Source organism: Euzebyales bacterium, from assembly GCA_036374135.1.
In the GTDB taxonomy this organism is placed as follows: Bacteria; Actinomycetota; Nitriliruptoria; order Euzebyales; family JAHELV01; genus JAHELV01.
In genome coordinates this window covers 1-57,035 of record DASUUK010000088.1, presented here as the reverse complement: position 1 = coordinate 57,035, position 57,035 = coordinate 1, and the positions used below count along the sequence as shown (strand labels likewise).

The following is a 57,035-nucleotide window of genomic DNA, read 5'->3' as shown; positions in this document are numbered from 1 at the left end:
CGACGCAAGCGGCAGGCGTACCCGCAGCCGCCTCGCCTCGCGCAGCGACAGCGCCGCCGAGCACACGTCGCGCACCCGGTCCATCGTCGCGACCAGCCCGTCGTCGGTCGGCAGCGCGTCGGCCTCGGGCCAGTCGGTCATGTGCACCGACCGCCCGCCGGTGAGCCCGCGCCACATGTCCTCGGTCACCATCGGCAGCAGCGGCGCGGCGGCGCGGCACACCGTCTCCAGCACGGTGTACAGCGTGTCGAACGCATCGTGGTCCCCTGCCCAGAACCGGTCCCGCGAGCGGCGGATGTACCAGTTGGTCAACGCGTCGAAGAAACCTCGGACCAGCGCGCACGCACCGGAGATCTCGTAGACGTCCATCGCCATCGTCACGTCGGTGACCAGCGCATGCAACTTGGCGAGGACGTAGCGGTCCAGCACGTGCGTGGAGTCCGTCCGCCGCGTGGCGGTGTAGTCCTCGGCGTTGGCGTACAGCGTGAAGAAGTTGTACGCACTCCACAGCGGATTGAGCACCTGTCGTACGCTGTCGCGGATGCCCTGCTCGGTGACGATGAGGTCGCCGCCGCGCAGGATCGGCGACGCCATCAGGAACCACCGCATGGCGTCGGCGCCGTAGCTGTCGAACATCTCGTAGACGTCCGGGTAGTTGCCCAGCGACTTGCTCATCTTGCGGCCGTCGCTGCCGAGCACGATGCCGTGGGTCACGCAGGTGCGGAACGCCGGGCGATCGAACAGCGCCGTCGCCAGCACGTGCAGCGTGTAGAACCACCCGCGCGTCTGCCCGATGGACTCGACGATGAAGTCCCCGGGATAGTGGTGCTCGAACCAGTCGGCGTTCTCGAATGGGTGGTGGACCTGCGCGAATGGCATGGACCCCGACTCGAACCAGCAGTCGAGCACCTCGGGGACCCGGCGCATCATCGACCGCCCCGTCGGATCGTCCGGGTTGGGGCGCACCAGATCGTCGACGACCGGACGGTGCAGATCGGTGGGGCGCACGCCGAAGTCGCGCTCGATCTCGTCGAGCGAGCCGTACACGTCGACGCGCGGGTACGCGGGATCGTCGGACCGCCACACGGGGATGGGTGAACCCCAGAAGCGGTTGCGGCTGATCGACCAGTCCCGCGCGTTCTCGAGCCACCTGCCCATGGAGCCGTCGCGCACGTGCTCGGGCACCCAGGTGATCTGCTGGTTGAGCTCGACCATGCGGTCGCGGAACTTCGTGACCTCGACGAACCAGCTCGACACCGCCTTGTAGACAAGCGGCGTGTCGCACCGCCAGCAGTGCGGATACGGGTGCTCATAGCTGTCGTGGCGCAGCAGCACGCCCGCCTCGTGCAGGTCGCGGATGATCTGCGGGTTGGCCTCGAAGACCTGTAGGCCCTCGTAGTCGGGCACGACCGACGTGAAACGTGTGTGGTCGTCGACGGTGACCCGCACGGGGATGCCGGCTTCTGCGCACGCTGTCTGGTCGTCTTCGCCGTAGGCGGGCGCCATGTGGACGATGCCGGTGCCCTCGTCGGTCGACACGAAGTCGCCGGCAAGCACCTGGTAGGCGTTGGGCGTGTCGTCCAAGAAGTCGAACAGCGGCGTGTAGCGGTGGCCGACCAGCGTGCTGCCCTTGCGTCGTTCGACGACCTCGGCCTCGCCCAGCTCCCGCTCGTATGCGGCGAGGCGCGCCTCACCGACGATGTAGCGGGTGCCGTCACGTTCGACGACGGCGTAGTCGATGTCGGGTCCGACCGCCACGGCCAGGTTGCTGGGCAGCGTCCAAGGGGTGGTCGTCCAGACCAGCAGCTTCTCGCCGGTGTCGAGCGTGATCGCGACCGTGATCGCGGGGTCCTGGCGGGGCCGGTAGACGTCGTCCATGCGCGTCTCGGTGTTGCTCAGCGGCGTCTCGCACCGCCAGCAGTAGGGCAGGACCCGGAAGCCCTCGTAGATCAGCCCCTTGTCGTAGAGCGTCTTGAACGCCCACATGACGCTTTCCATGTAGTCCAGGTCGAGCGTCTTGTAGTCGTTGTCGAAGTCGACCCAGCGCGCCTGCCGCGTGACGTAGGCCTCCCAGTCCTGCGTGTACTGCAGGACCGACGTGCGGCATGCGTTGTTGAACCGCGCGATGCCCAGGTCGAGCACCTCGGCCTTGGTCGTGATCCCCAGGTCTCGTTCGGCCTTGACCTCGGCGGGCAGACCGTGGCAGTCCCAGCCGAACCGGCGCTCGACGCGCTCGCCCCGCATCGTGCGGTAGCGCGGCACGACATCCTTGACGTAGCCGGTCAGCAGGTGCCCGTAGTGCGGCAGGCCGTTGGCGAACGGGGGACCGTCGTAGAAGACGTACTCGTTGCTGCCGTGCTCGCCGGCGGGGCGCTGCTCCACGGACGCCTCGAACGTGCCGTCGGTCGCCCAGTGCTCGAGGATGCGGCGTTCGATCGCAGGCCAACTCGCGGCCGCCGAGACGTCACGGGTGGGGTCGTCGATGGGGTACGCCATGCGGTCGGTCTCCCTCGCACACATCGTGGTCGTTGCCGTGTGCGAGGACGGACGCCGGGCCGTGTCGGCCGGGGACACCCGCGGTACCACCTCGCTTGACCCTGCCGGAGCAGGATCCGCTTCGTTGCCGGCTGTGACGGGCCGGTCCCGTCCGGTTCTACTTGGGCCGCGCGCGGCCGGTTCTTCCGGAGGCTCGCCGGTGATGGCCGGGTCGACGCCTGTGCACCCAGCCTAGCCCCGGGCGGCGCCACCGCCCAACCCTCCTGGCCACCCGCCATACGACATCCACCTCGCGTTGTAACGACCACCTCGCGTTGTGACGACCACCTCGGGATCGGGCTGCCTGATCCCGAGGGGTGGTCGCCGTCGCACGAGGTGGGTGGCGGTGTGTCGGGGTGGATGTCAAAGCACCTGATATTCGCGTCGTTCGCCAACCACCTCGTGATCCGTGCCGCATGGTGGTTGTCGATCCGCAGGGTGGTTGGGCGCCACACGACTACGGGGCGGGGTCGGGATCACCGACGCGGTGCTGCGCCTGTGCACGTCAGGCGGGTTCACCGAGTTGCACCGGAACTGCTACACGGGCCGGTGCCGACCTTGACGGCGGGTGCGGACGCGCAGGCGCCCGCTCAGTTCCGTGAGAGCAGACGCAGGACGTACCAGAAGAGCAGCGCGAGGCTGGCGAACAGCTGCATCGACGCGGCCACATGCCGGTCGGCCGGATAGGACAGCAGAACCCTCGACGTCTCGAACAGGATCGCGCCGCCCGCGTAGCCGATCATCGCGACGCTGAACCACGTCCCCAGACCGAAGCCGAACAGGACCGCCGCCACGATCGCCATCAGCGCGACGATCCCACCCCACTTCAGCAGCGCCCCCAGCGCCGAGAAGTCACGTCCCGACGTCAGACCGATCAGGGTCAGCCCGGCAAAGCCGACGACCGACAGCATGGCCGCCTGGGTTATGGCGCCGGGCGCCTGCAGCGACGCGATGAAGAGCAGCGGCGCGAAGATCAGCGCCTCGGCCACGATCAGCGCGCCATAACCCGCATACTGCGCTGTCGGCGTGGACGCGCGGAAGGCGACGCTGCTCGACAGCCACGAGATCAACACGAAGCCGCCCAGGATCAGCAGCCAGCTCGTGTTGATGACGAACACGGTGATCGCTTCCGCGAGCCCGGTCGAGAACAACGCGAGCTCGAGCATGATGAAGGCCGCGACGGCGGCGCCGAGGTGGACGTACACCCGACGGAGGAACTGCGCGCGGACGGATGTGGACTCCTGCGCGACGGGCGTCGCATAGCGGAGGGTGGCGGCGTCGGTCATCGCTGGGAGATCCTCAGGTCGGTCAACGGTGGCTGTGTGACGCGATCCTAGCCGCAGGGACGGGTGATCGGCTCAGCGCAGCCAGTCGTCGTGCGGGACGATGTCCGGGTACGCCGAGCACGCCGCCATCAGTGCGGCCTCGGCTGCCTCGCGCATCGTCTGCCCGGCCTGCCCGGGTAGTGCGCGGACCGTGTCGTGCGCGTCGGCCATGGCCTGCGCGCCGCGCTGGCCATCGCCGTTGAGGCACCACAAGTGCCCGCTGGCCAGCTGCGAGTTCGCCAACTCCCATCGCGACATCGGATCGCCCGTGAGGACGGCTCGCCGCGCTGCGACCGCTGCACGGCTGTTGCCGAGCCCGGCCGCCACGGTAGGGCTGATGTCGCGCCCGTGCTCAGCCAGCACCACCGCTGTCTCGCACGCCTCCGCCGCGCGGTCGTGCAGCGCGACGCCCAGCGCACGCATCGCCTCGGCGCCGACGCTGTCGACGGCCAGGCGCCTCGCCTCCTCGGCGAGCTGGTCGTGTTCGCCGATCAGGCCGGCGCAGTGGGCGATGTGGCTGAGGTCGTGGAGCCGGATGCCCAACTCGCCGACCAGGCTGTCGAACTCGTCTGCGTGTTCGACGACGCGCAACGCGCGTCGGGTCAGCAGCAGCGCCTCGCGTCCGGGTCCCGTCGCGTCGCGCGGCCGGCCCAGCAGCTCGTTGAGCACGATGGCGTGGCGCCACAGTGCGCGGGCGAGACGCCGCAGCGCCGCGTACCAGTGCTCGGCGGGTTGGGCCGCGAGCAGCCGGCGGTAGGCCGAGACGGCGGCTCCAGCCGCCACCGCGGCCGCAGGCCCGTCGCCGTCGGACGTCGCGAGCCGCACGGCCTCGTCGTACAGCTCGTCGGCGTGTGTTCGCGTGGTCTGCAGCCCGTGCGGTCCGGACTCCCACACCGAACGCTCGAGCCGATCGTTGCCGCCGTCGAGCGCCCCCGCGCCATGTCCACCGGTCATCGCGAGCACTTCCAGATGATCGACCAGGTCCGCCTCGAACGCCGGTTCGTCGCGCGCCAGGTCGTCGAGCGTGCGGGTGGCGCGCACGAGGTCGCCGACCGCCTCGTCGTGGCTGCCACTGGCGAGGCGGCTCATGAGCGACACGTCGAGCGCGAGCACGAGTGCGGCGCGGCTGTCGTCACCCGTGTCGGTCCCGGCATCGGTCAGGATCTCGACGGCCTCCCGCCCCGCGGCCACGGCGTCACCGATGCGCCCCGCGGCGTGGAGCTGGTGGGTCAGCAGCACGAGGGCGAGGGCAAGCAGCGGACGCTGCGTGGACAGGTGCCGTACGAGCTGGCGCCGGTGTGCGACCGCCAGTTCGGCCAGGGTGAGCGTGTCGTGCGTGGGCTCGCGGCCGACGAGGACGAGATGGCGTTCCTCGACGTCGGCGAGCCGAACCTGCACGTCGAGCACGTCCGCCGGCACGGTCGCATCGGACCACGGGTCCCGTCCGATCCCCGCGCATGCTTCGTCGAGCTCGCGGGCGTACAGCTCGATGACGTCCGTCGTGGTTGCGGGCCGTGTGAACTCGGCGGCGCGATCGGGGCCCAGCCGGGCGCGGGCGCGCTCGTGACGCGTGCGGTCGAAGGGAAAGACCCATGGGGTGGTCTCCGCGAACGACATGCCGTCGTGTGTGGTGCCGATGTGCCCGGACCGTCCGGCGTCGCTCCACGCCATGTCTGACCCCATCCGACAAGACTAGTGCCATCTCGCCACTACAGCGTAGCGCTCGGTAGTTCAATGATGCCACCGCGTGGCGCTGAACGCTGCGGGGCCGTCTCAGTCCAACAACACGATCGCGTCGATCTCGACCAGTTGGCCCTCGTGGCCGAGGCGCTGGACGCCCAGGAGCGTGGCCGGCGCCATCGGCCGGCCGCTGATGCCGGAGTCGCGGAACACACTCCACGCCGTCGCGAGTGCGCCCCGCTCTCCGACGACGTAGACCGTCGTGCGGACGACGTGCTCTGGGCGCGCACCGACGTCGATCATGCATGCCCGCAGGTTCGCCACCACCTGCCGGGTCTGGCCCGCCACGTCGCCCGCGGCGACCAGTGCGCCGGCCTCGTCCAGCGGGCACTGCCCGGCCATCCAGGCGAGCCGCACCCCTGTGGTGATCGCCATCTCAGCATAGCCCGGGCCAGCCGTGCGCCCACCGGGGCTGTGCCGTTCGACCGTCACGGTGCACTCCTCGCCGCCCGCCGCATGGCGGTCATTGTCCCGTGCATGCCGGTCGTCGACAACCGCCCCGCGCCGCCCGCGCCGCCCGCGCCGCCCCGCGCCCCGGCCGCGCGCCCACGTCCGGCGCGTAGCATCGGCGCGATGACCGAGGCCCACAGCGCGCTGCTCGTCGCGCACCTCCGAGGGTGGCTGGGGGCATGGCCGCCGGGCGGCACGGTCGACGTGGTCGGAACCGACGTGCGTGACCGGCCCGGTTGGGACGGGACGGTCGCCCGGCTCGTCGGCGTCGGGACACCGGACCGGGCCCTGCTGTCGGTGCCACCCGATCGGGCGTCCGCGGTCACGGCCGTGGTCGGCCCGCTCGACGACCGCAGCGTCAGGAGCGCGATCGTGCGCGCGGTCGGCGCCGACGACAAGATCCTCGGACGTGGCGTGTTCCGCTGGTCGGAGACCGTCGCGACGGCGTCGGCGCTGCCCGATGCCGGTGAGTGGGTCGACCGCGACGACGCCCGGGTGCCCGGCTGGCTGCGACCGTTCAACTACCCGCAGGTGTTGATCGCCTGGGACGAGGACGGCGCGTACGGCGCCGGCGTGGGCATCAAGCGCCACGACCCGATCGGTCATGAGCTCGCCGTCGTCACGACCGCGCGGCTGCAGGGTCGCGGACTCGCTCGGCGGCTCGTCGCGCAGGCGGGCCGGCGCATCCTTGACGAGGACGGCCTGCCCACCTACCTGCACGACCGCCGCAACGAGGCATCGGCACGCGTCGCCGATGCCGTCGGGTTCCCGGACAGGGGCTGGACGGTCTACGGCCTGTTCGACGGCACGCCCGCAGCGGGGTGACGCCGCACCGCCACGGGTCCGCGGTGGACGCCCGCGGTGTCGGTCGCTGCGTCTGCCCTCACAGCGCCTTCGCGTGCAGCGTCGCGCGCGGCGTGTAGCCACGGGCCGCGAGGAAGTCGGAGGCCGGGCCGCCCATCCAGGCCTGTGCGCTCACGGTGGCGGCACCGCGGTTGCGTGCCCAGTCCTCGACCGCCGTGACCAGCCTGGAGCCCACGCCGTGTCGCCAGGCGTCCCGGCGTACGGCGAGCGCCTCGATGCCGACGCGGCGCTGTCGCAGATCGCGCTGCATCTGACGGTCGGGTTGCGGATGGGCTGCGACGACCGCGGCTACGACGAAGCCCACCGCGCGACCGTCGACGTCCGCGACGAGCACGAGTCGGCGGTCCGGATCGGCCTGCGCCTCCAGGCTCTCGACCAGCCATGAGCCCAGCCCGTCGGCTTCCGGCACCGTGAACGCTTCGTGGTCGAGGTCGGCGTACACCGCCGCCTGGTCGCGCCACGCCTGTGCGAGGTCGCGGCCGTCGCCAGGTCGCACCTTGCGCAACCGGATCTTCACGCCGTGCGCCACATCGTGGGTCGCCGGTGGCCCACGGGGGTCGTCCGGGTCGCGCCGCGGAGGGTGGCGCGACAACCGACGGGTCCGCGCCGCGGCCGGCCGACCGGGACGGTGGCGCGACCGGCTGACGGGGCGTCCGGCACTAGCTGAGCATGCGGGCGCGAACCTCTTTGCACACAGGGCACACCGGATAGCGTGAAGGGTCGCGGCTGGGCACCCACTTCTTCCCACACAGCGCCACGACGGGTGTCCCGGTGACCATCGCCTCGGTGATCACCGCGTCGGCGTTCGGTGCGCGGATGATGTGGGCGTAGCGTTTGTCGTCGCCGTCTGAGGTGCGCGGCCGGACGCGGGGCGTCGGCGTTGCGGTCGTGGTGCTGGTCATGCCAGGTGCTTCCTGTCCGGCGGAGCCGGTCCGCCCGAGCGTCTCGTACAACCAGGCCCACAAAAGTATGCCCGCCCGGGACCGGCCCACAACCTGACCAACGGCCACGCCCGCCACCCGCGGGCGACGACGAACGTGCTGGTCGCACGCCGACGGCCGGGTCGGACGCACTGATCCGACGCGGTACGAGCGCATGCGGTCAAGTCTCGTGTCGCGCGACCGCATGTGATTTACTGCCGCGCAACAACGTCCTGACGTAGCCCCTGTCCCCGGTCATCGCCAGCCCGTTGTCGAACGTGACATCGGCAGATCGGTCGGCTCATGGCTGAGGGCACACGGCATCGCGAGACGGCATCCGACACCGACAGGACACAGCTGAAGCGGGTGATCGGCCCGCTGTTGCTGTTCTTCTTCATCCTCGGGGACATGCTCGGCGGAGGCATCTACGCGCTGGTCGGCGAGGTCGGCGCCGAGGTCGGCGGTGCCATCTGGACGGCGTTCCTCGCCGCCTTCGTGCTGGCGTCGCTGACGGCATTCGCCTATGTGGAGCTCGCCTCCAAGTACCCGCGCGCCGCCGGCGCGGCGTTGTACGTCAACCGCGCCTTCAAGCAGCCGTTCTTCACGTTCGTCGTCGCCTACGCCGTCATGTGCTCGGGCATCACATCGGCGGGAGCGCTCGCGATCGCGTTCTCAGGCGACTACTTCAAGGAGTTCATCGCCCTGCCCATCGTGGTGGTGTCGCTCGGCTTCATCGCCGTCATCGCCGTGATCAACGCGATCGGCATCTCCGAGTCGGTCAGGATGAACGCGGTGTTCACGTGCATCGAGGTGTTCGGGCTGCTGCTGATCGTGGTGATCGGACTCGCTTCGGTGGGTGCGGAGCAGTTCGACTTCTCGCGCAACTTCCGGTTCTCAGGCGACGGCTCGCCGCTGCTGCTGATCATCGGAGGAGCATCGCTGGCGTTCTACGCCCTGATCGGCTTCGAGGACTCGGTCAACGTGGCCGAGGAGGTCCGACACCCGGCGAAGTCGTACCCGATCGCGCTGCTCGGGGGGCTCCTCGCCGCCGCGGTCATCTACACCCTGGTCACGATGACGGCGTCGGCGGTGGTGCCGACCCAACAGCTCGCGGACTCCGACGGTCCGCTGCTCGAGGTCGTCAAGCAGGGCTCGCTGTCGGTGCCGACCACCCTGTTCTCGGCGATCGCGCTGTTCGCGCTGTTCAACGGGGCGTTGATCAACATGATCATGGCCTCGCGGCTGGTCTACGGCATGGCCGAAGAGCGTATCGTGCCGTCGGTACTGGGCCGGGTGTCGCCCCGGCGGCAGACGCCGTTCCCGGCGATCGTGTTCACCACGATCCTCGCCGCCGCGCTCGTGCTGACGGGCGACCTCGATGCGCTGGCGAACACGACCGTCGTGCTGCTGCTGGCGGTGTTCGCGATCGTCAACGTCGCCGTGCTCGTCCTCCGATCGGACCACGTCGACCACGACCACTACGTGGCACCGACGTTGATCCCGGTGCTCGGAGCACTGGTCAGCCTCGGGATGCTGACGCAGCACACGGCTGGCATCTACCTGCGGGCGGGCATCCTGCTCGCAGTCGGGGTGGCCCTCTGGTTCGTCAACCGTGCGCTCGGTGGCGGGACGCCCGGCGAGCTGGACGCCGGGACGCTGGCTGACTGACGCGGCGCACGGTGCGGCTCCCCTCTCCGGAAGAGGATCGCTTCAGCCTGGACACCGTCGTCAGTGTGGGGTTGGGTTCCGCCCAGACCAAAGAAAGGCAGGCCATGGAAGGGCTCGACTGGGTCGTCATCGCGATCTAGTTCGCCGGAGTGTTCGGCGTCGCGCTCTGGTCGTACATGCAGGAGCGTGGCGACGACTCCGCAGCCGGGTACTTCCTGGGGTGGGCGCAACGTCGGCTGGTTCGTTGTCGGGCATCCCTGTTCGTGTCGAACATCGGGTCCGAGCACCTCGTGGGCCTGTCGGGCATCGGCGCCGACTCCGGGTCGCGGTCGCGCAGTTCGAGATCCTGCGTCGCTGATCCTGCTGCTGGGCTGGTGTTCGTGCCGTTCTACGTGCGCAGCGATCACCGTCGGATTCACCGGCCTCTACAACGATCTTCGGCGGGCTCCGCGCGGTCGTCCACACCGACATGATGCAGATGATCGTGCTGATCTTCGGCGCGGGTCTGGTCGCGATCCTCGGCCTCCAGGCGGTCGGTGGCTGGGCGGGATGACCGCTGCGGTCGAGCCGGGCTTCATGTCGGTGGAAGCCGATCAGGGATCCCCGCGTTCCCTGGACCGGCATCGTGTTCGGCGCGCCGATCCTCGCCGTCTGGTACTGGTGCACCGACCAGGTGATCGTCCAGCGGACGCGCGGCCCGCAACATCACCGAGGCGCGCCGTGGCACGATCTTCGCCGGCTACCTCGAGGTGCTGCCGCTGTTCATCTTCGTCATCCCCGGCGTCATCGCGGCGTGGGTCACCGACGTCGCGCCAGCTGCCAGGTCGCCGGCCTCGCCGGGCGTGGGCCACCGACGTCGCGCCAGCTGCCAGGTCGGTGGCCCGCCTCTGCCACGACCTGGGCGGAGCGATCAGTCCGCCGCGCGGTCCCGTCGTAGCGCGTCCAGCGCGATGACGACCATGTCGTCGAATGTGCGCTGTCGATCGGCGGAGGAGGCCACCTCGCCGGTGACGAGCTGGTCGCTGACGGTGCAGATCGCCAGCGCACGCGCGCCGGTCTGCGCCGCGATGCCGTACAGGCCGGCCGCCTCCATCTCGACGGCGAGCACCCCCATGCGCTGCATGGTGCTGATCACGCCGTCGTCGGGGTTGTAGAAGAGGTCAGCCGAGTGCAGGTTGCCGGTGTGCACCGCCAGGTCACGCTCGTGGGCGGCGTCGACCGCTGCGCGGGCGAGATCGAAGTCACTGGTGGCGGCGAAGTCCCACCCGCCGTAGCGCGTGCGGTTGACGGCGCTGTCGGTGCATGCGCCGATGCCGACGACCACGTCGCGCAGGGCGACGTCGGGTTGCACCGCACCGCATGACCCGACCCGGATCAGGCGCCGGCACCCGTACGTCTGGATGAGCTCGGTGGCGTAGATCAGCGAGGACGGGATGCCCATGCCGGTGCCCATGACCGACACGGGCATCTGCTCGTAGGTGCCCGTGAAGCCGAACATGCTGCGCACCGCGGTGACCCTGGTCGCGTCCTCCAGGAACGTGTCGGCGATGTGCTGTGCCCGCAACGGATCCCCGGGCAGCAGGACCGCCTCGGCGAACGCGTCGTCGCCGGCGGCGATGTGGGGGGTGGGCATGGGACGTCCCGGCTTGGCTCGAGCGATGCGGCGGTGATGCTACCCGACGGTATGGGGTAGGGTGCCGCCACGGACGAGTCCGGGGGTGGACGCATGACCGCGATGCGCGCGCTGGTGTGCTCGTCGCTCGACGGATTCGATGGTGTGGCGGTCGGCGAGTTGGATGCTCCCGAACTGCGCCCCGGCGCGGTGCGCATCAGCGTCGGCGCCGCGGCGGTGAACTTCCCCGACCTGCTGATCATCCGCGGCATGTACCAGGACCGACCCGACCTGCCGTTCGCGCCGGGGGCTGAGGTCGCCGGCGATGTCGTCGAGGTCGCGGACGACGTGGGCGGCGTCGAGCCGGGCGATCGCGTGTACGCATGGGTCGGCCACGGTGGTTTCGCCGAGGAGGTCGTGGCCGACGCCGCCGCGGTCGTCCATGTCCCCGAGGACATGCCCGACGAGATCGCCACGACGCTGCCTCTGGCGTACGGCACCGCCTATCACGCGTTGATCGACCGTGGTGAGCTCCGCGAAGGGCAGTCCCTGCTCGTGCTCGGCGCCGCCGGCGGTGTCGGGCTCGCCGCCACGGAGGTCGGGGCTGCGGTCGGGGCGCGCGTGATCGGCGCCGTCAGCTCGGAGGAGAAGGAGGACGCTGTCCGGGACGCTGGCGCTGACGACGTCGTGCGGTATGACCGCACGCCGCTCCGCGACGCGTTGCGCCAACTCGCCCCTGGAGGCGTCGACGTCGTGTTCGATCCGGTGGGTGGCGACGCCACCGAGGCGGCGCTGCGGTCGACCGCCTACGGCGGGCGCCTGCTGATCGTCGGCTTCGCGTCCGGCGACATCCCGGCCATTCCCGCCAACCTGCCGCTGCTCAAGAGCTGCGCTGTCGTCGGCGTGTTCTGGGGGCGGTTCGCGCGCACCGAACCGGACCGCAACCGCCGGAACCTTGACACCCTTGGACGCTGGTGGCTGGACGGCCGGATCGACCCGCTCGTGTCGCGGACCTACACGCTCGACGACGCCGTCGACGCGCTGCGGCTCATGGACGGTCGCGGTGCGGTCGGCAAGCTGGTCATCCTGCCCCGCGGCGGATGACCGGCGGCGGTCGCAGACGATGGTCCCGACCGCAGCGGGACGCGGGGTCGTATCGTGACGCAGAGACGATCTCGGGAGCCACCCCATGACGCGCAACAAGCACCGGATCATCGTGCTCGACGGCGACACATGCCTTCGGCTCATCTCCTCCCACCCGTCCCGGCTCGGGCGGGTCGCGTTCGCCGAGGGCGGCGACGCCGACTGGCCGACGGTTCTGCCGGTCAACTACGCCTACATCGACGGCGTCGTGTACTTCCGCACGTTCGAGGGGTCCAAGTTGTACGCGGCGCTGCGGCACCAGCGTGTCGCGTTCGAGGTCGACCACGTCGACGAGTCGTGGCGCGAGGGATGGAGCGTCCTCGCGCGGGGCGCGCTGGCCGTCGTCCGCGATCGTGGCGTCATCGCTGCCGCCGACGCGCAGCTGGAGTCGTGGGCGGCCGGCGAGGACGAACAGCTCGTCTCGCTTACGATCGACGGCGCCACCGGCAGGCGGGTCGTGGGCCCACCCACCGGCTGACCGTCGACGTCACTGGTACGACACGAACACCGGCGGCGGCTCCAATGCCATCGTCGCCTCCGGGCTGCGCAGCGGCGTGTCCTCGTCGTAGAAGTTCTTCCAGCCGAACTGCACGCGTGTCGGGGCGTTGGCTGTCACCGCCGCCCACGTCTCCAGCTTGGTGTGCTGCGGGCCCTGACCGTCCATCTGGACGACGTAGGCGAGCTCGGGATGGCTGGTGTCCAGCCCTGCGCGCTCACGGATCATCGACAAACGGAACTGGTGCAGCAGGAGCATCTTCTGTGGCAGGCGGTTGCGGCGGGTCAGCTCGGCGAGCCAGTCAGCGACCGCGTTGACCTCGTCGATGCCGACCGAGCCGATCTGTTCCAGATGCCGTTCGCCGGGGGCCAGGCGCCACTCGGGATCGAGTGCCAGACCGACGTGAGGTTGCCGGAGCAGCTTGCGGTAGCGCCGGGCGAGCGTGAGGAAGTCACTGCGGCCGGGCTGGATGTCGAGCAGCACGTACAAGCCCGCCCGGCGGGCCGCCCGCACGGATGGTTCCAGCTCGGCCACCCTGAGCTCGTTGGCGAAGTTCCCGTCGCGTCCCGCGGAGCTCGAGGCGACCGTCGCGATGATCTCGAAGCCCCCGACCACCTCCACGCCGTCGTCGACGGCCCGTCGGTAGCGCCGGCGCATCTCCCGTGCACGGACGACCGATTCGTCGACCGACTGCTCACCCAGAACGCCGAGCGCCGGCGACTGCGGCACGCCGTACAGGGTGATGTAGCGGCGCGCGTGGGGGCGCCGGGGGTCGATCACGAGCTGACCGCCACCCGGCAGCTGCATGCCGGTGGAGGCGACGGCGACCTGCAGCGCGAGGTTCTGGCGTGACTGCCGCGCAAGGGTCCCCGTACCGACGATCACCTCCGGGGCCGGACCGTCGGTCATCTCGGCCAGCTGCCGGATGGCCACCCGGTCGCCACGCAGGTCAGAGGCCACGGTGGTGATGACCGTGTGGCCGACAGCGCGTGCGGCCACGGCGAGCTGCAACGCGGACGCACCGCGCGGACGCGTGATGACCGCGGTACCTGTCGGTTCGGCGGTCGGCGGGCCGGTCGCCTCGAGATCGCGGAGCGCAGCGGGGTCCACCGCGGGATCCCCGTCGGAATCGCCACGCACCGCGTCGCGGAGCACCGTGCGCTCGGTCGGGGGGCTCCCGCCGGTCGGACGCAGCCTGACGACATCGCGGGCACCGCCGTCGCGGGCCGCCCGTTGCAGGACCGCATCGACGTCGTCGTCGCGGCTGACGGTCACCGCTCGGACGACGCCGAGGCGCTGGAGGTCGGCGACAGCGCCGTCTGAGGCGGGCTCCGCGGTGGGCTCAGAGGCGGACGCGCCATCGCCGGGGCCACGTGCCGGTACGACGACCAGCGGTGCTCCGAGCGCCAACGCGACCTGCGCAGCGACGAGCCGGTCCGTGTGCGCCGCGGACACCACCGCGGTGTGTGACCGCGAGACGATGGACAACGGTTCCGGCGCCGTCGGGTCGTGCGCGACACGGGTCACCGATCGGCGTAGCGCCGCCGGCTGCGGGGCCACGAACGGTTCCTCGGAGGCTCCGGCCGCACGGCGGGTCTCCGGCGCGGGGTCGCGCAGCACGCTGACCGCCAAGGCACCAAGGACTGCCGCGGCGATGACGGCGATGACGATCCAGTATCTGCGTGCAGCCACGAGTGAGTCGAACCCCGATCTGGAGAGTGGGGGTGGGCCGGTCACTCTGCCGCGCCGGTGTGGGCGGCGTCGACGACCTCACCGATCAGTGCCTCGATCGCGTCCTCGAGCGCGACGACGCCGAGCACGGTGGCACCGTCTGACACCAGACCGAGGTGACTACCCGTACGTTGCAGCTGTTCGACGATCTCGTCGACGGTCGCGCCCGCCGGGATCTGCGGCAGTTCCCTGAAGCGCTCGCGCGGCACCTGCTGGTCGGGCTCGAGGTCGAGCACGTCCTTGACGTGCAGATAGGAGCGCGGCCCCGCATCATCGTCGCGGATAGGGATACGCGAGAACCCCGTGCGCGCGACGAGCTCCTCGATCTCCTCAGCCGTGACGTCGGGATCGATCGAGATGAGGTCCTCCGTGCCGATCAGCAGGTCACCCGCCTTGACCTGCTCGTACTGCAACGCACCCGTGAGCAGTTCGTGCTCCTCGTGGTCCAGCAGGCCCTCGCGGCGGGACTCGGCCAGCATCGCGGCGACCTCGTCGGCGGTGAACGCCGAAGAGACCTCGTCGCGGGGTTCGACCCGCATGAGGCGGAGCACGCCGTTGGCGCTGGCGTTGAGCAGCCAGATGATCGGCTTGGTCAACCGCACGATCGTGGCCAACGGTGGGCCGAGCCACAGCGCCGAGCGCTCTGGCACCGACAGCGCGACGTTCTTGGGGACCATCTCACCGAGCACCATGTGCAGGTACACGACGATGCTCAGCGCCACCGCGAACGCCACGGGATGCAGCAACGACGGCGGCATGCCGACGGCCTCGAAGGGTCCCTCCAGCAGATGGGCGATCGCCGGCTCGCCGACGGCACCCAGCCCGAGCGAGCACACGGTGATCCCCAGCTGCGCGCCCGCGAGCATCAGCGAGACGTGCTCCATCGCCCACAGCGTCGTACGCGCACGTCGTCCCCCGTGGGTGGCCAGCGGCTCGATCTGGCTGCGGCGGGCCGAGATGAGTGCGAACTCGGCACCGACGAAGAACGCGTTGCCTGCCAGCAGGCCGAGCGTGAGCCACAGTGCGGTCGCGTCACCCATGTGGTGCGTCCGCCCCGGTGCCGTCGTCGACGACCTCACGGATGACCGGCGTCAACTTGACGCGGTCGACGCGCAGACCGTCCATGCGCACGACCCGCATGGTCCAGTCGCCGACCTCGACCTCGTCACCGTCGCCCGGAAGGCGGTCGAGGACGTCAGCCATGAACCCGGCGATCGTGTCGTAGTCGTCGTCGTCGGGTACCTCGACGCCCAGGTCGCGGATCTCGTCGGGTCGCAGCAGGCCGGTGACCACGTAGGTGCCGTCGCGGCTGAGCCGCACCCGAGAGACCGGCGGATCGTGCTCGTCCGCCACCTCGCCGACGAGCTCCTCGACCAGGTCCTCGAGGGTCACGATCCCCGCGGTTCCCCCGTACTCGTCGACCACGATCGCCAGGTTGCTGTCGGCGCCGCGCAGCTCACGCAGCAACGTGTCCAGCTCGATGGCCTCCGGCACGAACACGGACTCGCCCGCCACATCCTGCGCGGGGGTCGACGAACGCTCGGCACGCGGCACCCGGAGTGCATGCCGCACGTCGACGATGCCGACGATGTCGTCGGACCCGCCCTCGCCGGTCACCGGGAAGCGTGACAGTCCGCTGTGGCAGGCCTGGGCGAGCACCCCGGCGACGGACGTCTCGGCCTGCACGAAGTGGACCCGCACCCGCGGCGTCATGACGTCGGCGGCCGAGCGCGCGCCGAACTCGAGGCCGCGCGCCAGCAGCGCCGCGGTGGACCGCGGCAGGGTGCCGAGCTCGGCCGAGCGTCGCACGAGCGACTGCAGCTCCTGCGGCGCGCGCGCCGACGCCAGCTCCTCCTGCGGTTCGAGACCGAACATGCGCACGATCGCGTTGGCGTTGCCGTTCAACAGGCGGATCAGCCAGCCCGCCAGCTGTGTGAAGGCCCGTTGCGGCCGGGTGACGCGCATCGCCACGTCCCATGGACGCGCGATCGCGAGGTTCTTGGGCACCAGCTCACCCAGCACCATCTGCAGGCCGGTCGCCACGACGAGTGCGATCGTGACCGCGATGCCGGCGGCGACGCGCTCGGAGAGACCCAGGTCGGCCAACGGGCCGCGCAGCAACGTCGCCAGCGAGGGTTCCGCCAGATAGCCGACGATCAGCGACGTCACCGTGATGCCCAGCTGTGCGCTCGACAGCTGCGTCGACAGGCTGCGCAGCGCCGTCAGGACGCCGGCGGCCGTCTCGTCGCCACCCTTCGCGGCATCTGCGACGCGGGAGCGGTCGACGGTGACCAGGCTGAACTCCGCCGCGACGAACAGCGCGTTGGCCAGCAGCATGACGCCGGCAAGTGCGAGCAGTGCCCAGGCGACGGTCATCGGCGTCGCGCGGTCGCGGCCGCGGCCGGCCGCATCACCGACGGCATCGACGAAGAACTGAGCTGTGCGGACATGGCCATCGAGTGTCGTCTGCGCATCACGGTCTCATGCACCGGTGCGGACGAGACGTGCAGCGGTCACGCCGGCGGCGACGGCGAGCACGGCGGCGGCGCCACCGGCGACGATGACGATGAGCGTGCTGCGGTCCGCCTGTGCGACCGCGATGCCCACCAGTGCCCACGTGACCACGAGGGCGAAGGCGACGTCATGGCGTCGCACCAGCATCGTCAGCCCGATGCCGGTCGCCGCCAGCAGCGCCACGGTGCCCCACGCCGGGGCGGCCGCACCTCCGTCGACGCCCGCGTCCACGAGCAGGATCGCGGTGTTGGCGACCGTGGCGACCGTGACCCAGCCGAGGTACACGCTGAAGGGCAGCCGCACGGCCAGGCGGTGCGCCCGCGTGTCGTCCGCGGCCCGCAGCCGTTCGTAGCACACGATCAGCGTGAGCAGCAGCGCGACGATCAGCGCCCAGGCCAGCGCGATCTGGAGGTGGTGCCAGGCGAACAGCCATGCCGCGTTGCACGCGCAGCTCGCGACGAACGCAAGTCCCAGGTCGCGCAACGCCGGCTCGTCGCGCTGCGACGGGAGCGCCTGGTAGCCGACGAACACGGCCAGCAGGGCGTAGATCAGTCCCCAGATCGCGAAGACGTAGCCGGCCGGGGTGACGAAGGTCGGAAAGCGATCGGAGACGGCGCCGCTGGTGATGCCGTTGATCGGAAGGGCGTTGGCCAGCGCGTTGACCGTGATGACAGCGACGTAGGCCCCGACGTTGAGGCCCTGGCGCCACACGGGACGCAGCGAGCGCTCGACGATCAACGTTGCCACGGCGTCGCTCCGGTACAGGGGTCGCCACCGATCCTACGCATCGCGGTGGTTGCGCGCGCGGCTACGCCTCGACGATGTGCACAGCCCTGCCGGTCACGGCGATGCCACTGTCACCGGCGGGGATGCCGGCCGTCGGCAGGGACGGGCGACCCATCCGCGACCGTGCGCATCGACCAGGGGTGCCGACATGGGTCGCCCAGCGGGTCGTCCGTGTCGACGGCGCCCGCGGCGTTGCCGCCGGCGGCCGGTGGTGAAGGCCGCCGGGCGGTGGACCGTCAGCTCGTCCACGCCGACGACGGGTGCCGCAGCCGCAGGTCGTCGCACGCGGCGCACGTCCGCTCGGGCAGGACGCCGAGCGCGATCAGTCGCGCGAACAGCCAGCAACCGAGGCAGAATCCGAAGGCCGCCTCGAGCGTGGCGGCCGCGGCGATGGCCCCGACCAGGACGAGCGCGGGTGTTGTGGCGGCGAACCCGAAGTGCAGCACCGCCGCGCTGACCGACAGCGCCGCGCCGATGCCCTGGGCGAAGCGCTTGGGGCTGCCGGGGACCAGCCGTTCGGCAACGGACAGGTTCGGGGTGATCCACCGAGTCACGAGCTGACCGAGCGGGCTGAGCGTCGGACCGGTCGCCACGCGCGCGACGAAGCCGTACGCCAGCGCAGCGAGCACCCATGTCCGGCCGGCGAGCACCAGCGCACACATCAGGACCACCCCGGCCGCTACCAGGCGGGCCGAAGCCTCGTTCACGGGATCGGGGAAGCGGAACAGCGTACGCATGGGGCGCCACCCTAGAGCGACCCTGCCGGCGCCGTGCACGTCAAACGCTGCAAACCCGGGAGCGACCACCCGACGCAACGCGCACGCCCAGATCTCTGACCTCGGTCAGACAATCGTGTACGATGGCGCCAATGGACCACGTCGCGGTGCTCCGCCGCTTCAACCGCTCGTTCACGGCGCGCGTCGGCGTGCTCGAGGACCGCTTCCTCGGGTTCGACCGGCCGCTGGGACACGCTCGGATCCTGTTCGAGATCGGCCGGGCCGACGGTCCGGCGGCTGTGCGCGACCTGCGCACCGGGCTCGATCTGGACTCGGGCTATCTCAGTCGGATCCTGCGGGCACTGGAGACCGATGGACTGGTCGACGTCTTCACCGATCCCGCCGACGCGCGGCAGCGCCGGGTTCGGGTGACAGCGGCGGGTCGGGCCGAGTGGCGGCGCCTCGACGAACGGTCGGACCGGCTCGCGGCGCGGGTGCTCGACGGTCTGGCACCGCGCCACCGCGAGCGCCTGAGCGCCGCGCTGACCGAGGCGGACCAGCTCCTGACCGCGGCGCATGCACGACTCGAGGTCGTCGATCCGCGCACCGATGCGGCACGCGACGCGGTCCGACGGTACGCAGCCGAGCTGGACGAGCGCTTCCCGGGTGGCTTCGACGCCGACATGGAGGTCGACGCGGAGCTCCATGCGCTCACCGCACCGGCCGGCCGCTTCGTGCTCGCGCAGGTCGACGGTCGCGCCGTCGGATGCGGTGGTGTGCAGGTGCTCGACGACGGGGCGGCCGAGATCAAGCGCATGTGGGTCAGCCCTCAGGTGCGCGGCACCGGGCTGGGCGGACGCCTGCTCCGCGCGCTCGAGGCACACGCGTCCGACCTGGGCTGCGCGATCGTGCGGCTGGACACCAACAGCGTACTGACCGCCGCGGTCGCGATGTACGGACGCGCGGGTTATCGGCAGATCCCGCGCTACAACAACAACCCGTATCCGGACCTGTTCTTCGAGAAGCGTCTGGCCGACGACGGTTGAGGCGGCTGCGGACCGCCGCGGGATCCAGGTCGGGCGTCAGCCCGACCGCGCGCGGTCGTGTGCCGGCCGGCGACAGCCATGCACCGGCCTGCCCCACGGCTACGTTCGATGGCGACGCCGACGGGAGGCGGAGATGACCATGCGCAACGCCGCGTGGGACGGTGTGCGCGCGATCGCGCCGCTGCTGATCGGCGTCGTGCCGTTCGGCATCGTCGCCAGCGTGGCCACCGTCGACAGCGGGCTCGGCCCGGGAGGCGCGTTCGGCTTCTCGACGCTGCTGTACGCGGGCGCGTCGCAGCTCGCCGCACTCGAGGTCCTCGGGCGTGACGCACCACCACTGGTGGCCATCGGCACCATCGCGATCGTCAACCTGCGGTTCGTCATGTACTCGGCCGCGCTCGCGCCGCACCTGAGCGACGTCGGACTGGCGCCCCGACTCGGTGCCGCGTACGTGCTGACCGACCAGGCGTTCGCCGTCTCCGTCACGGCGTACGGGCGGCGGGCGCTCACACCCCGGGCGCGGCTGGCGTTCTACCTGGCGGCGGCGTGCGTGATGTGGCTGTCGTGGCAGGCGGCGACCGCCGCCGGCGTGCTGATCGGCGGGGCACTGCCGGACGGCGCGCCGCTCGACTTCGCGCTGCCGCTGGTGTTCATGGTGCTGCTGATACCGGCGATCGAGGACCGGCCGACCGCGGCCGCGGCCGTCGTCGGAGGTGTGGTCGCCGTGCTCGGCGCGGGCCTGCCGGCCGGGACGGGACTGCTGCTCGGCGCCGGCGGCGGGATCGCGACCGGCGTGCTGCTGGCCGCTCGGTGAGCGGCTCCGCGACAATCTGGCTGGTCATCCTCTCGGGCGGCGTCGTGACGTACATCACCCGCGCCACGCTGCTCGCACTCGCGCACCACGCGCGCGACCTTCCGCCCCGGGTCCGCGATGGTCTGCGGATGATCCCGCCGGCCGCGCTCGCGGCACTCGTCGCGCCGGCAGTCCTGCGCCCCGACGGACCGCTGCTGGTGTGGCACCCCCGCCCGCTCGCCGGGCTGCTGGCTGCCGCGGTCGCCTGGCGCTCGCGCAACGTCGTCGCCACCCTCCTCGCCGGGGGCCTGGCGCTGGCGGCGCTGACCGCACTGGGCATCGGTTCGTGACGCCGCGACCCCTGCGCGGCGATAGCCTGGATGCGCAAGGGGGTTCGGATGGACGGGTGGCAGATGGTGCTGCTGATCGTAATCGCGACGATCGTCCTGATGATCGTGGCGATCCGCGGCGTGCTGCGGGGTCGGCGCGTTCCGACGAAGGCCAAGCTGGCCGTGGCCGGCGCGATCGTGTGGCTGCTGTCGCCGGTCGACATCCTCCCCGACACCCTGTTCCCGGTCGGGTTCCTCGACGATCTCGCCGTGCTGGCGGCCGCGGTCCGCTACGTCCTCGACCAGCTCGAACCCGCCGGTCAGGTGGATCCGGTGCAGCGACGCGTGCGCGACCGCCGCGCGATCGACGCACAGGACTGGCGCATCGCCGACGATCCGGACTCCGACCGTCGCTGAGGTCACCCGCCTGCATACGCGCGCGTTGGTCGATCCCGGTCACCCGACCAACCAGCCCGACACGCTCAGCCGGACGGGGCGTCGCGGCCGATGTCAGCGACCGTGACGCCGTCGAGGCCCGCCAGCGCCTCCGGGCGGACCCGGAGCTTGAGCCGGCGGCTGCCACCGCCGACGATCACCCGGTCGAGCTCGAGGATCGGCGCGTCGACGAACACCGGCACGTCGTCCGGCAGCCCGAACGGCGTGACGCCGCCGGGGACCATCCCTGTCTGCGCGACCGTGTCGTCGGCGGAGGCGAAGGACGCCTTGCGGGCGCCGACCAGCAGACGCGAGTGCCGGTTGAGGTCGAGGCGTCGGTGCGCCTGCACGATGCACGCCGCGTGCCGGACCTCGCCGGTCCTCGAACGCACGAGGATGCAGTTGCCCGACTCCTCGAGGGTGTGGCCGTAGCGCTCGCAGAACAGCGCAGTGTCAGCCAGCTGCGGGTCGATCCAGATCTGCTCGGCGTCGGGGTCGCACCGCTGCACGGCCGCCAGTACGCGCCTTTCGAGCGTGACGTCGTCGATGCGATCCATGCGTTGTGTGATCCTCTCGGCCGATAGGGTGCCCTGGGACGAACGCTCGGGTGAGAGGCGACGATGACGTCACGGGACGGGTCGGCGTGGTGGCAGCGGGGTGTGATCTACCAGATCTACCCGCGGTCGTACCAGGACGGCAATGGCGACGGCATCGGCGACCTGCAGGGCATCACGTCGCGGCTCGACCACCTCGCCTGGCTCGGCGTGGACGCGGTGTGGTTGTCGCCGATCTTCGCCTCGCCGATGGAGGACGGCGGCTACGACGTCAGCGACTACACGGCCGTCGATGAGATGTTCGGCACGCTCGACGACTTCGACGCGCTGGTCGCGCGCGCCCACGACCTCGGGCTGCGGGTCATCCTCGACTTCGTGCCGAACCACACGTCGCACCAGCACCCGTGGTTCGTCGAGTCCCGCAGCTCGCGCGACGCCCCCCGGCGGGACTGGTACATCTGGCGGGACGGCACCGGTGACGGCGGGCCACCGACCAATTGGCGCAACGTCACCGACGACCGGCCCGGCACGGGATGGAACCACGACGAGGCGACGGGACAGTGGTACCTGGCCACGTTCTCGCCGGTCCAGCCCGACCTCAACTGGGCCAACCGCGAGGTGCGCGCCGCGATGGCCGACGTGCTGCGGTTCTGGCTGGACCGCGGTGTCGACGGCTTCCGGATCGACATGGTCAGCTTCCTCGCGAAGGACGAGGAGTTCCGTGACGAGACCGACCTGCCGCAGGGCGACGGCTCCGGGTACGTCCACGACGCCCGGTACCACTTCAACCGACCCGAGACGGTCGCCCATCTCCGCGAGATGCGGGCCGTCGTCGATGCCTACCCGGACCGCCTGCTGATCGGCGAGATGACCTACGAGGCGACGATCGACACGCTGGTCGACTACGCCGCGGACGCCGGCATCGACCTGCCGACCAACTTCGGGCTCATCACCCGGCCCTTCGAGCACGATGCGATCGCCGATCTCATCGACACCTACGACCGCGCGGCGGCCGACCGGGGTGTCTGGCCGAACTGGTGCCTGTCGAACCACGACACGCCACGCCCCACCCTGCGCGGCGACGCCGCCGCCCGCATGGCGCTCGTGCTGCTGCTGACCGTGCGTGGCACGCCCTTCGTCTACTACGGCGACGAGATCGGCATGGCGAACGTGGAGGTGCCCCCCGAACGCCGTGATGACCCCTGGTCGACCTCTGTCGGCGGCGTGACCCGCGATTCGTTCCGCACACCCATGCAGTGGGACGACGGTCCCACGGCGGGCTTCTGCCCGTCCGACGTCGAGCCGTGGCTGCCCGTCGGCGCCGACCGCGACGCGGTCAACGTCCGGATCGCACGGGAGGATCCGGCCTCCACGCTGCACCTGGTCCGGCGGTTGCTGACGCTGCGGCGCGAGCGGCCGGAGCTGGCGACGGGGCCCTACCGCCGGGTCCGTGGAGCACCCGACGGCTGTCTGGTGTACCGGCGTGGCGACGGCGACGATGTGGTCGCCGTGGCCTGCAACTTCGCCGACACCGCCCGCGTGATCGCCGTCGAGGTCAGCGGTGCTCCACCACGTGTGCTCGCCCGGACCGGTGCCGTCGATGTCGATCCGCACGAGGCGACGATCCGGCTCGGACCCGACGCGGCGGTTGTGGTCGGCTGACCGAGGGCGCGGTCGGCGCCGCACCTTCGACAGCGGTAGTTTCGTGTGCGGCGGCGGCCGACACAGGACAGGACGTGCGTGGGCCGGGCCGATGCCGCCGCAGTGCCACGTTCCCGAGGGCCGGGCGCGATCGCGTCCGGCGGAGGCAGGTCGGTCATCACCATGGCAGCTCCGCTCGACGGCGCGCGAATCCTCGTCACCGGAGGCTCCGGCTTCATCGGTGGTTCGGTCATCGCGTCCCTGAAGGAGGCGGGCGCCGAGGTCCGCAACGTCGATCGGCGGCCGCCGGCCGGCGACGTGCCGACCGTCCTCGGCGACCTGCGTGACCCCGGCGTCGTGGACCGTGCGGTCACCAACGATCTCGACGGCGTCATCCACCTCGCCGCACGCACGTCGGTGCTCGAGTCGGTGCGGCATCCCAGCGAGACCACCGACGAGAACGTCGTCGTCACCGCCGCGTTGCTCGAGCGGGCGCGGAGCGAGGGCGTGGGAAGGTTCCTGTTCGCGTCGACGAACGCCGTGACCGGCGACGTCGGCACGACGACGATCACCGAGCAGATGCCGCTGCGACCACTGACGCCGTACGGGGCCACCAAGGCGGCCTGCGAGATGCTGCTGTCCGGCTACGGCGAGTCGTATGACATGCAGACGTGCTCGTTGCGCCTGACGAACGTGTACGGCCCGGGGATGGGACGCAAGGACAGCTTCGTGCCCCGCCTCATGCGGGCCGCCCGGTCCGGCGAGTACATCCAGGTGTACGGCGACGGCGAGCAGCGGCGCGACCTGGTCCATGCCGAGGACGTCTGCCGTGCGTTCCGGCTGGTATGGGAGCGCGGTGCCACCGGCCCGCTGATCGTCGGCTCGGGGTCCTCGACCAGCGTGCTCGACCTCGTCGACGCCGCACGCACCGCGACCGGACGCGAACTGCCGGCCAAGCACGTGGAGGCCAAGCCCGGCGAGATGCGCGCCGTGGTGGTGTCGATCGACCGTGCGAGCGGGCTCGGTTACCGGCCGCGGGTCGACCTCGCCGACGGGTTGCGGGCCGTCTGGGCCGAGTTCGACACCGGGACGTAGCGCCCGGCATCCTGGGCGCCATGGCGACCGCCACCCCCGCCGCACCACCGACGACCGACGCGCGCACGACCGCGCCGCCGTCGGCCGGTCTGCTGCGCACGCACTGGATCTTCGTCGCGCTGCTCTCGCTGGGTGCCGTCCTGCGCGCGCTGACGTTCTTCGCGTACCGCCCGGCGCTGATCTACATCGATTCGCTGTCGTACCTCGTCAACATCGGGCCGCTGCGTCCATCGGGTTCGCGCCCGATCGGCTACTCGGTCTTTCTCCGTCCGCTGGTCGCCTTCGGCGATCTGCGCGTCGTCCCGCTCGTGCAGCACTTCATGGGCCTGGGGATGGCGGTCGGCATCTACGTGCTGCTGTTGCGTGCGGGGGTCCGCCGCTGGCTCGCCGCACTCGCGACGGCGCCCGTCCTGCTCGACGCCTACCAGTTGCAGATCGAGCAGAACGTGCTGTCAGAGACGCTGTTCGAGGTCATGATCCTGGTCGGCACGGTGCTGCTGGTCGACGGCATCGGCCGCGCACGGTCGACCCGTCGTCGGTTGATCACCGCGGCGCTGTCGGCCCTGGTGTTCGGCCTGGCCGTGCCGGTCCGCCTGATCGGGCAGTTCGTCGCCGTGCCCGCGGTCGTGTACCTGGTGACCGAGCGCGGCCGCGACTGGCCACGACGTCTGATGGCCGCCGTGCTGTTCGCCGCCGTGTTCGCGGTGCCGGTGCTGTCGTACATGGCGTACTACCGGTCGTGGACCGGCGACTTCACGCTGACACCGATCGGCGGGAAGATGATGTACGGCCGCGTCGCGGTGCTGGTCGACTGCGACCGCATCGACATCCCGGCCGACCAGCGCGACCTGTGCCCCGACGAGCCGCTCGGTCAGCGGGCCAAGATCGACAACTACGTGTGGAACCGCGAGTCGCCGGTCAACCGGCACGTCCCGCCGCCCGGCGTCAGCCTCGACCAGTCACTGCAGGACTTCGCCCTGGGCGTCGTGCGCCAGCAGCCGTGGGACGTCACCCGGGCCGTGCTGATCGACATGGGCAAGATGTTCTGGCCCACCAGGGCCCAGTTCGAAGGTGACGTCGACGTCGGTCGCTGGCAGTTCCAGGACGTCTACCCGCGGTACGGCCAGTACGCAGAGGTGCTCGCCGCCTTCGACGCGCGTGCCCGGATCTCACGGGATCTGGCGTCGTTCCTGCGCTCCTACCAGTTGAGCGTGGGCTACACGCCCGGCCCGGTGCTGCTCGTCGCACTGCTCGCCGGGCTGGTCGGCGGGCTGGGCGTCGGACGCGCCCGGCGCTCACCGCTGCGCGCGCCCGCGCTCCTGTGGGCGGTGACCGCCGGCATCCTGGCACTGCTGCCGGCTGTGTACGAGTTCTCCTGGCGCTATATGCTGCCCGCGCTCGTGATGATGCCCGTCGCCGGCGCACTCGGCGTCACGGCGCTCACGGATAGGAACCGCCCGATGACCGCGACCGCCGGCCAGCCGTCGCAAACGACCGACGGCGCCGTCGCGCCGACCACGCGCTCCGCGCCCGCGTCGGTGGACGACGCCGCCGTCGCGAGGTTCGCCGAGGCCTACGATCACCCGCGGCTGGGCCCGATCGCCGTCGTCATCGCCGCGTACGACGAGCAGGACGCCATCGGTGGCGTGCTGACCGAGATCCCCTCGACGATCGAGTCGCACACGGTCAGCGTGATCGTCGTCGACGACGGTTCGGCCGACGCCACCGCCGACATCGCCCGACGCCACGACGCCTACGTCGTCGAGCCGAATGTGAACCGTGGCCAGGGCGCAGCGCTGCGTCTCGGGTACCGGATCGCGCGGGAGACCGGCGCGAGGTGGATCGCGACGCTCGACGCCGACGGGCAGTACGACCCGGCGGAACTGCGGTCGGTCCTGCAGCCGGTGCTGCGGGACGAGGCCGACTTCGTCACCGGATCGCGCCGCCTGGGGACGGAGGAGACGACGGACGGGTTCCGCAAGGCGGGCGTCCGCTTCTACGCGTGGCTCGTCACCGCGCTCACGCGTCAGCGGATCACCGACACGTCCTTCGGGCTGCGCGCCATGCGCGCCGAGGTCACCGAGACGGTGCACCTGCGCCAGCCCCAGTACCAGTCCTCCGAGCTGCTGATCGGCACGCTGGCGCACGGCTTCCGCGTCGTCGAGGTCCCGACGACCATGCGTCAGCGGTCGGCCGGCGAGTCCAAGAAGGGCCACAACCTGCTGTACGGCCTGCGGTACGGCCGGGTGGTCGTCGGGACGTGGCTCAGGGAACGCGCTCGACGGCGCGGCCGTCCGTAGGCGTCGCCGTGGCGGTCCGCTCGCGGAACACCACGCGATCGAGCAGCACGTACTTGACCAGGAACAGCGTGCCGTTGATCGCCACGAAGGCGGCGTCGACGACGCCGACCTCCAGCGCGCGCGGCAGGTCGGCCGACTGCACCCAGCGGTCGGCGGCCCACGTGCCCACCGCCGAGCCGATCACGCTCGTGGCGACGACGGCGGCGTAGGGCAGCAGTTCGTCGCGCAGCCCCGGGCGTCCCCGGCGTTGCCACGCCCAGCGCCGGTTCAGCACGTAGTTGACCGGGATGCCCGCGGCGAACGCGAGCACCGACGCGACCTGTGGTGACGTGAGGCCGAGTCCGTACAGCAGCAGGAACGCCACGTTGCTGGCGCCGAACGCGACGACCGACCCGACCGCGTACCTCGAGAACCGGCGCACTCCGGGGCGTTGCGCAAGGGCGCGCGCACGCCCGCTCGGCGGCGCGGTGGCGGCCGATCCCTCGGGGTCGCGAGTTGAGGTCATCGCGCCTGATGCTACGGTTTCCAGCGGCGTGTCGCCCACAGCTCACCGGAGACGGGTTCATGCGTCCCCGCCATGGTGACCGTGCGGCGGCGTGGCCGCCCCATCTGACCAGGTTGGAAGTGTGCGACCTCTGTAGTAGCGTTCACCCGGCACAGCCGGGCGTGGTGCGTCCCGTGGAGCCGGCTCCAGGGACGCCCCCGGTCACCAAGGCGTAAAGGACCCTCATGCGCACGCTGGTTCTCGGCGGAGACGGTTACCTGGGGTGGCCGACCGCCCTGCACCTGTCACAGGCGGGCCACGACGTTGCCGTCGCGGACAACTTCGCTCGTCGCCAGTACGATTACGAGCTCGGTGTCGGGAGCCTGGTGCCGATCGAGACGCTCCAGACGCGCGTCCGTGTCTGGGACGAGGTGTGCGGCCGCAGGATCGTCCCGTTCGTCGGCGACCTGACCGACCCGGAGTTCACGATCGAGATGATCCGGACGTTCCGTCCGGACACCATCGTCCACTTCGGTGAGCAGCGCGCCGCCCCGTACTCGATGATCGACCGGTCCCACGCGGTGTACACGCAGGTCAACAACGTGGTCGGCACGCTCAACGTGCTGTTCGCGATCGGCGAGATCGACCGCAACATCCACCTCGTGAAGCTCGGCACGATGGGCGAGTACGGCACGCCCGAGATCGACATCGAGGAGGGGTGGCTCGACGTCACCCACAACGGCCGGACCGACCGGATGCTGTTCCCCAAGCGACCGGGGTCGTTCTATCACCTGTCCAAGGTGCACGACAGCCACAACATCGAGTTCGCGTGCCGCATCTGGGGCCTGCGCGCGACCGATCTGAACCAGGGCATCGTGTACGGCTGCGAGACGCCCGAGATGGCACAGGATCCGCGCCTGGCCACCCGCTTCGACTATGACGCGGTGTTCGGCACCGTCCTCAACCGCTTCATTATCCAGGCGGTCATCGGTCACCCTCTGACCGTGTACGGCTCCGGCGGTCAGACCCGGGGACTCATCGACATCCGCGACACCGCCGCGTGCGTGCGGTTGGCGGCGGAGAACCCCGCCGACGCCGGCGAGTTCCGTGTGTTCAATCAGATGACCGAGAGCAAGTCGGTGGCCGAGCTCGCCAAGACGGTCGCCGAGACGTACGCCAAGGACGCGCAGATCGAGTTCCTCGACAACCCCCGCGTCGAGGCCGACACGCACTACTACAACGTCAGGCACACGCGTCTGGTCGAGCTCGGCCTGGAGCCGCACCTGCTGGCCGACACGTTGATCGAGTCGCTGTTCCGTGTGGTCGAGGCCAACCGCGACCGCATCGACGCCCAGGCGCTGCGGCCGACCGTCAACTGGCGCGCGACCACGAGCCCACGCTCCGCCCGGCACGACTGATCGATCGGACCCGGTCGGGCGCCACCGTCGCGTGGTCCCGACGGCTGTCACGGCGCCGATCCCGGACCCGCCGCGGCGCACCCGGCGCATCGCCGCCCGAGGGTGGCGTCACGAACCTCGGGGTGGTGTCGGCAGCGGGGTGGCCGTCGTGCGGGCCAGCGTCGTGAACAGGTCACGCAGGCGCGCCGTCACCGGGCCCTCGTCACCCCCGCCGATCGTGCGGCCGTCGACCTCGACCACGGGCACCAGCTCGCCCATCGTCCCCGAGCAGAACATCTCGTCGGCGCGGTAGACGTCGGTCAACGACAGGTCGCGCTCGGTGGCGCGTATGTCGTGATCGGCGCAGAGCTCCAGGACCGCGCCCCGGGTGATGCCTTCGGGACACGCGGTGGTGCGCGGGGTCGCGACCGTGCCACGGTGCACCACGAAGACGTGCGTCGCATTCGTCTCGGCCACGGCGCCGTGCAGGTCGAGCATCAGCGCGTCGTCCACCCCGGCCGCGTTCGCCTGGGTCTTGGCCAGGATCGAGTTGATCAGGTTGCACGAGTGGATGTTCTGATCCACGCAGTCTGGCGGGATGCGCCGGATGCCCGACGTGATCAGCCGGACACCGGTCCGGTCGTAGACCGGCGGCTTGTGCTCGGCCAGCACGATCAACGTCGGTCCCGCGGTGTTCAACCGCGGGTCCATGCCGCTTGTGTACTTGACGCCCCGCGTCAGCGTCAGCCGGATGTGGACGTCGTCGATCATCGTGTTCGCGGCCAACGTCCGTGCGATCTCGCGGACGATCACGTCGCGGTCGGGGATGTCGTCGAACGCCATCGCCAGCGCCGACGCGCGCAACCGGTCGAGGTGCTCGGTCAGGCGGAACACCCGGCCGTCGTAGACGCGCAGGCCCTCCCACACCGCGTCGCCGCCCTGGACGGCGGAGTCGAACGGGCTGATGCCGGCGTCGTCGCGGTGGGTCAGGTGCCCGTTGATGTTGATCAGCAGATCACGGTTGCGTTCATCGAAGCGCTGTCGCACCTTCGTCCTTCCGATCGGGTTGTACGCCGTCCGCTGCCGGCCGCCACACCGGACCGCGGGCTCAGGGGCCGACGGTCACCAGCCGGTGGGTCGCCAGCCGCTCGTAGATCTCCTGCGCCGCGGCGAGCAGTTCGGCGTGGCGGTCGTCGAGGTCGACGGTGGCAGGGCGGTACGGGGCGAAGCCCGTCGACCGTTCGACCGAGCCGTACCAGTGGTCGGCCCACACGCCGTCCGTCGCCCGTCGTCCCGGCGGCCACCACAGCATGCGGTCGCTGAACGGGACGCCGAGCGCCTCGCACGTCGTGGTCAGCACGCCGCGGGGGTCGCGCAGCACGTCTGCGGCGTCGATCACCGGTGGGCTCGTGCCGGCGTCGGCCACGTGGGCGAACAGGCGCCACTGCTGCGGCAGGCCCAGATCGTCGAGCGTCGGCTCGTCGCGCAGCTTGAGGTAGCTGGCGATCACCTCGTCGGGCGCACGGATGAGGAAGCAGTTGCGCAGCCCGTCCAGCCACGCGAGATCGACGTCATCGGTGACGTGGTGGGTCATGTGCTTCTGGTACCAGATCTCATGGCCGTCCGGGACCGGCCCGGTCAGCCGCGCGGTGACCCGCCGCCAGTCGTCGTCCAGCGACGCGAGGACCGCATCCCGCGCGGGATGGTGGCGCCCAGTGACACGCAGGAAGTGGGCGTAGAGGGGCTCGTCGCTGACCACGGTGTCCGGGCGGTTGCCCCACGAGCGCATCAGCGCGGTCGACAGGTTGCGGGGGCCGGACCACATGGCGATGCGTACGCCGTCGTCGGCCACTGGCGCCGCCTCCTCTCGTCGGACCGTGATGCTACGTCGCGCGGTGGGGTCAGACGGTCATGGCGATGCGTGACCCGCATCCATCAGGTCGCCGGTCAGCGCGATCAGCGCGTCGGCCACGCGGGCCTCGTCGACCATGGGCAGGAAGTGGTTGTCGACGCCGATCGTGCGGGTGGTCCACGCGCGCGCACCGGCCACGTCGGCCACCCAGGTGCAGGCGTCGCTGAAGACGAGCACGCCAACCGGCGCGTCCGGCCAGTCGACTGCGGTCGGGATCTCCTCCAGCCAGAACGCGGCCGGCAGCGCACGCAGTTCTCCGGACAGCCGACGCCGGCGATCGTCGTCGGGGATGGGATCCTTCAGGTCACCGTCCCGCCACATCGGGTACCCGCCGCCGTCCGTCAGCGCCGCCCGGATGTGCTCGCCCACCTCGGGCGCCTGCTCGTCGATCTGGTCGAGGCGACTGCGGCCGTCGGGTGGCGTGCCCGCGTCGGCGAGGATCTCGGCGGCGATGTCGTAGCCGGCGTCGCGCAGCACCGGGCCCAGCACGCCGAGCAGTTGCCCGGCACCACTGTGGGCCGCCAGCGACAGCGGCACGCCCGGGGGCACGTCCTCGGCGATGGTGCGCACGACGCACCGGACGTGCTGACGCCAGAACGGCGGCGACCCGTCGTCGGTCACCTCCGGCACCGCGACGGCGATGCCGCGGCGATCGAGCTCCCCCGCCACCGGCGCCCAGGTCGACGGGCCGGCGACCGGGCTGTGGACCAGGACGTAGGCGTGGCCGTCGGCCAACCGTGACCCCTTGCTCGATGCGTTGCTACTGCGCGAACCGCTCCACGTAATATGTGCGATCCACCCCGGCGCATGCACCGACGCCGTATCGGACCACGGCGGGATCCATGCGGATGATCCGGTGGCGCCTGGTGGTGGCCCACCACTCGTGCATCCGCTGCGCGCCCGATGCGATGTCGTCGTCGATCATCAGTCCCGTGTTCTCGCTGTCGGCGCCGGCCGTCGCCATCCGGTGCTCGTCACCGCTGAGCGGCACGTCGCCACGAGCGATCGCGCAGGCGTCGGTTGCGGCTGTCGTCGACAGCTCCGCGTCGAGCGTCAGCTCTGCGAGTCCCGCGTCCGCGCGGTCGGCGTTGAGCGCCACGAAGATCGGCTCGGTGCGTGGGTCCAGCGAGGTCGCGGCGTCACCGGCCGATGTCGCCGCGCGAGCGCGACCACCGGGTCCGGCAGGTGCGCTCTCGCGGACGACGATCACCGCGACGACCACGAGCACGCCGAGCAGCACGCCCGCGGCGCGGGCGCGGCGTCGACGTGACTGCTGGATCATCGTCGCCCTCATGGTCGGGGACCGGCGTCGTCGGACAAGCATGGCGCCGGGTGCCCCGCGCAGGCGGTCGCCGGGCCTGTCCGAGCGGGAAGTCGGTCCGTGATTCATCCGCGTGCGCCGCACGGCGTCGGCGGCGGGTGTCGCGAATCTGCAGGTCAGCCGCCTGTCAGCGCAGGCCGATGTCCGGATGGCCAGCTTTTCGGGTGGTCGCGTCGGACCGTCCGGAGCGAGTTGCCCCTGGCGGGACCGTGGTCCGGGTCGGTAACGTTTGTCGTGAGCCCGTCGCGCCCGGGAGCGAGCATGGACTGGGTCGAGGCGTTCCGGGCCCAGCTGGAGACGTCCGAGTGACGCTGCGGTTCACCGAGGTGTCGGCACACCGGTCTACAGCCGCGCTGCACATCGGTGGGCGCAGGAGCAACGCGCTGCTCGCCGACTGGGCGCACGTGGTCGGGTTCGGGCCGGACGCGGTCGTCGGCGCCGACGGTTGCGCGCCGCTCGGGCACCGGGGCGACGCCGTCCCGGACGTTGCCGGTGGCGTCAGGGCCTGGACTCTTCGGACCCGTCGCCGGTCCAGCGCAGGTGGTAGGACCCGTCGTCGTCGGTGCGGCGGTAGGTGTGGGCGCCGAAGTAGTCCCGCTGCGCCTGGATCAGGTTGGCCGGGAGCCGCTCGCGGCGCACGCCGTCGTAGTAGCTGAGCGCCGACGCCAACGCCGGCACCGCGAGGCCATGGTCGAGCGCGGCCGTCACGACGCGCCGCCAGGCGGCCTGCCCCTCGGCGACCCCGTCACGGAAGTAGTCGGCGAGCAACAGGTTGTCCAGGCCGGTGTCCTCGTCGAACGCCTGCTTGATGCGGTCCAGGAACTTCGCCCGGATGATGCAGCCGCCCCGCCAGATGGTCGCGATGTCGCCGAGGTCGAGCTCCCAGTCGTACTCGGCCGACGCGGCGGCGAGCTGCTCGAAGCCCTGCGCGTACGCGACGATCTTCGCGGCGTACAGCGCGGCGCGGACATCGTCCACCAGCCCGTCGCGCGCGATGCCGCCGCCCGGCGTCGGACCCGAGAGGATCGCCGACGCCGCGCTGCGCTCGTCCTTGCGCGACGACACGACCCGTGAGTACACGGCCTCGGTGATGGCTGTGGACGGCACACCCAGCTCGAGCGCCAGCTGGGCGGTCCACCGGCCCGTGCCCTTCTGCGCGGCCTCGTCGAGGATCACGTCGACCATCGGCTCGCCGGTGCGCGGGTCCACCGTACCCAGGATGTCGGCCGTGATCTCGATCAGGAAGGACTCGAGATCGCCCGCGTTCCACTCCGTGAACACCTGGGCGAGCTCGTCGGTGCCCATGCCGGCGCCGTGTCGCAGCAGGTCGTAGCACTCGGCGATCAGCTGCATGTCGGCGTACTCGATGCCGTTGTGCACCATCTTGACGTAGTGACCGGCGCCGTCGGGTCCCAGGTACGTGCAGCACGGCGTGCCGTCGACCTGCGCCGCGATCGTCTCGAGGATGCCACCGACCTCGTCGTATGCGTCGGCGCGTCCGCCGGGCATGATGCTCGGGCCGTGCAGCGCGCCCTCCTCCCCGCCGGAGATGCCCGTGCCGATGAAGCGCAGGCCGCGCTCCGTCAGATCGCGCTCCCGACGGCGCGTGTCCGCGAAGTGCGCATTGCCACCGTCGATGACGATGTCGCCTTCGTCGAGCAGTGGTGTCAGCTCGTCGATGACGGCATCGGTTCCCGACCCCGCCTTGACCATGAGCAGCAGCCGTCGTGGTCGCTCGACCGCGCCGAGCAGGTCGTCGATCGTCTCGGCGCCGACGATCGGGCCCTCGCCGCCGTGCTCCTCGACGAACGTCGTCATCCGCTCGGTCGTGCGGTTGTACACCGCCACGCCGATGTCGCGACTGGCGATGTTTCGCGCCAGGTTCTGGCCCATCACGGCCATGCCGATGACGCCGATCTGCGCTGCGTCGGTCATCACGTCTCCGGTTCGTCGGGGCGGCGGGCGATCTTCGCCGCCCACCACAGCAGTGGCACCTGCAGGGGAACACGTACCCAGGCGACGGCCTCGCTGCCCAGCCAGTCGGGGAAGGCCCGGTAGCCACCGTCGAGTGCCGCCTGGATGTTGGCGACCCACACCCCGGCGAACGTGGCGAAGGCCGCGATGCCGCCGAGCCTTGCGGACCGCCGGAACGCCAGCAGGGCGGCGGACCCCAGCTCCGCTGCGGTCGCGACCTGGTTCCACACCAACGGGGAGCCGGGCAACCACCGCGGGATCAGCCGCTCGAACGGTGTCGGCCACACGATGTGGCTGACACCGGTCGCGGCGAGGAACGCCGCCAGCAGCAGGCGGGAGCGGTCCGACGTGCCGGTCGCGGCCATGGGCGGTCAGATGGCCGGCAGGCTGAAGCGTTCGGGATCCTGCGGCAGGTGCCACAGGCGTGGGGCGATCAGCTCGCTGGCGGCCTCCGGTCCCCACGAGCCCTGGGGATACGGCGCGGGGTGGCCGAGGTCCAGGATCGGCTCGACGAGCTCCCAGGTGCGGGCGATGCCGTCGGTGCGGGTGAACAACGTGCGGTCACCCAGCAGCGCGTCGTGGATCAGTCGTTCGTACGGCCCGATCAGCTGGGTACCGGTCTCGCCGTAGGTGAAGCGCATGTTGGTGCGGCCGAGCTTGAGGGCCGGGCCGGGCAGCTTGGCGAGGAAGCTGAAGCCCGCGCCGCCGCCGGACAGGTCGAACGTGAGGTGGTCCCGTTCGAGCCCGCTGTCGGGCACCTCTGGGAACATCGTGGCCGGCGGCCGTCGGAACGCCAACGTGACCAGTTGCTGCTTGTCGGCCATGGCCTTGCCGGTGCGCAGGAAGAACGGCACGCCGTCCCAGCGCCAGTTGTCGATGTGGATCCGCGCGGCCACGAAGGTGTCGGTCTCCGACCGCTCGGCGACGCCGTCCAGATCCCGGTACCCGTCGTACTGGCCGATCACCACGTCGTCGGCCGCCACGGACCGCATCGAGTCGAAGACCTTGAACTTCTCGTGCGTCAGCGGGCCCGATCGCAGCCGGACCGGCGGTTCCATGGCGACGATCGACAGCACCTGGAACAGGTGGGTCACCACCATGTCGCGGATCGCTCCAGTCTGGTCGTAGAACGCGACGCGGTTGTCGACGCCGAGGTCCTCGGGGACGTCGATCTGCACGTGATCGATGTGCGCACGGTTCCACATGGCCTCGAACGCACCGTTGGCGAAGCGGAACGCGAACAGGTTCTGCACCATCTCCTTGCCCAGGAAGTGGTCGATCCGGTACGCCTGGTCCTCACGCAGCACGCTGCGCACCGTGTCGTCGAGTTCGCTGAAGCTCGCGGGATCGGTACCGAACGGCTTCTCGAAGACGACGCGGGCGTCCTTGGCGAGGCCGGCCTCCCCGATGCCGGCGGTGATCGGTCCGAACGTGCTCGGCGGCGTGGACAGGTAGAACAGCGGCTGCGGATCGTCCTTGAACCGGCGCACCACGTCGGCGATCGCCTCCGACAGCACCTGCGTGTCGCCAGGTCGGAAGTCCGTCGACACGAAGTGCAGCCGGTCGGCGAACCGCGCGAAGCTGTCCTCGTCGAACGAGCATCGCTCGTGCTCGGTGATCGCGTCGCGGGCGATCTCGCGGAAGTCCTCGTCACTGACCTCGCTGCGCGCTGTGCCCAGCACGCGCCACTCGCGCGGGAGCAGGCCCTCCGCGTCCAGGTTGTACAGCGCCGGCAACAGCTTGCGCTTGGACAGATCTCCGTTGGCTCCGAAGACGACCAGCAGCGTGTCAGGGGGCGTGCGTGGCTGATCCATGGCGACCTCTTCGACAGGGGCACGGCGTTCCTACCCGCGTGCATCGCCGACCACCACATGCGGACCCGGGTCGGGTCGCGAATCTTGACACACGCGTTCCGCGGGTGCCTGCGATCGGTTGGGGGCCATAGGCTCGGTCCCACAGCGATGTCCGGCCGCCGAACGAACCTCGGGCTCCTTCTCGCACTCGTCGTGGCGACGGTGACGGGGTGGGCGGCGTTCGCGATCGGCAGCGCCGCAGGGGGTCCGGTGGTGATCGCGCACGGCGTGGCCGGCCTGGCGGTGGTGGTGCTGACGCCGTGGAAGCAGCGAATCGCGCGCCGGGGCCTGCGCCGCCGCCGGATCTCACGGTGGCCGGGCGTCGGCCTGTCGATTGTGATCGTGGTCACGGTCGTAACCGGTGTCCTGCATGCCGCGGGCGGTCGTCCACCCGGCGGTCTGACGTTCATGCAGGTGCACGTCGGCGCAGCCCTGGCCGCACTGCCGCTGGTGGTGTGGCACGTCGTGGCACACCCCGTACAGCCACGACGGACCGACCTCGACCGCCGATCACTGCTGCGTGCCGGGACGGTTACGGTCGGGGCCGCCGCCACCTGGCTGACCGCCGACGGCCTGTACCGGCTGGGCAACCGGCCGGTCCGGCGGTTCACCGGGTCGCACGAGCGGGGCACGGACGACCCGGCGCGCATGCCGGTCACGCAGTGGCTGTTCGACGACGTGCCGGTCATCGACCCATCGAGCTGGACCCTGGCCGTGTCGCAGGACCACGCCGTCCGCCGGTTGACGCTCGATGCGTTGCGCGCACACGACCAGGTCGATCGCCGGGCCGTGCTCGATTGCACCGGCGGGTGGTACGCCGAGCAGACCTGGACCGGTGTGCCGCTGACCGCGCTCGTCGACCCCAGGCCGGGGCGGCGGATCGTGGTGACGTCGGCCACCGGCTACAGCCGGGTGTTCCCGCTCCCGGCCGCCGCCGACCTGCTGCTGGCCGTCGCGGTGGCCGGTGCTCCGCTGTCGACGGGACATGGGGCGCCCGCGCGGTTGGTCGCGCCGGGCCGCCGCGGCTTCTGGTGGGTCAAGTGGGTCTCGGCCATCACCGTCGACGACGTCGCACCGTGGCGCCAACCGCCGTTCCCGCTGCAGTGAGCGACCCGTATGCTCCTGCGATGACGTCCGGGATGCACCAGCTCGCCGACGAGGTCCACGACACGGTCATGGCGCTGTCGCCGTTGGAGGCGAGCGTGCTCGGTGATCGCCGCTTCGACGCGATGCTCCCCGACGTGTCACCCGCCGGGCGTGCGGCCGCGCGCGAAGCGCTCGGACGGCTGGACGACCGTGTGGCGGCGCTGGACGATCGGGTGCTGACACGCGACGAGCGGGTCACCGCCGACGTCGCGCGCCACACGATCGCCCAGGCCCGCCACGAGCTGGACGACAGGTACGTACGCACCGCTGCGGGCCCGATCGCGTCGGGCGCGGGGATCGGCAGCCCCGTGTCAGCGCTGCTGGCCACCCTCCCGAAGGTGGCGCTCACCAATCCCGAGCAGGCGCGCGACCACCTGACGCGATGTGGGCGGATCCCCGACTGGCTCGAGGCGACCGAGTCCCAGCTGCGGTCGGGTGTCGCAACGGGCTGTGTCCCGGCGGCCCGGCTGGTCGCCCTGACCATCCGGCAACTCGACCGCTACCTGGGCACGCCGATCTCCGACGACCCGCTGCGGCGGGCACCGTCGGGGGGGACCGGCGACCCCGGGCGATGGCGCGCCGCGCTCGCCGACATCGTCGACACCAGGATCCGCCCGGCCCTGCGCCGGCACCGGGACGTGCTCGCCGACGAAATCGCGCCTGCCGCCCGGCGCGACGCCGAGGTGGGGCTCGTGCACCTGCCCGGCGGTGACGAGCTGTACCGTGACGCGGTCGCGGTCCACACGACGACCGCGACAACCCCCGAGCGCTACCACGAGCTGGGGCTCGAGCTGATCGCCGCCCTGGCCGACGAGTACCGCGACCTCGGGGGTCGCGTGCTGGGCACCACCCGTCTCGACGAGATCTTCGCCCGTCTGCGCGACGATCCTGCGCTGCGGTTCGTCTCCGCCGACCAGATCCACGCGACCGCGGCGGCGTCTCTGCGGCGCGCGCAGCAGGCGATGCCCGACTGGTTCGGCGACGTCGGCACGATCGCCTGCGAGGTCCGCCCGATCCCGGACGTCGAAGCGCCCGAGTCGACGATCGCGTACTACCAGCCTCCGACCCTGGACGGCACGCGCCCGGGCACCTACTACGTCAACACCAGCGACCCCACGACGCGCCCCCGGTTCGAGGCCGAGGTCCTGGCGTTCCACGAGAGCGTCCCCGGCCACCACACGCAGATCGCGACGGCGCTCGAGCTGGATCTGCCGACGTTGCGGCGCGTGCGCTACCTGACGGCCTACGCCGAGGGCTGGGGCCTGTACGTCGAGCGGCTCGCCGACGAGATGGGTCTGTACTCGGGCGATCTGGACCGCCTGGGGATGTTGTCGTTCGACTCGTGGCGGGCGTGCCGGCTGGTGGTCGACACCGGCATGCACGCACTGGGATGGTCACGGGACCGGGCCATCGCGTTCATGCTCGACAACAGCCCACTTGCGGCGAACAACGTCGCCAACGAGGTTGACCGCTACATCGGATGGCCCGGCCAGGCACTGGCCTACATGGCGGGGCGGCTGCGCATCGTCGAGCTCCGCGATCACGCGCGACGGACGCTGGGACCGGGCTTCGACATCGCCGCGTTCCACGACGCCGTGCTCGGATGCGGGCCCGTGCCGCTGCGCACGCTGCAGTCGCTCGTCGACGACTGGACGCGTGCCACGTCCGGCCACCCGGGCTGAACAATTCCGAAACGCGTGCGAGAGGATCACGATCGCACGCCGTGGCACCGCACGCTGTCACTATCGTTGCTGTCCCGGCGGAGCCCAATGGGTCGCCGCGCCACACGACCGAGGTTGCCAACGCCCGTGCCGCCAGTCATCACCTTCCTGTCGGACTTCGGCCTGACCGATCCGTACACGGGTATCTGTCGCGCTGTGATCGCTGCCATCGCTCCGACCGCCACGGTGGTCGACCTCATGCACACGGTGCCGGCGCTCGACATCGGGCGCGGCGCGACGGCGCTGGCCGACTGCGTGACCGTGGCGCCGGCTGCCGTGCACCTGGCGGTCGTCGACCCCGACGAGCAGGCGCGCCCAGGCGTGGTGCTCACCGCCGGGGACGCGTTGCTGGTAGGCCCGGACAACGGTCTGTTGCCGCCGGCCGCCGACGCGCTGGGTGGCGCGCGGTCGGCGCACAGGTTGACGGAGCGGCGGTGGCACCGCGATGCGGTCTCGCCGGTGTTCCGCGGGCGCGACGTGTTCGCGCCGGTGGCGGCGCACCTCGCGCGTGGCGAGGAGCCAGCGGCGTTCGGCCCCGAGCTGGCCGTCGACGACCTGCAGCGGTTGCCCGGCCGCGCTGCGGACGTCAGCGACCGACGGATCGCCGCATCCATCCGCCACGTCGACTGCTATGGCAACATCCAGATGACCGTCACCACGGGCGACCTGCACCGTGCGGGACTCGACGGCGGACGTCCGGTACGGATCGGCACGCACCACGAGACCGTCGACGTGCGCCGGGTCGGCAGCTTCTCAGACCTCGCCGCCGGTGAGCTCGGCATCGTGGAGGACTCGTTCGGCTGGCTCGCGATCGTGGCCGGCGGCGCGGACGCGTCGCTGCGGCTCGACCTGCGGTCCGGCGACGCGATCCGGCTGGGGGATGGCTGATGGCGCCGCGGGGGGATGTCAGCGCAGCGGCGCCGGTACGACCGGCGATCGACGCGACGCCGACGGTCGGCCATGCCGATCCGAGCGGCGCTGATGTCGGCGGAGCGGGCCTCGGCGCGACCGGTCCCGGTCCGGGCGGTCGCGGCGACGGCATCCGCCGACACGGCCGCCCGGACCGGGCGGTGCTCCGTCGGCTGCTCGCGTGGTACGGCCTGTCGCGCGGGATCGTGTGTGCCGCCGTCCTGGCCGGTTGGTCGTTGCAGCCCGCGCTCGAGCTCCGGGCCCTGCTGCGCCGCCTGGACGCGAGCTGGTACATCGAGACCGCACGCCTGGGCTACGAGGCGCAGGCCGCGACGCCGGCGGCCATCGAGGCCGACCCGGGGGTCCTGCGGGGCGCGTTCTTCCCGCTGTGGCCGCTGCTCGTGCGCGCGACCAACCCGCCCGGCGTCTCGCTCGAGGTCAGTGCCACCGTGCTCGCCACGGTCCTGGGGTTCGGCGTCGTCGTCGGGTCGTGGGTCCTGATCGCGCGTCTGGCGGACCGCACGACCGCTGATCGCGCCGCGCTGCTCGTCTGCGTGTTCCCCGGCTCGTTCGTGCTGTCCATCGCCTACGCCGAGGCCCTGATGCTCTGCCTCGTCGTTGCGTGCCTGCTGGCGTTGCAGGACCGCCGGTGGGTGCTGGCGGGGATGGCTGCGGCGCTGGCCACGGCGACCAGACCGAACGCGATCGCTCTGGTCGGCGCCTGTGCCTGGGCGGCGGTCGTCGCAGTACGCCGTCGGCGCGAGTGGGCCAGCCTCGTCGCGCCCGCGCTGGCGCCACTGGGCGTCGTCGCGTTCCATGGGTACCTGTGGTGGTGGACGGGGCAACCCGACGCGTGGAACCTCATCCAGCGCAACGGCTGGGAGGAGCGCATCGACCTCGGCGCGCGCAACGTGGATCGGCTCGGCGCGCTCGTGCGGTGGGACGCTCCCGACACCGGCACCGTGCTCATCGGCCTGGGCGCCGTCACCGTCGTGGTCGCCTGCTGGGCGCTGTGGCGTTGGCGGCCGCCGGCCGAGCTGGTCCTGTACGCGGCCGGTGTGATCGGGCTCGCGCTGATCGCGCACACACTGGGGCCACGCCCGCGGTTCGTGTTCACCGCCGTCCCGCTGGTCTGGGCGCTCGCCGTGTGGCTGCGGGGTGAGTGGTTCCGCCTCGTGACGCTGGCCTCGAGTGCGGGGCTGGCCGTGCTGAGCGTGCTGTACATCGTCGGCAGCGTCGCCAAGCCGTAGCCGTCCCGAGGAGGTCGGACATGACCGCACAGGCGGGGCCCCGCCGCCTGCTGCGCTGGCTCGTGACGCCTCCCGACTTCCCCCCCTTCCGCGACGGCTCGTTCGGCAGCCGCACCCACGACCCCGCACCCGCGGCCTGGCTCGGCATCGCGCTCGGGGTCGCGTTCGGCATCTGCTTCGTCACCGGCCTGCTGTCCCACCTCATCCAGAGCGGCGGCAGCCTGGTGGCGCACGACGTGGTCAGCGGTGGAGGCTGGCGGGCGTGGCCGACCGCCGGTGGGCAGCTGTACCGGGTGACGCAGGGCCTGCACGTGACCAGCGGGATCGCCGCCTTCCCACTGCTGTTCGCCAAGCTGTTCGTCGTGTACCCGCAGCTGTTCACCTGGCCGCCCGTGCGCGGCGTGCGCCATGCGGTCGAGCGGGCGAGCCTGCCGCTGCTGATCGGCGGCAGCATCTTCATGCTGCTCACCGGGGTGCAGAACGTCATGTACTGGTACCCGTGGGGGTTCTTCTTCCCCGTCGGTCACTACTGGGCGGCGTGGGTGACGACCGGCGCCCTCATCGCGCACATCGGTGCGAAGGCGTCCATCTCGGCCGCGGTCGCGCGGCGGGGGCTGCCCACCGCCGCGGCTGAACCACCGACCGCAGGGTCGGCCGGTGAGTCACGCGGGTCGGCCACCGACGCGCCGGCCACGGCACCGGCCGGCGCGGTGCGCACGTTGCCGCCCGACGGCGGCCTCACCCGCCGCACGGTGCTGACCGCGACCGCGGCGGTCTCCGGCGTCGCGGTCGCCGCATCGGTCGGCGGGACGATCAGGCCACTCGCCCCGTTGGCGGTGCTCAATGCCCGCAACCCGACCATCGGCCCGCAGGGGTTCCCGGTCAACAAGACCGCCGCCTCGGCGCGGGTGGAGGACGCGGCGACGGCCGACGACTACCGCCTGCGGGTCACGGGCGCCGACGAGCCGCTGACCCTGTCGCGCAGCGACCTGCTGGACCTGCCACAGCGCGACGCGGTGCTGCCGATCGCCTGCGTCGAGGGCTGGTCGGCGGTCAAGCGCTGGCGCGGCGTGAGCGTGGCGACGCTGCTCGAGCGGGCCGGCGCGCGGCAGGGATCGCGGGTGCGCGTGGTGTCGTTGCAGTCGGTCGGGTTCTACCGTTCGAGCGACCTCACGCCGGAGTTGGCGGCCCACCCCGACACGCTGCTGGCGCTGAAGGTGGGCGATGAGGACCTCCACCTGGATCACGGATTCCCGGTGCGCCTGATCGCCCCGAACAACCCTGGGGTGCTGCAGACGAAGTGGGTGGGGGAGGTGCGGATCCTGTGACGTCCGACTCCGACCGCGCCCCACAGGACCGGCTCGAGCGGCACGTCGAGGCGGTGCCGGCGCCGCTGTTCTGGGGGTTGACGCTGGCCGGTCTGGCCGTCATGGGGTTCGGCCTGTACGGCATCGTGCGGTTCCAGGGCACCGGCATCCTGGACGTGCGCGTCCGGCAGATGGCGACGTGGGTCGTCGGGGCGATCATCGTGCACGATCTGGTGTTCGTACCACTCGTCCTCGCCGTCGGTCGCGGCCTGCGGTGGGTACGGCCGCGGGCGCTGCGCGCACCGCTGCAGGCCGGGCTCGCGGCCTCGGCGCTGGTGACCTTGCTGGCGTATCCGTTGATCCGCGGTTACGGCGTCCGCGGTGGTGACCCCAGTCGGCTACCGCTGAACTACACGGTCGGCTATCTTGCGCTGCTCGCGGTCATCTGGCTGGGCTGCGCCCTGTGGGCCTGGCGACGCGGTCGACCGGCGCGACGGGGCGACCCTGCCACCCACGGGTGACGTCGGACGGGAGGCGGCATGCAGGTACTGGTCACCGGCGGCGCCGGCTTCATCGGCTCGCACGTCGTCGATGCACTGGTCGGCGACGGGCACCGCGTCCGGGTGCTCGACGGGTTCACCGACGCGGCGCACGCCGCGCGTCCTTCGTACCTGCGTGACGACGTCGACTACGTCGAGCTGGACCTGGCGGACTTGGGAGGCGACCATCGCGTCGTGGCGGGGGCCGACGCCGTCGCGCACCTGGCTGCCCGCGTGGGCATCGGCCGCGACTTCTCCGATGTCACCGACTACGTGGCCGACAACGACCTGGGCACCGCCGTCCTGCTGCGCGCGCTCGCCGACGTGGACTTCGCCGGACGCGTGGTGCTCGCCAGCTCGATGGTCGTCTACGGGGAAGGGCGGTACCGGGCGCCCGATGGCCGGTCGGTGCGGCCCGACGCCCGCCGTCCGGCCGACCTCGACGCCGGCCGGTTCGAGCCCACCGATCCGCACACCGGCCGCGACCTGCGGCCGGAGCCGGTGCCCGAGTCGGCGCCGCTCGACCCGCGCAGCACCTACGCCGTGACCAAGGTCGCCCAGGAGCACCTTTGCCGCGTGTTCGGCCGCGAGCGGCGCGCGCCGGTCACCCTGCTGCGCTATCACAACGTGTACGGGGCGCGGATGCCACGCGCCACCCCGTACGCGGGCGTCGCGTCGGTCTTCCGCAGCGCCTACGAGGACAGCCGGGCGCCGCGCGTCTTCGAGGACGGCGGACAGCTCCGGGACTTCATCCACGTGCGTGACGTCGCCGCGGCGACGGTCCGTGCGCTGACCGTCGACCGCGCGGTCGACGGGCCGATCAACGTGGCGACCGGGGCACCGCGCACCGTGCTCGAGCTCGCGACGGCCCTGCGCGACGGGTTCGGCGGCGCGGCCGCCGATCCGGTCGTGACCGGCGAGTGGCGCGCCGGTGACGTCCGCCACGTGTTCGCCGACCCTGGTCGCGCGCGCCGCGAGCTCGGGTTCGCCGCCGAGGTGCCGTTCGAGGATGGCGTCGCCGAATTCGCGCGCGTCCCGCTGCGCGCGCCGCTGGTCTCGGGGTAGCGGCATGGACCGGGTCGTCGCCGTCCTGCCCGCGTTGAACGAGGCCGACGCGCTGCCCGCCGCGTTGGCGGGGGTGCCCGACTGGGTGGAGCTCGTCGTCGTTGACAACGCGTCGACCGACGGCACCGCGGCCGTCGCGGCCGCCCTCGGGGCGCGTGTCGTGCACGAGCCGTTCCGCGGCTACGGCGCCGCGGTGCAGCGGGGGCTGGCGGCGGCGGCCGGCGCCGACCACATCGCGATCCTCGACGCGGACGCGACGTTCGACTGGGCCGACCTGCACGCCATGCTCGCGCCGCTGCGGGCCGATGCGGCCGATGTCGTGTTCGGACGGCGCGTGCCGCACCGGCGTGAGCCGGGCGCGATGCCGTGGCACGTCGCCGTCGCCAACGCCGTGCTGGGCCGCGTGTGCGGTTGGTTGGCCGGGACGACGTTGCACGACATCGGTCCGTTCAAGGTCGTCCGCGGCGACGCGGTGGCATGCATCGACGCCCGCGACCGGACGTACGGCTGGCCGCTGGAGTTCGCGCTGCGTGCCGCCCGCACCGGACTGCGTGTCACCGAGGTCGACGTGGCGTACCGGGTGCGGGCCGGCGTGTCGAAGGTCACGGGCCGCCCGTGGGCGACGACGAAGACCGCCGGCAGGATGCTGGTGGTCCTCGCGCGCCACGCGTTCATCCTGCGTCCCGGGTCCCGCGAGCGGGGGGCCACACCGGCGCGCTGACGCGCGAGGTGGCCGTGGCCGTCGACGCGCGCTGCGGCCGCCGGGGCGTTGGTCGTGCGCTGGCGCGCCTGCGGCGTCGACCGTTCGTGTGACGTACGGGCAGACGCCGGTCATGCGTCGTCGAGCTCTGCGGCGGCCTCCCGGGTGGCGATGACAACGGCGTCGTGCCGGCGGATCTTGGACGCGGGCACGCCGGTTCCCTGGAGCCCCGCCCGCACCGCTGCGGCCTTCTCCGCGCCGGTGATCTGCCACACGAGCAGGCGGCCGGCGTTGATGGTCGGATAGGTGAGGGTCATGCGCATGCGGCCCTGGTAGGGCCCTGCGATCGCCACCGAGCGGTCACGGACCTTCAGCACGGGATCGGAGGGCACGAGCGACGCGGTGTGCCCATCCTCGCCGATCCCGAGGTGCACGACGTCCGCGATCGGTGGCACTCCACAGACGAGCTGGAGCCGCTTGGCGTAGGACCGGGCGGATTCGTCCAGGTCCTCGTCGGTCACCGGCATGGGATGCAGCAGCGCATCGGGGATGTCGGCGCTGCGCAGCAGCGTTCCGGTGATCATCCCCCAGTTGCGGTCGGGGTGGCCGTCGGGCGCCGCCCGCTCGTCGACCTGGATGATGTGGGTCGCGTTCCAGCGGACGTCCATCTCGCCGAGGCGTTCGAGCATCGGCGCGGGTGTCGAACCGCCGCTGAACGCGAGCACGGCGCGACCGCGAGTGCGGACGCCCTCACGTGCCGCCTCGGCGATGATCTCGGCGGTCCGCTCGGCCACGGACGCCTCGTCTCCGAAGGTCTCGATCCGCATGGCGGCGAGGATGCCCCTCGCCGCCGGCCGGCAACCGTGGCACCGACCGGACGCCGGTTGGGGCGGACGCGCGGTCGCGGTGCACGGGAACGGGAACCTCATGACGGCGGCGGGGTGAACCGGGCCTGCCCGGGGCATCGTCGAGGCATGGCGACCGATCCGCTGCCCGCAGAGGTCCTCGACGACGTCGTCGAACTGCTGGCCGCCTGTCCGGCGTTCGTCGGTGTGCACCGCGACCGCCTCGCGTCGCTGGCCGCCGAGTCCGAGATCGCCTACGTCGACGAGGTCACGGCGCCCACGCTGCCCGCCCTGGTCGTCCAACGCGGCGGACTCGTCGTGCGCGACGACGCCGACCGCACGGTCGACATGGTCGGACAGGGCGAGTTCAGCGCCCCGTCCGGCAGCGAGCGGCTCGATCCCGTCGAACCGTCCATGGTGGTGTGGCTGCCTGAGCACGCGATCGATCTCGCCTGGTCCGCCCAGCCCGACCAGTTGGCGCGCCTGCTCGACAGGCCGGCGCGCTCGATCGACCTGCAGACCGCGTCGGTCCGCACCGTGATGCGGGCACCGGTGCACACGGCGACGGCCGACGAGTCGTGCGCCGCCGTCGCCGCCCGCATGACCGCCGAGCGGATCTCGTCGATCGTGGTGCTCGACGACGAACGCGCCGGCATCGTCACCGATCGGGATCTGCGTTCCCGTCTGGTGGCGCAGCAGCGCCCGCCGTTGACGCCGGTCGGAGACATCGCGACCTGGCCGGTCCGCACCGTGACCGCCCGCACGCCCGTGTTCGAGGCGCTGATCGAGATGCTCGCCACCGGCATCCACCACCTGCCGGTGACCGAGGACGGGCGCCTCGTGGGGATTGTCAACTCCAACGACGTCCTGGAACTCGGAACCCGCAGCCCGTTGCACCTGCGGTCCGCGATCGACCACGCCGACTCGGTGGACGGCGTCGCGCACGTGCTGGGCAACCTCCCGGAGACCGTCCGCGCGCTGTTGGCCGCCGGCACGACGGCGGGCGACGTGGGACGCGTCATCGCCACGGTGACCGATCGCGTCCAGCGGCGGCTGCTCGCGCTCGCCTTCGAGGAGCACGGCGACCCGCCAGGCGGGTTCGGGTGGATCGCGTTCGGGAGCCAGGCGCGGCGCGAGCAGACCCTCCACAGCGATCAGGATCATGGCCTCGTGCTGCCCGACGGCACCGACGACGAGGCCCATCGCTGGTGGCAGCGGGTCGCAGGATGGATGGTCGACGCGTTGGAGCGGTGCGGCTACCCCCGCTGCAACGGCGGCGTGATGGCGGTCAACGACGCGTGGCGTCACGACGTGTCGGGATGGCGCGCCGCGTTCGGCGACTGGATCGACCGACCCAGCGAGTACCACCTGATGGAGTCCAGCATCGCGTTCGACCTGCGCTCCGTCGCCGGCGACCTGCAGGTCCGGGAGCTGATGGCACCGGTGATCGCCACCGTGGCCGACCGCGGCATCTTCCTCGGTCGGCTCGCCCGCGATGCGACGGGTCACCGGCCGCCGCTCGGCTTCTTCGGGCGCTTCGCCGTCGAGCGATCGGGCGACCACAAGGGCTCGTTCGACGTCAAGGCAGGAGTGATGCTGCCGATCACCGACATCGCCAGGCTGCACGCGCTCGTCCGCGGCAGCACCGACATCGCCACCGACGACCGCCTGGCCGGTGCCGCGGCGGCGGGGCAGTTGTCCGACGATCTGGCGGCGACGCTGCGCGCAGGCTACGAGCTGGCGACCGGGCTACGGTTGCGACGCCACCTCCGCCAGCATGACAGGGATCAACCGCTGGACAACTGGCTCGATCCCGATGACCTCGAGGCTCTGGTCCGCGCCCAGCTGCGGGCGACGTTCAAGGCGATCCGCACCGCACAGCAGAGCATCGAGAGCCGCTACCAGACCGGCCTGCTGGGCTAGGCCGGCGCCACGATCGCGGACGGCGACAAGGAGTTGCGATGAACGAGTTGAAGGTCGTCAGAGGCGGTGACCTGTCGGACGAGACATCCCAGTCGGGAGGTATGACGCGACGTGCCGCCGTGTCGGGCGACCTGGTCGGCGCCAGCGCGTTGTGGATGGGCGAGACGCGGGTCGCGCCGGGAACGGCCAGCCAGCCCCACCACCACGGCAGGTCGGAGACGGGGATCTACGTGGTGGCCGGCACGCCGGTCTTCTCGTATCGCGACGACCGCGGCGAACTCGTCCGGTTGACCACGACCCCAGGCGACTACGTCTACGTGCCGCCGCAGGTACCGCACATCGAGGAGAACCCGTCGCAGGACATCGAGGCGGTCGTGGTCATCGCCCGTACGACGCAGGAGGCGATCGTAGTCAACCTGCACGTGCTGTAGGGCCGTCGGCATGCGGTCGTGGTTGAGGCGTCGCGACGACCGGGACTGGCGCGATGTCGAACTGCTGGCGCTGGACTTCGAGACGACGACCGGTGAGCCGCGCGAGGCCGAGCCGCTGTCGGTCGGCTGGGTGACGGTCCGCCACGGTCGCGTGCACCTGGCGGATGCCGGGTACCGTCTGGTCGCCCACGACGGGCATCTCCCACACGCGGCCCTGCCGATCCACGGGTTGCTGCCGACGGACCTCAGTGGCGGCGGATCGCTCGACGACGTCGCCGACCGCCTGCGCGAGGTCGCGCGTGACCGGGTCGTCGTCGCCCACGGCGCCTGGATCGAGCACGCCCTGCTGGGACGCCTCGGCGTCGGTCATGCCGGTGTGGTCGACACGATGGCGATCGTGCGCCGTCTCGACGAGCGCGACGGCGGCGCGCCGCGCGCCGCCTCGCTGAACGCGACCGCGCGCCGCTTCGGCGTGACCCCCTTCCGCGCGCACCACGCGTTCGGTGACGCGCTGACCACCGCCCTGCTGCTGGTCGTCCTCGCCACGCGTCTCGAACGGGCCCGTGGCCGCTGCCCGGTCGACGACCTGCTGCGTCTGGGCCGGACCTGACAGCGGTCAGCCGAGGTCGCCGGTCTGCACGTCGATGAACACGTTGCGGATGTCCTCGGGCCGGTCGAGCTCGTACAGCCTGCCGCCGGTGATGGCGGTGACCGACTCGAGGGTCCCGAAGTCGGCCTCCGGTCCGTAGCCGACGCCGATGAACAGCACCGGCCGTTGCGGGTCCACGAGATCCCGCAGCCGGGCCTGCAGCTGCTGGAGCGAGATGCCGTCGTCATCGTCGTTCTGGCCGTCGGTGAAGAAGATCACGGCGTTGAGACGTCCGGTCTCGTAGTTGTCGAGCATGTGCTCGTAGCTCGCGGCGATCGTGTCGAACAGGCCGGTGTCCTCACGGGGCTGCAGTCCCCGGATGGCCGCGACCGCCGCCTGCTGACGGGTCCCGGCCCGGAACTGATCGCTGAGCTGGCCGAGGGGCACGAGCTCGCGATGGTCCTGGTCACCGTTCAGGCGGGTCGAGAACTCCCAGATGCCGGCCGACGAGGCAGGGTCGAGCAGCTGGATGCCGGCCGCCATGCCCTGCGCCGACAGCTCCAGGCGACTTGCGCCCGTGCCCGGCACCTCGGTGACCATCGAGCCCGACACGTCGATGACAGCGAGCAGGTTGCCGGTCTGGCTCAGTCCGCGCCACGCCTCGGTCAACGGACCGACGATCAGCGCGGGCACCGGCTCGGGCTCCGGTGGCGCCAGGTCCGGGCGCATGCCGCCGGCCTCGATCAGCTCGGGGGTCGTCTCGCGCGAGCTGCCGCGGAACCCGGCGGCGGCGAGGCGCTCGGCACCCTCCGGGGCCTGCATCGCCTCGAGCAGCGCCGCCGCCGCTTCGTCGGACCCCTCGTCGGCCCAAGGGACCTGCAGCCGCGCGAACGGGTAGTCGGCATCCGACGCGCCGTCCTCCGGGTACCACACGGCCAGCGGGGTGTCCGGGGCCGCGCTCCGTCCTCCGCCGTTGTACAGCCACACCATCTGCTCGGTCAGCGGGATCGCCGACACGGTCCGCAGCAGCTCGTCGTTCTCGTCCACCGCACGTAGCTGTTCGAGCTGCTCGTTGGTCGTGGTCCCGAGGTACTCGACGCGACGCTCGAGGAGCAGGAGCTGCGCCTGCGCCTCGAAGCGGGCCTCCTCGGACTGCTCCGTGTCGCCGGTCGGCAGCGCGCCGACCGCTCGCGTCAGCGCGGACACGGCGGAGATCGTCGGTTCCGCCGCGACGTTCTCCACCAGGCTGATGCGGAACGCCCCCCACTGTTCGCGGTCCCGCTCCGCCCATGCGTTGTCGGCCGCCGACAGGTTCGCGACAGTCTCCCACGACAGGCCCGCCTCCGGCCACCCCAGCTCGTCGGCCATCGGCTGCGGCATCGCGATGACGGAGGGCGACCGCGCGACCGACGGCGCGTCGGACACGTCGAGCATGTCGCCGACGCCGCGCGTGCCCGCCGCCAGCGCGAGCTCGGTCGACGTCGTGGGGATCCATACGTGCGGCGCCGGTCCGTCGCTCTCCGTGTTCCATCCGCGACTCAGCGCATCACGCACCGTGGGTGGTGCGACGCCACGGACCTCGATCTGGACGCAGCGCAGCGAGGCCCGCTCCGCGGCCTCACGGGCGATGTTGCGCACCGCAGCTGCGATCTCGGGTGCGGCGGCGACGACCAGTTCGGCTTGCTCCGCGGACGGGCACGATGCGTCGGGCGACTGCGAGGCGGTCGACCCGACCTCGGCCGTCGACGTGGTCTCGCTGCGATCCACGATGTCGAAGCCGACGAGCGCGAAGCCGACCAGGACACCGAGCACGATCGCCGACAGGGCGACCGCCCCCCGGAGCAGCCAGGATCGTCGCGTGTTCGGTTCGACCCTCTCCTGCACGTGTTCAGCCCGTCACCATCTCGTACCGCTCCAGATCCCGGCGGGAAACGGCATGGTAACCGCCTTCTGGGAGCACTGAGAAGACACGCTTCACCACGTAGCGCGGCCGATCCGCTGCGTAGTCGCTTCGGCGCGTGTGCACGCCCGTCGCGGGCTCGTGAGGCCCGAGGCGGGCGGCGACGAGGCGGTCACGCGGCCGCCGCACCGGGTGCCGACAGGTCGGCGTCGGGCAGCAGCGTGACCTCCGTGCCCAGCACACCGCGCAGCTCGAGCAGCGTGAAACGCCGCGACGGTCCCACGGGCAGGTGCTGGTCGCAGACTGGACGCACAGGTGCGCTGCCCAGCGGTAGCGCGATCCGTGCCGCGAGCGTGCGTTCGTACAGCAGCTGCTCGCCCCGGAAGTGGGGGTGGGCCACGAACGTCGTCGGCGGGCGGAGGTAGCCGTCGCGCAGGCAGCGGGCGCACACGTCGGGGATCTCGATGCGCAGCACCCGCTGGCGTTGCGCACGGTAGCCGAGCTCGTACTCGAGCACGTCGCCGTCGAGGTCGACCGTCAGCAGGACGTAGCTGCGCGCCGGGTGCCGGGCGCCCAACTGGCCGAGCAGTTCCACGGCACGGTCACGGTCGGCGAAGGCGTAGAAGCCGCAGCGGCAGTCGAGGCCCGGTGGCGCACAGCCGCGGCGACGGCAGTTCGCGAGCTCGTCGACGCCGTACCGCAGGCTCGTCACGCCGGCGAGCCATGCATCGTCGCCCGGACCGACGATCAACTGCGCGATCTTGTGTCCGCGGAACGCATCGAGGCCGGCCGTGGGGTCGTGGCCGGACCACGCGCCCCGCCGGGCGCGCCGTTGCACGGCCTCGGCCAGCCCGCGCGCGAGCAGGGGCAGTGCCAGCACCGTCAGACTGAACAGCGTCTCCACGATGCGTAGCCGGTTGGTCTAGCGCTCCGAGGGCTCCGAGCCGACGGGCTGGTCGTCCGCAGGCTCGTCATCGGCCGCGGTGTCCACGAGGATCTCCTCCATCTCCTCGAACTCCCGCAGCTCGTGCGGCCGACGGATGTGATGACGTGCGACAGGTCGTCCGAGGTCCATGCGGGCTCCTTCGCGCTGGTCCCGACCTTCGAGCTCCAAAGTACCGTGCCGACGCCGCCGCCGGAAGTGCGATGTGGAGCACATGCGGGTCCACGCCGGGTCTCGAAAGATTCGCGAACGGTCACCGGGGGCCGTCGTCGCGTGCACCGTGTGCCGGGCTACGCTCGCGGCCATGGTGCTCACCCGCCGGTTGGCGTGGGCGCTTCCCTGGTTCGGTGCAGGAGCGCACGGGAGGCGCCCGGCATGACCGTCGCGCCTCTACGCGGGCGCGTCGGCGGTCCCGCTGCGGTCCCGCGCGCTCCTGGTGATGATCGCCCCGGGGCCGTGCTCGACGACCGTCGTGATGCCGTGGCGCTGCCCGGCCTGGCCCTGCTGGTGGTGGCCGCCCACCTGGTGACCCACCGTGACGGCGTGCTGGTCGGCATGGACGTCGCGACGCAGTTCATCCCCTGGTACGGGTGGCTGGGGGAGCAGTTGGCGACCGGGGCGATCCCGCAGTGGAACCCCAGTGTGTTCGCCGGCATGCCGTCGGCCGGCGATCCGCTGTCGGGCTGGGGCTACCTCCCGGTGATGCTGCCGTTCGGGCTCCTCGATCTCGCCCCCGCGGTGCACATCTACCTCATCGCGCAGTTGCTGCTGATCGCAGTGGGAACCTACGTGCTGGCGCGTTCGTTGCGGCTCCCGGTGGCCGCAGCGGTCGCGGCCGCCGTCACGGCGACATTCAACGGATTCGTCTTCCAGCGCAACATGTGCTGCGTGGCGTTCGTCTCCGTCGAGGCGTGGATCCCGTGGCTGCTGCTCGGACTGGACCGCGCGCTGGTCACACGCGGTGTCCGTCGTGTCGGCGCGTGGGCGGTCGCCGGCGTCGCGCTCAGCCAGATCGCCGGCGGATGGCTCGGCCAGGGGACGCTGTACGTCCTGATCCTGGCGACCGCGTGGCTGACCGGTCGCGCGCTGCTCGCCGAGCGGCCATGGCGCGACCGGGTGCGCACGCTCGCGCTCAACGCCGGCGTGCTGACGCTCCTCGGCCTTGGCCTGTCGGCGCCCGTCGTGTGGCCACGCCTGCAGGTCAACCCCACCACCAACCTCGCGGGTGGGTACCCGGGCCAGAGCATCACGAGCTGGCACGGCGGATGGGCGCCGACCGACTGGATCGAGCTGGTGCGACCGGGCATCTGGCACGTGGGCGCACTGCCACTCGCACTCGCGGTGGTCGCGCTGTTCATCGCCCGCCGCGACCGCCTGACCTGGCTGCTCGGAGGCATCGTCGCGGGCGCGCTGATCCTCACCCTGCCTATGGTCACGCCGCTCAACGCGCCGCTGCTCGCGTTGCCCGGCGTCGACCGGGTGCTCACGCACGCCCCACAACGCGCGGTGCTGATCGCCCATCCGACCATCGCGTTGCTCGTCGGCGTGACGGTCGCCCGGTTGCGGGTGCCGCGGGTCGCGCCCCGGATGGTCGCGGTCGCGCTCATCGCCGTCCTCGCGGCAGAGCTCACGATCGCCAACGTGCTCGAGATCGGCCGCGCGCTCGAGGCGGAGCGCAACCCGGATCTGCTCCGGCGCATCGATGTCGCGAGCTTCTACGAGCCGTCCGCCGCCGGCGCGTTCCTCCAGCGGGAGAGGGATCGCGGCCGGATCGGCCGGTACGCCGCGTTCACGCCGGTCGCACGTGATGACGGGTCGGTCGTGTCCGCGTCGTACTTCTTCTTCTGGCAGTACCCGAGCGTGCAGGCGATCGAGGCCCACAACGAAGGCATGCTGCTCGGTCTCGAGCACGTCCAGGGCTACAACCCGATCCACGTCGCGCGCTTCGACGACCTGATCACGGCCGGCAACGGTCGCGGGCAGGACCACCACGTGGCCAACCTGTTCCCGGTGGCCTTCGACCGCGGCGCCTTCGATCTGCTCAACGGACGGTGGGTGGTGCTCAACCGCAGCATCGACCATCGCGACCCCGGCCTCGTCGGAGAGCGGATGGCCACATGGCCCCAGGTGTTCGCCGACCGCCGTGTGCGTGTGCTCGAGAACCCCGACGCGCTGCCGCGCACGTGGCTGGTCCACGATGCGCGCCGCGTCGCGCCCGGCGACGCGCTCGACCTGATCACCGCGGGCGACGTCGACCCGCGCACGACGGCGCTGCTGACGGGCGCACCACCGCCGTTGGACCCCGACGGGGGCGGTACCGCCGAGGTCGTCGGGAGGACCACCGACAGCCTCGACATCGCGGTCGACGCGAGCGGCGACGCATTGCTCGTCGTCTCCGAGATCCACCACCCGCTGTGGCGCGCGACGATCGACGGACGTCCCGCCGACGTGGTCGTGGTCGACGACGTGCTCCGTGGCGTCGCCGTCCCGGCCGGGCTCCACCGGATCGTCCTGCACACCGACGACGCCGTCCTGCACGTCGGCCTCGCAGTCGCCCTGGCGACCGCGCTCGCACTCGCTGCCGCGGGCGTCCACCTGGCGCACCGGGCACGGCGCGTGTGAGCCGGGGGACGGGCTGTGAGGTGGCGATCGCCGTCGTCGCCAAGGCACCGGTGCCGGGGCGCGTGAAGACGCGGATGCAGCCCGTCCTGAGCGCCGCGCAGGCAGCCGACCTCGCGGCTGCGATGCTCGCCGACGTCACCGCCGCGGCGCAGGCGACCGGCGCGCAGGTGTGGTGGTCGTACGCGGGGGACCGTGCGGTGCTCGATGCGCTGCGACCGGCCGGCGTGCTGTTGCTCGCGCAGGTCGGTGAGGGCCTGGGAGCCCGCCTCGCCCACGCGCACACCACCCTGCACGGTCGCGCGGAGCGGGTCCTGCTGGTCGGCGCGGACTGCCCGACGCTCGACGCCGCCGCACTGCGATCGGCGAGCGCGCTGCTCGACGACCACGATCTCGTGCTCGGCCCCGCCGATGACGGCGGCTACACGCTGGCGGGCACGCGCACGTCTGCGCCATCGCTGTTCACGGCGGTGCCGATGAGCACGCCGCACACGGCGGTCGACACGCTGGCCGAGGCGGAGCGCCTGGGCCTGCGCTCGGCTGTCATGACGGCGCGTCCCGACCTCGACCGCGTCGGCGACCTGCGTCACGCCCTGGCCGGCGGCTGGCTCGCGTCGGCACCCCGCACCCGCGCGATCGCCGCGGGCCTGGTGCCCGCATCGTGACCCAGGTACGTCAGGTGCGCGGCTCCCACGTCCATCGCCGTCGGGCCACCACGAACGCCGCCACGGCCCACACCGCCATCACGGCGAGGTGATCGGGGAAGAATCCCGCGCCCGGGACGGTCGGGTTGACCCCGTCCGCCACGGCGTTCGCGAAGTGCTTCAACGGAAAGATCCATCCGACGATGTCCATCCACCGCGGCAGGTCGCCGATCAGGAAGATGTCGGAGAAGAACGCCAGCGGCAGCAGGGTCGCGTTGGCTATGGCCGGGACCGCCCGGGCGGTCGGCGCGGCGGCCGCGAGTGCCAGGCCGAGCGCGGCGAAGCACGCGATGCCCACGATGACCGACGTCGCGAGGCCCGGCAGTGCCCGGGGGACCAGCTCGACGTCGTGCACGAGCACGCCGACGGTGATCGTGACGGTCAGGCTGACGAACGCCACGACGATCGCCGACGTCATGCGCCCCGTCATGAACGCCCACACCGGCAGCGGCGTGCCGTGGATGCGCTTGAGCACACCCGTGTCGCGCGCACGCGCGACGCGCTCGGCGAAGTCGGCGTACGCTGCGGTGGCAGCACCGAACACGGCGAGCACGCCCGCGAGGAACTGGGTGAGGGGCACGCCGCCGCGCGCCTCGATCTCCTGGTCGCCGAACACGACGGGCAGCAGGAGCAGCAGCATGACCGGGAAGCCGACGGTGAAGAACGCCGAGGCGGTGTCGCGCCAGAACGCACGTGTGGCGTAGCCGGTCTGCTGCGCGATCAGACCGATCACACCCGGTTGCGACCCTTGGTCGACGGGTCGCAGCACCAGCGCGGGATCAGGCGTCGGCGCAGGCCCCGCCCGCGCCGGCGTCCGTCGTCCGGCGCGCCGGCCCGCGCGTGCCGGCTCCCAGCGGAAGAAGCGCAACGCGATCAGCGCACCGGCCACCCCCCACGCCGTCATGACCGCCAGGTGGTCCCAACCGAACTGGGGGCCGGTCGAGAAGGGATCGAAGGTGTCGGCCAGCGCGTTGGCGAAGTGCTTGAGCGGGAAGAACCAGCCGAGGCGTTCCAGCCACGTCGGCAACGGGCCGATCGAGAAGATGTCGGAGATGAACGCCAGCGGCAGGATGATCGCGTTGGTCAACGCCTGCGTGGCGCCCTGGGACGGTGCGACCGTGACGACGGCCAGACCCAGGGCCGCGAAGCAGCCGATGCCGACAATGACGGTCAGCACCGCCGCCGGAGCGGTGCGCGCGATCAACTCGACACCGAAGAATGCGACGCCCACGGCGACCATCAGCGCGACCGACAGCACCGCGACCCACACGGTCGAGCCGATGCGCGCCACGAGGTACATCCACGGCGCCAGCGGCGTGCCACGCACGCGTTTGAGGATCCCGTCGTCCCGCTCGATCACGACGCCGATCGCCAGCGACGTGAACGACGCCGTCGTCGCCGCGAACGCCGCGACCGCCGGCGTGAGGAACTGCGCCACGCGCAGGCCTCCGCTGTCGGGCACCTCCTCGTTGCCGATCAGGGCCGACAGCAGCACGAGGAACACCAGCGGGAAGATGAGCGTGAAGAACGCCGCGATCGGGGAGCGCCAGAAGGTGCTGTTCTCGTAGCGCAGGAACGTCCACACCATCGCGGCCGGCGACGGGCGACCGGTCGCGACGGCCGCACCGGGGCGCGCCTCAACCGCCACTTTGCTCGCCGATCAGTCGCAGGTAGACGTCCTCGAGGGTGGGGCGGTCCAGGCGCAGGGACTCGAGCTCCACGCGCCGGGTGGCGGCCCAGGCGGTCAGCGTCGCGAGCGTGGCCGTCGGCGTCGGCGTGTGGGCGGTGATCTGGGTCCCGGCGACCAGTACGTCGACGGCGCCGAGCGTGGGCAGATCCGCCGCTCGCGCGTCGGCCGGCAGCCGGAAGCTGATCACCGCGTCCGCGGACTGTGCGTCGCGCAGCTCGTCGGGCGTGCCGAGGGCGACCAGCCGGCCCTTCGCCATCACAGCGACCCGGTCGGCGAGGTGCTGCGCCTCGTCCATGTAGTGGGTCGTCAGCAGGATGGTCCTGCCGAGCGTCTTGAGGTTGTCGACCAGTTCCCACGCCCGTCGGCGCGCCGACGGGTCGAACCCGGTCGTCGGCTCGTCGAGGAAGATGAGCTCGGGGTCGCCGACGAGCCCCAACGCGAGGTCGAGCCGGCGCCGCTGCCCGCCCGACAGCGTCTTGACGCGCGCGTCGGCCTTGTCGGCCAGGCCGACGAGCTCGATCAGCTCGTCGACCGCCCGCCGCCGCGGGTACATCCCGCGGTACAGCGTGACGAGCTCGCGGACGGTGAACTCGTCGTCGACGCCCGCCTCCTGCAGGACGATGCCGATCCGTTCGCGGAGCTCGCGACCCCCGTGCCCGGGATCGACCCCGAGGACCTCCACGCGGCCGCTGGTACGGGTGCGATGGCCCTCGAGGATCTCGACCGTCGTGGTCTTGCCCGCGCCGTTCGGCCCCAGCAGCCCGAACACCTCGCCTCGCCGCACGTCGAAGGAGATGCCGCGGACGGCCTCGACCGGGCCGTAGGACTTGCGCAGGTCGCGCACCTCGATCATGGCCAGGACGCTACGGCCCGCGCGGCGCGCTGTCGTCCCGCGCCGGAGCGATCTTGCGGGTCCCTCTGGCGGGGGACGCCAGGCGTGCGGCGGTCGGAGACAATGACGGACGTGAAGCCGCTGCCGGTAGCCGTCGCGCTCGGCGCGATCGCGACCGTCGAGACCGCGTTGCGGGCGGACGGCGCGCCGCCCGACGCGCTGCTGCTCGCGCTGGCCGCGACCCTGCCGCTCGCGCTCGTGCGCCGCCATCCGCTCGCGATCGCGGCG

The 57,035-nt window shown here is 71.6% G+C and carries 52 protein-coding genes (1 of these 52 running past the window's edge); 25 read left to right on the top strand and 27 right to left on the bottom strand.

The features are described 5' to 3' along the window. The 4 genes from ileS to VFZ70_15200 all read right to left on the bottom strand — a co-directional run. Nucleotides 1-2,496 carry the 5' portion of an isoleucine--tRNA ligase gene (ileS, locus tag VFZ70_15215; protein ID HEX6257156.1) on the bottom strand. Its footprint begins 621 nt before the window's first position, so 2,496 of the gene's 3,117 nt are visible here — the first part of the coding sequence; the start codon lies at nt 2,494-2,496; the stop codon falls past the left edge of the window. A 629-nt stretch (nt 2,497-3,125) separates the two neighbouring features. Further along, a complete protein-coding gene (locus tag VFZ70_15210) occupies nt 3,126-3,821 on the bottom strand; it encodes a Bax inhibitor-1 family protein (protein HEX6257155.1) in 696 nt (231 codons plus the stop codon). 72 nt (nt 3,822-3,893) lie between these two features. Continuing rightward, on the bottom strand, nt 3,894-5,531 hold the full coding sequence (locus VFZ70_15205; protein ID HEX6257154.1) for a hypothetical protein: 1,638 nt from the start codon (nt 5,529-5,531) through the stop codon (nt 3,894-3,896). A 102-nt stretch (nt 5,532-5,633) separates the two neighbouring features. Beyond that, nucleotides 5,634-6,032 carry a RidA family protein gene (locus tag VFZ70_15200; GenBank protein HEX6257153.1) on the bottom strand — a complete coding sequence of 133 codons (399 nt, stop codon included), beginning with the start codon at nt 6,030-6,032 and terminating at the stop codon, nt 5,634-5,636. A 141-nt stretch (nt 6,033-6,173) separates the two neighbouring features. Here VFZ70_15200 and VFZ70_15195 point away from each other — a divergent pair, with 141 nt between their 5' ends. Continuing rightward, nucleotides 6,174-6,875 (top strand): GNAT family N-acetyltransferase, encoded by a 702-nt coding sequence (locus VFZ70_15195; protein HEX6257152.1) that lies wholly within the window; start codon nt 6,174-6,176, stop codon nt 6,873-6,875. Nucleotides 6,876-6,933: 58 nt separating this feature from the next. Here the strand turns inward: VFZ70_15195 and VFZ70_15190 are convergent, their stop codons facing one another. Then, entirely contained in the window at nt 6,934-7,431 is a 498-nt protein-coding gene (locus VFZ70_15190) for a GNAT family N-acetyltransferase (GenBank protein ID HEX6257151.1), read from the bottom strand. 142 nt (nt 7,432-7,573) lie between these two features. Next, nucleotides 7,574-7,816 (bottom strand): DUF3039 domain-containing protein, encoded by a 243-nt coding sequence (locus tag VFZ70_15185; GenBank protein ID HEX6257150.1) that lies wholly within the window; start codon nt 7,814-7,816, stop codon nt 7,574-7,576. A gap of 321 nt (nt 7,817-8,137) precedes the next feature. Here VFZ70_15185 and VFZ70_15180 point away from each other — a divergent pair, with 321 nt between their 5' ends. Further along, complete coding sequence (locus tag VFZ70_15180; GenBank protein HEX6257149.1) at nt 8,138-9,502, top strand: amino acid permease; 1,365 nt, start codon at nt 8,138-8,140, stop codon at nt 9,500-9,502. A 910-nt stretch (nt 9,503-10,412) separates the two neighbouring features. On the opposite strand, the gene deoD is transcribed toward VFZ70_15180, so the two are convergent. Further along, the gene (gene deoD / locus VFZ70_15175; GenBank protein HEX6257148.1) at nt 10,413-11,135 is read right to left on the bottom strand and encodes a purine-nucleoside phosphorylase; all 723 of its coding nucleotides are present in this window, start codon (nt 11,133-11,135) and stop codon (nt 10,413-10,415) included. A gap of 93 nt (nt 11,136-11,228) precedes the next feature. On the opposite strand from deoD, the gene VFZ70_15170 reads away from it, so the two are divergent. Both VFZ70_15170 and VFZ70_15165 read left to right on the top strand, forming a co-directional pair. Next, the gene (locus tag VFZ70_15170; GenBank protein ID HEX6257147.1) at nt 11,229-12,218 is read left to right on the top strand and encodes an NADPH:quinone oxidoreductase family protein; all 990 of its coding nucleotides are present in this window, start codon (nt 11,229-11,231) and stop codon (nt 12,216-12,218) included. An 85-nt stretch (nt 12,219-12,303) separates the two neighbouring features. Then, nucleotides 12,304-12,735: a pyridoxamine 5'-phosphate oxidase family protein gene (locus VFZ70_15165; protein HEX6257146.1), complete on the top strand. Its 432-nt coding sequence runs from the start codon at nt 12,304-12,306 to the stop codon at nt 12,733-12,735. A 9-nt stretch (nt 12,736-12,744) separates the two neighbouring features. On the opposite strand, the gene VFZ70_15160 is transcribed toward VFZ70_15165, so the two are convergent. From VFZ70_15160 to VFZ70_15140, 5 genes are all read right to left on the bottom strand, one after another. Further along, a complete protein-coding gene (locus tag VFZ70_15160; GenBank protein HEX6257145.1) occupies nt 12,745-14,445 on the bottom strand; it encodes a hypothetical protein in 1,701 nt (566 codons plus the stop codon). Nucleotides 14,446-14,486: 41 nt separating this feature from the next. Beyond that, nucleotides 14,487-15,524, bottom strand: coding sequence for a hemolysin family protein (locus VFZ70_15155; protein ID HEX6257144.1), 1,038 nt, complete (start codon nt 15,522-15,524; stop codon nt 14,487-14,489). Beyond that, nucleotides 15,517-16,860, bottom strand: a complete 1,344-nt coding sequence (locus tag VFZ70_15150) for a hemolysin family protein (GenBank protein ID HEX6257143.1) — start codon at nt 16,858-16,860, stop codon at nt 15,517-15,519. The genes VFZ70_15155 and VFZ70_15150 overlap by 8 nt, the downstream gene beginning before the upstream one ends. A gap of 105 nt (nt 16,861-16,965) precedes the next feature. Further along, complete coding sequence (locus VFZ70_15145; protein ID HEX6257142.1) at nt 16,966-17,745, bottom strand: TspO/MBR family protein; 780 nt, start codon at nt 17,743-17,745, stop codon at nt 16,966-16,968. Between the two features lie 275 nt (nt 17,746-18,020). Continuing rightward, nucleotides 18,021-18,521 carry a DUF4395 domain-containing protein gene (locus tag VFZ70_15140; GenBank protein HEX6257141.1) on the bottom strand — a complete coding sequence of 167 codons (501 nt, stop codon included), beginning with the start codon at nt 18,519-18,521 and terminating at the stop codon, nt 18,021-18,023. A gap of 131 nt (nt 18,522-18,652) precedes the next feature. Here VFZ70_15140 and VFZ70_15135 point away from each other — a divergent pair, with 131 nt between their 5' ends. The 4 genes from VFZ70_15135 (at nt 18,653) to VFZ70_15120 (ending at nt 21,085) form a co-directional block, all read left to right on the top strand. Beyond that, nucleotides 18,653-19,546, top strand: a complete 894-nt coding sequence (locus VFZ70_15135) for a helix-turn-helix domain-containing GNAT family N-acetyltransferase (protein ID HEX6257140.1) — start codon at nt 18,653-18,655, stop codon at nt 19,544-19,546. 139 nt (nt 19,547-19,685) lie between these two features. Then, entirely contained in the window at nt 19,686-20,360 is a 675-nt protein-coding gene (locus VFZ70_15130; GenBank protein ID HEX6257139.1) for an AzlC family ABC transporter permease, read from the top strand. After that, nucleotides 20,357-20,689, top strand: a complete 333-nt coding sequence (locus tag VFZ70_15125) for an AzlD domain-containing protein (protein HEX6257138.1) — start codon at nt 20,357-20,359, stop codon at nt 20,687-20,689. Before VFZ70_15130 ends, VFZ70_15125 begins: the two co-directional genes overlap by 4 nt. A 30-nt stretch (nt 20,690-20,719) precedes the next feature. Then, nucleotides 20,720-21,085, top strand: a complete 366-nt coding sequence (locus VFZ70_15120) for a DUF1232 domain-containing protein (GenBank protein ID HEX6257137.1) — start codon at nt 20,720-20,722, stop codon at nt 21,083-21,085. 65 nt (nt 21,086-21,150) lie between these two features. Here VFZ70_15120 and VFZ70_15115 read toward each other — a convergent pair whose 3' ends face one another. Next, nucleotides 21,151-21,660, bottom strand: a complete 510-nt coding sequence (locus VFZ70_15115) for a YbaK/EbsC family protein (GenBank protein ID HEX6257136.1) — start codon at nt 21,658-21,660, stop codon at nt 21,151-21,153. A gap of 63 nt (nt 21,661-21,723) precedes the next feature. Here VFZ70_15115 and VFZ70_15110 point away from each other — a divergent pair, with 63 nt between their 5' ends. The 3 genes from VFZ70_15110 (at nt 21,724) to VFZ70_15100 (ending at nt 26,693) form a co-directional block, all read left to right on the top strand. Further along, entirely contained in the window at nt 21,724-23,319 is a 1,596-nt protein-coding gene (locus tag VFZ70_15110; GenBank protein ID HEX6257135.1) for an alpha-amylase family glycosyl hydrolase, read from the top strand. Between the two features lie 162 nt (nt 23,320-23,481). Next, on the top strand, nt 23,482-24,393 hold the full coding sequence (locus VFZ70_15105) for an NAD(P)-dependent oxidoreductase (GenBank protein ID HEX6257134.1): 912 nt from the start codon (nt 23,482-23,484) through the stop codon (nt 24,391-24,393). 20 nt (nt 24,394-24,413) lie between these two features. Continuing rightward, the gene (locus VFZ70_15100; protein ID HEX6257133.1) at nt 24,414-26,693 is read left to right on the top strand and encodes a glycosyltransferase family 2 protein; all 2,280 of its coding nucleotides are present in this window, start codon (nt 24,414-24,416) and stop codon (nt 26,691-26,693) included. Here the strand turns inward: VFZ70_15100 and VFZ70_15095 are convergent. Next, the gene (locus VFZ70_15095) at nt 26,659-27,198 is read right to left on the bottom strand and encodes a GtrA family protein (protein ID HEX6257132.1); all 540 of its coding nucleotides are present in this window, start codon (nt 27,196-27,198) and stop codon (nt 26,659-26,661) included. The two genes, VFZ70_15100 and VFZ70_15095, sit on opposite strands and share 35 nt — an antisense overlap. Before the next feature lie 224 nt (nt 27,199-27,422). Between VFZ70_15095 and VFZ70_15090 the strand changes: the two genes are divergently transcribed. Continuing rightward, the gene (locus VFZ70_15090) at nt 27,423-28,595 is read left to right on the top strand and encodes an NAD-dependent epimerase/dehydratase family protein (protein HEX6257131.1); all 1,173 of its coding nucleotides are present in this window, start codon (nt 27,423-27,425) and stop codon (nt 28,593-28,595) included. A gap of 108 nt (nt 28,596-28,703) precedes the next feature. Here VFZ70_15090 and VFZ70_15085 read toward each other — a convergent pair whose 3' ends face one another. From VFZ70_15085 to zwf, 7 genes are all read right to left on the bottom strand, one after another. Continuing rightward, nucleotides 28,704-29,621 (bottom strand): aminotransferase class IV, encoded by a 918-nt coding sequence (locus tag VFZ70_15085; protein ID HEX6257130.1) that lies wholly within the window; start codon nt 29,619-29,621, stop codon nt 28,704-28,706. A gap of 61 nt (nt 29,622-29,682) precedes the next feature. Continuing rightward, nucleotides 29,683-30,426, bottom strand: coding sequence for a hypothetical protein (locus VFZ70_15080; GenBank protein HEX6257129.1), 744 nt, complete (start codon nt 30,424-30,426; stop codon nt 29,683-29,685). 57 nt (nt 30,427-30,483) lie between these two features. Then, complete coding sequence (locus VFZ70_15075; protein ID HEX6257128.1) at nt 30,484-31,221, bottom strand: hypothetical protein; 738 nt, start codon at nt 31,219-31,221, stop codon at nt 30,484-30,486. Nucleotides 31,222-31,246: 25 nt separating this feature from the next. After that, entirely contained in the window at nt 31,247-31,780 is a 534-nt protein-coding gene (locus VFZ70_15070; GenBank protein HEX6257127.1) for a CAP domain-containing protein, read from the bottom strand. 525 nt (nt 31,781-32,305) lie between these two features. Next, nucleotides 32,306-33,742, bottom strand: a complete 1,437-nt coding sequence (gene gndA / locus VFZ70_15065; protein ID HEX6257126.1) for an NADP-dependent phosphogluconate dehydrogenase — start codon at nt 33,740-33,742, stop codon at nt 32,306-32,308. Continuing rightward, nucleotides 33,742-34,146, bottom strand: coding sequence for a hypothetical protein (locus VFZ70_15060; GenBank protein ID HEX6257125.1), 405 nt, complete (start codon nt 34,144-34,146; stop codon nt 33,742-33,744). The genes gndA and VFZ70_15060 overlap by 1 nt, the downstream gene beginning before the upstream one ends. A gap of 6 nt (nt 34,147-34,152) precedes the next feature. After that, complete coding sequence (gene zwf, locus VFZ70_15055; GenBank protein ID HEX6257124.1) at nt 34,153-35,595, bottom strand: glucose-6-phosphate dehydrogenase; 1,443 nt, start codon at nt 35,593-35,595, stop codon at nt 34,153-34,155. A gap of 147 nt (nt 35,596-35,742) precedes the next feature. Between zwf and VFZ70_15050 the strand changes: the two genes are divergently transcribed. The 8 genes from VFZ70_15050 (at nt 35,743) to VFZ70_15015 (ending at nt 44,292) form a co-directional block, all read left to right on the top strand. Then, nucleotides 35,743-36,741: a molybdopterin-dependent oxidoreductase gene (locus VFZ70_15050; GenBank protein HEX6257123.1), complete on the top strand. Its 999-nt coding sequence runs from the start codon at nt 35,743-35,745 to the stop codon at nt 36,739-36,741. Between the two features lie 20 nt (nt 36,742-36,761). Further along, entirely contained in the window at nt 36,762-38,462 is a 1,701-nt protein-coding gene (locus VFZ70_15045; protein ID HEX6257122.1) for a DUF885 domain-containing protein, read from the top strand. 126 nt (nt 38,463-38,588) lie between these two features. Continuing rightward, the gene (locus VFZ70_15040) at nt 38,589-39,389 is read left to right on the top strand and encodes an SAM-dependent chlorinase/fluorinase (GenBank protein ID HEX6257121.1); all 801 of its coding nucleotides are present in this window, start codon (nt 38,589-38,591) and stop codon (nt 39,387-39,389) included. Further along, entirely contained in the window at nt 39,389-40,660 is a 1,272-nt protein-coding gene (locus VFZ70_15035; protein ID HEX6257120.1) for a hypothetical protein, read from the top strand. The genes VFZ70_15040 and VFZ70_15035 overlap by 1 nt, the downstream gene beginning before the upstream one ends. Nucleotides 40,661-40,680: 20 nt before the next feature. Further along, nucleotides 40,681-41,988, top strand: a complete 1,308-nt coding sequence (locus tag VFZ70_15030; GenBank protein ID HEX6257119.1) for a molybdopterin-dependent oxidoreductase — start codon at nt 40,681-40,683, stop codon at nt 41,986-41,988. After that, nucleotides 41,985-42,488 (top strand): hypothetical protein, encoded by a 504-nt coding sequence (locus VFZ70_15025; GenBank protein HEX6257118.1) that lies wholly within the window; start codon nt 41,985-41,987, stop codon nt 42,486-42,488. The genes VFZ70_15030 and VFZ70_15025 overlap by 4 nt, the downstream gene beginning before the upstream one ends. An 18-nt stretch (nt 42,489-42,506) precedes the next feature. Continuing rightward, a complete protein-coding gene (locus VFZ70_15020; protein HEX6257117.1) occupies nt 42,507-43,571 on the top strand; it encodes an NAD-dependent epimerase/dehydratase family protein in 1,065 nt (354 codons plus the stop codon). A 4-nt stretch (nt 43,572-43,575) separates the two neighbouring features. Beyond that, the gene (locus tag VFZ70_15015; GenBank protein HEX6257116.1) at nt 43,576-44,292 is read left to right on the top strand and encodes a glycosyltransferase family 2 protein; all 717 of its coding nucleotides are present in this window, start codon (nt 43,576-43,578) and stop codon (nt 44,290-44,292) included. A gap of 110 nt (nt 44,293-44,402) precedes the next feature. Here VFZ70_15015 and pgl read toward each other — a convergent pair whose 3' ends face one another. Further along, a complete protein-coding gene (gene pgl, locus VFZ70_15010; protein HEX6257115.1) occupies nt 44,403-45,098 on the bottom strand; it encodes a 6-phosphogluconolactonase in 696 nt (231 codons plus the stop codon). A gap of 147 nt (nt 45,099-45,245) precedes the next feature. On the opposite strand from pgl, the gene VFZ70_15005 reads away from it, so the two are divergent. From VFZ70_15005 to VFZ70_14995, 3 genes are read left to right on the top strand one after another with little or no spacing between them, the layout of a single operon-like run. After that, nucleotides 45,246-47,039, top strand: coding sequence for a DUF294 nucleotidyltransferase-like domain-containing protein (locus VFZ70_15005; GenBank protein HEX6257114.1), 1,794 nt, complete (start codon nt 45,246-45,248; stop codon nt 47,037-47,039). Between the two features lie 38 nt (nt 47,040-47,077). Next, nucleotides 47,078-47,470: a cupin domain-containing protein gene (locus VFZ70_15000; GenBank protein HEX6257113.1), complete on the top strand. Its 393-nt coding sequence runs from the start codon at nt 47,078-47,080 to the stop codon at nt 47,468-47,470. Between the two features lie 10 nt (nt 47,471-47,480). Further along, nucleotides 47,481-48,080, top strand: coding sequence for a 3'-5' exonuclease (locus tag VFZ70_14995; protein ID HEX6257112.1), 600 nt, complete (start codon nt 47,481-47,483; stop codon nt 48,078-48,080). Nucleotides 48,081-48,086: 6 nt separating this feature from the next. On the opposite strand, the gene VFZ70_14990 is transcribed toward VFZ70_14995, so the two are convergent. The 3 genes from VFZ70_14990 to VFZ70_14980 all read right to left on the bottom strand — a co-directional run bounded on the left by VFZ70_14990 (nt 48,087) and on the right by VFZ70_14980 (nt 51,034). Beyond that, nucleotides 48,087-49,943, bottom strand: coding sequence for a substrate-binding domain-containing protein (locus tag VFZ70_14990; GenBank protein ID HEX6257111.1), 1,857 nt, complete (start codon nt 49,941-49,943; stop codon nt 48,087-48,089). Nucleotides 49,944-50,131: 188 nt separating this feature from the next. Beyond that, nucleotides 50,132-50,863 carry a hypothetical protein gene (locus tag VFZ70_14985; protein HEX6257110.1) on the bottom strand — a complete coding sequence of 244 codons (732 nt, stop codon included), beginning with the start codon at nt 50,861-50,863 and terminating at the stop codon, nt 50,132-50,134. 18 nt (nt 50,864-50,881) lie between these two features. Beyond that, nucleotides 50,882-51,034 (bottom strand): hypothetical protein, encoded by a 153-nt coding sequence (locus VFZ70_14980; GenBank protein HEX6257109.1) that lies wholly within the window; start codon nt 51,032-51,034, stop codon nt 50,882-50,884. Between the two features lie 243 nt (nt 51,035-51,277). Here VFZ70_14980 and VFZ70_14975 point away from each other — a divergent pair, with 243 nt between their 5' ends. Both VFZ70_14975 and VFZ70_14970 read left to right on the top strand, forming a co-directional pair. Beyond that, nucleotides 51,278-53,524 carry a hypothetical protein gene (locus tag VFZ70_14975; GenBank protein HEX6257108.1) on the top strand — a complete coding sequence of 749 codons (2,247 nt, stop codon included), beginning with the start codon at nt 51,278-51,280 and terminating at the stop codon, nt 53,522-53,524. A gap of 20 nt (nt 53,525-53,544) precedes the next feature. Continuing rightward, complete coding sequence (locus VFZ70_14970; GenBank protein ID HEX6257107.1) at nt 53,545-54,186, top strand: TIGR04282 family arsenosugar biosynthesis glycosyltransferase; 642 nt, start codon at nt 53,545-53,547, stop codon at nt 54,184-54,186. Between the two features lie 10 nt (nt 54,187-54,196). Here the strand turns inward: VFZ70_14970 and VFZ70_14965 are convergent, their stop codons facing one another. After that, nucleotides 54,197-55,873: an ABC transporter permease gene (locus tag VFZ70_14965; protein ID HEX6257106.1), complete on the bottom strand. Its 1,677-nt coding sequence runs from the start codon at nt 55,871-55,873 to the stop codon at nt 54,197-54,199. After that, entirely contained in the window at nt 55,863-56,768 is a 906-nt protein-coding gene (locus VFZ70_14960; GenBank protein HEX6257105.1) for an ABC transporter ATP-binding protein, read from the bottom strand. Before VFZ70_14960 ends, VFZ70_14965 begins: the two co-directional genes overlap by 11 nt. Nucleotides 56,769-57,035: the final 267 nt, after the last annotated feature.

What these genes read in the sequence shown, in the direction of transcription:
- VFZ70_15180 (HEX6257149.1), top strand. Translation starts at nt 8,138, where the DNA reads ATGGCTGAGGGCACACGGCATCGCGAGACGGCATCCGACACCGACAGG.
- VFZ70_15050 (HEX6257123.1), top strand. Translation starts at nt 35,743, where the DNA reads ATGTCCGGCCGCCGAACGAACCTCGGGCTCCTTCTCGCACTCGTCGTG.
- VFZ70_14975 (HEX6257108.1), top strand. Translation starts at nt 51,278, where the DNA reads ATGACCGTCGCGCCTCTACGCGGGCGCGTCGGCGGTCCCGCTGCGGTC.
- VFZ70_15015 (HEX6257116.1), top strand. Translation starts at nt 43,576, where the DNA reads ATGGACCGGGTCGTCGCCGTCCTGCCCGCGTTGAACGAGGCCGACGCG.
- VFZ70_15135 (HEX6257140.1), top strand. Translation starts at nt 18,653, where the DNA reads ATGGACCACGTCGCGGTGCTCCGCCGCTTCAACCGCTCGTTCACGGCG.
- VFZ70_15120 (HEX6257137.1), top strand. Translation starts at nt 20,720, where the DNA reads ATGCGCAAGGGGGTTCGGATGGACGGGTGGCAGATGGTGCTGCTGATC.
- VFZ70_15150 (HEX6257143.1), bottom strand. Translation starts at nt 16,860, where the DNA reads ATGACCGTCGCCTGGGCACTGCTCGCACTTGCCGGCGTCATGCTGCTG.
- VFZ70_15005 (HEX6257114.1), top strand. Translation starts at nt 45,246, where the DNA reads ATGGCGACCGATCCGCTGCCCGCAGAGGTCCTCGACGACGTCGTCGAA.
- zwf (HEX6257124.1), bottom strand. Translation starts at nt 35,595, where the DNA reads ATGGATCAGCCACGCACGCCCCCTGACACGCTGCTGGTCGTCTTCGGA.
- VFZ70_15115 (HEX6257136.1), bottom strand. Translation starts at nt 21,660, where the DNA reads ATGGATCGCATCGACGACGTCACGCTCGAAAGGCGCGTACTGGCGGCC.
- gndA (HEX6257126.1), bottom strand. Translation starts at nt 33,742, where the DNA reads ATGACCGACGCAGCGCAGATCGGCGTCATCGGCATGGCCGTGATGGGC.
- VFZ70_15060 (HEX6257125.1), bottom strand. Translation starts at nt 34,146, where the DNA reads ATGGCCGCGACCGGCACGTCGGACCGCTCCCGCCTGCTGCTGGCGGCG.
- VFZ70_15110 (HEX6257135.1), top strand. Translation starts at nt 21,724, where the DNA reads ATGACGTCACGGGACGGGTCGGCGTGGTGGCAGCGGGGTGTGATCTAC.
- VFZ70_15020 (HEX6257117.1), top strand. Translation starts at nt 42,507, where the DNA reads ATGCAGGTACTGGTCACCGGCGGCGCCGGCTTCATCGGCTCGCACGTC.
- VFZ70_14995 (HEX6257112.1), top strand. Translation starts at nt 47,481, where the DNA reads ATGCGGTCGTGGTTGAGGCGTCGCGACGACCGGGACTGGCGCGATGTC.
- VFZ70_15000 (HEX6257113.1), top strand. Translation starts at nt 47,078, where the DNA reads ATGAACGAGTTGAAGGTCGTCAGAGGCGGTGACCTGTCGGACGAGACA.
- VFZ70_15170 (HEX6257147.1), top strand. Translation starts at nt 11,229, where the DNA reads ATGACCGCGATGCGCGCGCTGGTGTGCTCGTCGCTCGACGGATTCGAT.
- VFZ70_15100 (HEX6257133.1), top strand. Translation starts at nt 24,414, where the DNA reads ATGGCGACCGCCACCCCCGCCGCACCACCGACGACCGACGCGCGCACG.
- VFZ70_15090 (HEX6257131.1), top strand. Translation starts at nt 27,423, where the DNA reads ATGCGCACGCTGGTTCTCGGCGGAGACGGTTACCTGGGGTGGCCGACC.
- VFZ70_15210 (HEX6257155.1), bottom strand. Translation starts at nt 3,821, where the DNA reads ATGACCGACGCCGCCACCCTCCGCTATGCGACGCCCGTCGCGCAGGAG.
- VFZ70_15045 (HEX6257122.1), top strand. Translation starts at nt 36,762, where the DNA reads ATGACGTCCGGGATGCACCAGCTCGCCGACGAGGTCCACGACACGGTC.
- VFZ70_15130 (HEX6257139.1), top strand. Translation starts at nt 19,686, where the DNA reads ATGCGCAACGCCGCGTGGGACGGTGTGCGCGCGATCGCGCCGCTGCTG.
- VFZ70_15035 (HEX6257120.1), top strand. Translation starts at nt 39,389, where the DNA reads ATGGCGCCGCGGGGGGATGTCAGCGCAGCGGCGCCGGTACGACCGGCG.
- VFZ70_15030 (HEX6257119.1), top strand. Translation starts at nt 40,681, where the DNA reads ATGACCGCACAGGCGGGGCCCCGCCGCCTGCTGCGCTGGCTCGTGACG.
- VFZ70_15105 (HEX6257134.1), top strand. Translation starts at nt 23,482, where the DNA reads ATGGCAGCTCCGCTCGACGGCGCGCGAATCCTCGTCACCGGAGGCTCC.
- VFZ70_15095 (HEX6257132.1), bottom strand. Translation starts at nt 27,198, where the DNA reads ATGACCTCAACTCGCGACCCCGAGGGATCGGCCGCCACCGCGCCGCCG.
- pgl (HEX6257115.1), bottom strand. Translation starts at nt 45,098, where the DNA reads ATGCGGATCGAGACCTTCGGAGACGAGGCGTCCGTGGCCGAGCGGACC.
- VFZ70_14960 (HEX6257105.1), bottom strand. Translation starts at nt 56,768, where the DNA reads ATGATCGAGGTGCGCGACCTGCGCAAGTCCTACGGCCCGGTCGAGGCC.
- VFZ70_15165 (HEX6257146.1), top strand. Translation starts at nt 12,304, where the DNA reads ATGACGCGCAACAAGCACCGGATCATCGTGCTCGACGGCGACACATGC.
- VFZ70_15070 (HEX6257127.1), bottom strand. Translation starts at nt 31,780, where the DNA reads ATGAGGGCGACGATGATCCAGCAGTCACGTCGACGCCGCGCCCGCGCC.
- VFZ70_14980 (HEX6257109.1), bottom strand. Translation starts at nt 51,034, where the DNA reads ATGGACCTCGGACGACCTGTCGCACGTCATCACATCCGTCGGCCGCAC.
- VFZ70_15140 (HEX6257141.1), bottom strand. Translation starts at nt 18,521, where the DNA reads ATGCGTACGCTGTTCCGCTTCCCCGATCCCGTGAACGAGGCTTCGGCC.
- VFZ70_15155 (HEX6257144.1), bottom strand. Translation starts at nt 15,524, where the DNA reads ATGGGTGACGCGACCGCACTGTGGCTCACGCTCGGCCTGCTGGCAGGC.
- deoD (HEX6257148.1), bottom strand. Translation starts at nt 11,135, where the DNA reads ATGCCCACCCCCCACATCGCCGCCGGCGACGACGCGTTCGCCGAGGCG.
- VFZ70_15195 (HEX6257152.1), top strand. Translation starts at nt 6,174, where the DNA reads ATGACCGAGGCCCACAGCGCGCTGCTCGTCGCGCACCTCCGAGGGTGG.
- VFZ70_15205 (HEX6257154.1), bottom strand. Translation starts at nt 5,531, where the DNA reads ATGGCGTGGAGCGACGCCGGACGGTCCGGGCACATCGGCACCACACAC.
- VFZ70_15185 (HEX6257150.1), bottom strand. Translation starts at nt 7,816, where the DNA reads ATGACCAGCACCACGACCGCAACGCCGACGCCCCGCGTCCGGCCGCGC.